The sequence below is a fragment of the Bacillus sp. FSL K6-1006 genome (assembly GCF_038593175.1).
GTDB lineage: Bacteria > Bacillota > Bacilli > Bacillales > Bacillaceae > Bacillus > Bacillus safensis.
Window position 1 is genome coordinate 115,343 of record NZ_CP151970.1, and the last position, 55,341, is coordinate 170,683.

Below are 55,341 nucleotides of genomic sequence, written 5' to 3' on the forward strand. Positions count from 1 at the left end.
GGCAAAGGAAGTTCTAGCAGAGGAGCAAGTACCAGAAGTCATGGCATCTTTTGCAGGTCAACTTGAACAGCTTAAGTCTTTCACACCTGATGAAATCAAGGCTGCCATTAAAGCGGTACAAAAAGAAACAGGGCATAAAGGCAAGAAACTATTCATGCCGATTCGTGTGGCTGTCACAGGACAAACGCATGGCCCAGAACTTCCGCAAAGTATTGAATTACTAGGTAAAGAAACGGTATTAAACCGCATTAAACAAATATAAAGAAATCGTTGCGAGGGAGAAGTACAATGTACTCGTCCATCACAGAAAGAGTCTCCACCGGCTGAAAGAGACTTATGGGCAGATGTTGGAAATGCACCCTCAAGACCCTTGAGGAACACGTACGTTAGTATGCAAGGGCGGTACCCTCCGTTATGGGATTAAGTTGAGAAGGCTTCAAGATAAGTGGCTTTCTAAACAGAGTGGAACCGCGTTTTCAAAACGTCTCTGTCATTTGGCAGAGGCGTTTTTTATTTGTCCAAAAAAGAGAGCAAGTCCTAAGAGAGATTCATGGGGAAGAACGGGGGGAGCATGTGTTTTTCAAAATGCTGAAAGAAGATATTGATACTGTGTTTGATCAAGATCCTGCTGCTAGAAGCTATATTGAAGTAGTGCTAACCTATTCAGGGCTTCATGCGATTTGGGCTCACCGTATTGCGCACGCATTTTATAAGCGGAAGCTGTATTTTATTGCGCGGATCATTTCTCAGGTCAGCCGTTTTTTCACAGGGGTGGAAATTCATCCGGCGGCAACCATTGGCAGGCGGTTCTTTATTGATCACGGCATGGGCGTCGTGATCGGGGAAACATGTGAAATTGGAGACAACGTCACTGTTTTCCAAGGCGTGACATTAGGGGGAACAGGGAAAGAAAAGGGAAAGCGGCATCCGACCATTTTAGACGATGCCCTCATTGCGACAGGTGCCAAGGTGCTTGGTTCCATTACGGTTGGAAAAGGAGCCAAGATTGGAGCGGGGTCGGTCGTGTTAAAGGACGTACCCGACCATTCCACCGTTGTCGGTATACCTGGGCGAGTCGTCGTTCAAAATGGAAAGAAAATCAATCGTGATCTCAATCATCAAGATTTGCCAGATCCAATTTCCGATCGTTTCAAAGAATTGGAACGAGAAATGGAAAAGCTAAAAGGTGAGCTGGCTTCATTGAGCAGAAAGGAAGAACAATCATGAGAATCAATATTTATAATACATTGACACGTAAGAAGGAAGAATTTGTCCCGCTTGAGCCAGGAAAGGTCAAGATGTATGTGTGCGGACCAACCGTTTATAACTACATTCATATCGGGAATGCTAGACCTGCTATTGTTTATGACACTGTACGTAAGTATTTGGAATACAGCGGTTACGATGTGAACTTTGTATCAAACTTTACAGATGTGGATGATAAACTCATCAAAGCAGCCAACGAACTCGGAGAAGATGTGCCGACAATTGCTGACCGGTTTATCCAGGCCTACTTCGAAGACGTCAGTGCACTCGGCTGCAAAAAAGCAGACCTTCACCCGCGAGTGACGGAAAACATGGATGATATCATTGCGTTTATTGCGACATTGATTGAAAAAGGCTACGCCTATGAAGCAGATGGCGACGTGTATTACAGCACACGCTCATTTGAAGGTTATGGAAAGCTTTCTCACCAATCAATTGATGAACTGAAGACAGGTGCCCGTATTCGAGTAGGTGAAAAGAAACGAGATGCACTGGACTTTGCTCTTTGGAAGGCTGCAAAGGATCAGGAAATCTCTTGGGATAGCCCGTGGGGCGAAGGACGCCCAGGCTGGCACATTGAATGCTCGGCAATGGTCAAAAAATATTTAGGTGATACGATCGATATTCATGCTGGCGGACAGGATTTAACATTCCCTCACCATGAGAATGAAATTGCCCAATCTGAGGCTTTGACAGGGAAGCCTTTTGCGAAGTATTGGATGCATAACGGGTATATTAATATCGATAATGAAAAAATGTCAAAATCACTTGGCAACTTTGTGCTGGTGCATGACATTGTGAAAGAACAAGATCCTGATGTGCTTCGCTTCTTTATGTTGTCGGTTCACTATCGCCACCCAATTAATTACTCAATGGATTTATTAGAAAGTACAAAGAGTGCGTTTAACCGACTCAAAACATCGTATGCGAATTTACATCACCGTCTAGAGAGCAGCACAAATATCACGGAAGACAATGCTGAATGGCTGGCAAAAATTGAAGAGCAGCGTGCAACATTTATTTCCGAAATGAATGATGACTTCAATACGGCAAATGCGATCTCTGTTTTATTCGAATTAGCGAAACAGGCGAATTATTATATGGAAAATGATCATACTTCGGAGGAAGTGATCAAGGCATTTATCGGCTTGTTCCAAGAAATTACGTCTGTTCTCGGCTTCTCATTAGAAGAAAAGCACACGCTTGACGAAGAGGTAGAAGCGTTAATTGAAAAACGCAATGAAGCTAGAAGAAATCGTGACTTTGCCCTATCTGATCAAATTCGTGATCAATTAAAGAACATGAATATTGTGTTGGAGGACACTCCTCAAGGTACTCGCTGGAAAAGAGGAGAATAGGCAATGTTGAATTTTGAAAAGCTGAAAGACGGTAAACAGCTGAACGGACTTGCGCTGGCTTATATGGGTGATGCCATTTTTGAAGTATATGTGAGGCATCACCTCCTCCAAACGGGGGCGACAAAACCAAATGAGCTGCACAAACGAGCAAGCAAAATTGTTTCAGCTAAATCACAGGCTGCTATTTTATTTACGCTTCAGCAGCAAGGCTTTTTCACTGAAGCAGAAGAAGCGGTGCTGAAAAGAGGAAGAAACGCAAAATCAGGCACAGTGCCTAAAAACACAGACGTTCAAACGTATCGTTATAGTACAGCGTTTGAAGCGCTCATGGGTTATTTATTTATCGAAAAGCAGGACGAACGCTTAGAAGAGCTGATTGGTCAGGCGATTGAAATCGGAACGTCAGGGAGGAAGACAAATGAGTCAGCAACATGATTATGTCATTGGGAAAAATGCAGTGATTGAGACACTGAAGTCAGATCGGGAGTTATACAAGCTCTGGATGGCAGAAAACACTGTAAAAGGACAAGCCCAGCAGGTCATTGAACTCGCTAAAAAGCAAAATATCACCATTCAGTATGTTCCGAGGAAAAAGCTTGATCAAATGGTTACAGGTCAGCACCAGGGAATCGTTGCACAAGTAGCAGCATATGAATATGCAGAATTGGACGACCTGTATCAAATCGCTGAAAAGCGGAATGAACAGCCTTTCTTTCTGATTTTAGATGAGATTGAAGACCCGCATAATTTAGGATCTATTATGAGAACGGCAGATGCTGTAGGTGCACACGGGATTGTCATTCCGAAAAGGAGAGCGGTCGGTCTAACAACAACAGTTGCTAAGGCATCCACTGGAGCAATTGAGCATATTCCTGTCGCAAAAGTGACCAATCTTTCAAGAGCCCTTGATGAAATGAAAGAAAGAGGAATCTGGGTTGCGGGAACAGATGCGTCTGCTAAACAGGATTACAGACAATTTGATGGCACGATGCCGCTGGCTCTTGTGATTGGCAGCGAGGGAAAAGGAATTGGCCGATTGATTAAGGAAAAGTGTGATTTTCTGATTAAACTGCCTATGGCCGGGAAGGTTACTTCGTTAAACGCATCAGTTGCCGCTGGTTTATTGATGTATGAAGTGTATCGAAAACGTTATCCGTTAGGAGAATAGAGATGGATATCCTCTTAGTCGATGGATACAACATGATAGGTGCATGGCCTCAGCTGCAGCACTTAAAGGAAAACAGCTTTGAAGAAGCCAGAGACGTACTGATTCAACATTTAGCAGAATATCAAGCATACACAGGGTATCGAGTCATTGTCGTATTCGATGCCCATATGGTCAAAGGAATTGAAAAGAAGCGGACCAACCACCGAGTAGAGGTCATCTTTACGAGAGAGAATGAAACGGCGGATGAGCGGATTGAAAAGCTGGCGCAGGATTTGAATAATATACGGACGCAAATTCATGTGGCAACCTCAGATTTTACGGAACAATGGGCTATTTTTGGACAAGGAGCTCTTCGGAAGTCGGCTCGTGAGCTTTTAAGAGAGATTGAAGTGATAGAACGAAAGATTGAAACGAGGGTCAAAAAGATTACTTCTGATAAACCAGCATCTAAGATTGAATTGTCAGAAGATGTATTGAAAACGTTTGAAAAATGGCGGCGCGGGAATCTGGAATAGCTTGACGATATTTCAACCATTAATGTATAATATTTCTATCTAGGTGCGGTCGGGGGGATCGAAGTGAATCTAAACAACAGCAAGGGTAAGTCCATCAGAGAGCAATTTTGCCAGTTGGAAGATGAACAAGTCATTGAAAGGGTTCATGTCGGAGATAGTGATGCGCTAGATTATTTAATAACGAAATACCGCAATTTTGTACGTGCGAAAGCAAGATCTTATTTCTTGATAGGAGCGGATCGAGAGGACATTGTCCAAGAGGGAATGATCGGACTTTATAAGTCTATCCGCGATTTCAGAGAGGACAAGCTTACTTCATTTAAGGCTTTTGCAGAATTATGTATTACCCGCCAAATTATCACCGCAATTAAAACAGCTACTCGCCAAAAACATATCCCGTTAAATTCCTATGTATCATTAGACAAGCCGATCTACGATGAAGAATCGGACAGAACATTATTGGATGTCATTTCCGGTGCTAAAGCGCTTAACCCAGAAGACTTAATTATTAGCAAAGAAGAATTTGATGATATCGAAATGAAGATGGGTGAACTGCTAAGCGAGCTGGAAAGAAAGGTACTTGTGCTTTATCTTGATGGCAGATCCTATCAAGAGATTTCTGAAGATTTAAATCGTCATGTGAAATCAATTGATAACGCACTCCAAAGAGTAAAGAGAAAATTAGAGAAATATTTAGAGCTTCGCGAGATTAGTCTCTAATCAAACCTATATTGACAGCTTTTTCGACACTGTGATAAGGTACTAATGAAATGATGTCGAGAAAATAGGTGTAAATATGAGGAAAAAGATTACTCTAGCCTGTAAAGACTGCGGAAGCCGCAATTATACGACAATGAAAAGTGTTGCTTCAGCAGCTGAAAGATTAGAAGTTAAGAAATATTGCAAGACTTGTAATTCACATAAAACACATTTAGAAACGAAGTAAGATTTGCGTTCTTTAATCTGTGGAGGTCTTTTACATGCGTATTATCAGTTTCTTAAAAAGTGTCGGAAAAGAAATGAAAAAGGTCAGCTGGCCAAAGAAGAACGAAATGGTCCGCTACACAATCACTGTTATTTTAACAGTCGTATTCTTTGCCATCTTTTTCTCTTTTCTTGATATAGGAATCTCACAATTAATCGAATTAATTCATTAATACTTGAATAATGGTCTGCTGAACGTGCTATAATAGATCATAATATGACTTGCCAAAAAACCCGTTTTACGGGTTTTTTCAATTGCTTGAAAATATTTACCGTTTCTCGAGATTCGTCAAATAGACATTATGAAATGTGGGGAGGGAAGGACTAAATAGTCCTGAATGAAAATGGAAAAGAATTGGTATGTTGTGCATACGTACTCTGGCTATGAAAACAAAGTAAAAGCGAATTTGGAAAAGCGTGTTGAATCAATGGGCATGCAGGATAAAATCTTCCGCGTCGTCGTACCAGAAGAAGAAGAAACGGATATTAAAAATGGTAAGAAAAAAGTTGTCAAAAAGAAAGTATTCCCTGGCTATGTCCTAGTGGAAATCGTGATGACTGACGACTCTTGGTATGTTGTTCGTAATACACCAGGTGTCACTGGATTCGTTGGATCAGCTGGTTCAGGATCAAAGCCGACTGCGCTGCTGCCAGGCGAAGCCGAAACCATTCTGAAGAGAATGGGTCTTGAAGAACGCAAAACAGAAATCGACTTTGAACTGAAAGAAACAGTTAAGGTCATCGATGGACCATTTGCTAACTTCACTGGCTCTATTGAAGAAATTGACTACGATAAAAGCAAAGTCAAAGTATTCGTTAATATGTTTGGTAGAGAAACACCTGTTGAACTTGAGTTCACGCAGATCGATAAATTGTAATTTAAAAGAGCTTGAAATGAGTGTATAGAAGTGGTAATATAGCAAAGGTACGTCTTGAGTTCACTCAAGATCGCTAGCTAGTTATTTCGTCATTCATATAAAGAATGAAGTTGTTGAGTGGGAGGGGGATTCCCCTATTACCACATCACGGACTTTAAGGAGGTGTGTCTCGTGGCTAAAAAAGTAGTTAAAGTTGTTAAATTGCAAATTCCTGCTGGAAAAGCTAACCCAGCTCCACCAGTTGGACCTGCACTAGGTCAAGCCGGTGTTAATATCATGGGATTCTGTAAGGAGTTTAACGCTCGTACAGCTGACCAAGCTGGTCTTATCATTCCTGTTGAAATTTCGGTTTTTGAAGACCGTTCATTTACATTTATTACTAAAACTCCACCTGCTGCAGTTTTACTTAAAAAAGCAGCTGGTATTGAGTCTGGTTCTGGTGAACCTAACCGTAATAAAGTGGCAACTGTTAAGCGTGATAAAGTACGCGAAATCGCGGAAACAAAAATGCCTGACTTAAACGCTGCTAGCGTTGAATCAGCTATGCGCATGGTTGAAGGTACTGCACGCAGTATGGGTATTGTCATCGAAGATTAATTTTTTGTCTTGTTGGGTTGCGAGTTTGGTTTTGACAAGTTCGCAACCCTTATTCGTGGGAGGTTATTCCGCTAAAACCACATAAGGAGGATTTTTATAATGGCTAAAAAAGGTAAAAAGTATGTAGAAGCTGCTAAGCTGATCGATCGTACTAAAGCGTATGATGTAGCTGAAGCTGTTTCTCTTACAAAAAAAGCAAATACAGCTAAATTTGATGCGACTGTAGAAGTTGCTTTTCGTTTGGGCGTAGACCCTCGTAAAAACGATCAACAAATCCGCGGTGCAGTTGTACTTCCTAACGGAACTGGTAAAACTCAACGCGTTCTTGTGTTCGCTAAAGGTGAAAAAGCAAAAGAAGCAGAAGCTGCTGGAGCAGACTACGTTGGAGATTCTGATTACATCACTAAAATCCAACAAGGCTGGTTCGAATTCGATGTAATCGTTGCGACACCTGACATGATGGGTGAAGTTGGTAAGATCGGTCGTGTACTTGGACCAAAAGGTCTTATGCCAAACCCTAAAACAGGAACTGTAACGTTCGAAGTTGAAAAAGCAATCAATGAAATCAAAGCTGGTAAAGTAGAATACCGCGTTGATAAAGCTGGTAATATCCACGCGCCAATCGGAAAGGTTTCTTTCGAGGACGAAAAGCTTGTTGAGAACTTTGCAACAATCTATGACACAATTCTTAAAGCAAAACCTGCAGCGGCTAAAGGTGTATACGTGAAAAACGTTTCTGTTACATCTACTATGGGCCCTGGCGTGAAAGTGGATCCATCTTCTTTCTCTGCAAAATAATTCTTGACTTATGACAACCATTTTGATAATATCAAAATGTTGTAAAATAGAATAATGTCCATTTATACCGTAGACAGCAGGGGCCTTATGGCTTAAATAACCCGCCGAGGTGTATATGTCACAGTCTTACGTTAACGTATGCTTGTATATACAGCCTCCATGTCTTAATGGAGGCTTTTTATATGGAGAACCGTTCGTTAGGAACGTGATGGCCTGATCGGTATAAGTGTTACACAAAGAATGTACAGGAGGTGTAACCATGAGCAATGCAATCGATACTAAAAAAGTTGTCGTTGATGAAATTACTTCTAAATTTAAAGATAGTATGTCTACTGTCATTGTAGACTACCGCGGTCTTTCTGTTTCTGAAGTGACTGAACTTCGTAAACAGCTTCGTGAAGCTGGCGTAGAATTCAAAGTTTACAAAAACACTTTGACTCGCCGTGCAGTTGAACAAGTTGAACTAACGGGTTTAAACGATTTCTTAACAGGTCCAAACGCTATCGCATTCAGTAACGAAGATGTTATCGCACCTGCGAAAATCATCAACGAATTTGCGAAAAGCCACGAAGCTTTAGAAATCAAAGCTGGTGTCATCGAAGGAAACGTAGCGACTGTAGAAGAAGTGAAGGCTCTTGCGGAACTTCCGTCTCGCGAAGGCTTACTATCTATGTTGCTTAGCGTTCTTCAAGCTCCAGTTCGTAATCTTGCTCTTGCTACTAAAGCAGTTGCAGATCAAAAAGAAGAACAAGGCGCTTAATGCCTACTTTACGTTTACGTAAAAAAACTTAAAATGGAGGAATTACAAATGGCTTTAAATATCGAAGAAATCATTGCTTCAGTTAAAGAAGCAACTGTACTTGAGTTAAACGACTTAGTAAAAGCAATCGAAGAAGAATTTGGCGTAACTGCTGCTGCTCCTGTAGCTGTAGCTGCTGGTGGCGGTGCTGCTGCTGAAGAAAAAACTGATTTTGATCTAGTACTTGCTGGTGCTGGAGACCAAAAAATCAAAGTTATCAAAGTGGTTCGTGAAATCACTGGTCTTGGCTTGAAAGAAGCTAAAGAACTTGTTGACAACACTCCAAAACCACTTAAAGAAGGTATTGCTAAAGAAGAAGCTGAAGAACTTAAAGCTAAGCTTGAAGAAGTTGGCGCTTCTGTAGAAGTTAAGTAATCTTCGCCTAATCTTTTGGGAAAGCTCGCTTTTACTGGCGGGCTTTTTCTTTTCTAATCTCCTGAAACGATTGAATCCAGAGGAGGTCCATTCACCATGAGTGACCACTATTATACGGAAAAGCCATCAGTGAAAAGCAATAAACAGACATGGGACTTCACCTTGAGAAACCGTACCTTTACTTTTACAAGTGACAGTGGAGTGTTTTCTAAGAAAGAAGTCGACTTTGGTTCAAGGCTTTTAATTGAAGCTTTCGAAGAACCTGATTTGGATGGCGATGTCTTAGATGTCGGTTGCGGTTATGGACCGATTGGCTTATCGTTAGCAAACGAAATGACTAGCCGTACCATTCATATGATTGATGTGAACGAAAGAGCAGTCGAACTTTCAAAGGAAAACGCTAAACATAATCGCATTGATAATGTCCGCATCTATCAAAGTGATTTGTTCTCGAATGTTCATTCCTCAGCTGCTTTTGCCTCTATACTGACCAATCCCCCAATACGGGCAGGGAAGAAAGTTGTACATGCGATCTTTGAAAAAAGTGCTGATCATTTATTGCCGGAAGGTGAGTTGTGGGTGGTTATTCAGAAAAAGCAAGGTGGACCATCTGCGATTGAAAAATTAGAGCAGCTCTTTGAAGAAGTCGAGGTTGTGCTGAAAAAAAAGGGCTACTATATCATCAAAGCTAAAAAAGTTTGACGCAGTTTCCTAGCTGTGTTAACATTATAAAATGCCAATGTGTATATTTTGCTTGATAGGCTTAAAAAACAACTATTTTGTATAAATTATGCATACTTGGGAAAACTAATAAAATCGGTATTTGTTTTTGGATGTGGTTTTCTTATTTTAGAAACCCTTTTTTCTTTTGTCTTGTAAAAGTATTTCTTTACTGACATTTGAAAGACAGAAATACTTTTTACACATATAATACGCATGATTTGAGGGGTGAATCAGTTGACAGGTCAACTAGTTCAGTATGGACGACACCGCCAGCGCAGAAGCTACGCACGCATAAGCGAAGTGTTAGAATTACCAAATCTCATTGAAATTCAAACCTCTTCTTATCAGTGGTTTCTTGATGAGGGTCTTAGAGAGATGTTTCAAGATATATCCCCAATTGAGGATTTTACTGGTAACCTTTCTCTTGAATTCATTGATTACAGCCTAGGGGATCCTAAGTATCCTGTAGCAGAATCAAAAGAACGTGATGTAACTTACTCTGCTCCACTAAGAGTAAAAGTTCGTTTAATTAACAAAGAAACTGGAGAAGTAAAAGACCAAGATGTGTTTATGGGTGATTTCCCAATCATGACAGACACAGGTACTTTTATCATTAATGGTGCGGAACGTGTAATCGTTTCTCAGTTAGTGCGTTCTCCAAGTGTATATTTCAGTGGTAAAGTAGACAAAAACGGTAAAAAAGGTTTTACTGCGACTGTCATTCCAAACCGTGGCGCATGGTTAGAATACGAAACTGATGCGAAGGATGTAGTCTATGTACGCATCGATCGCACACGTAAGTTGCCGGTTACGGTTCTTTTGCGTGCTCTCGGCTTCAGCTCTGATCAAGAGATTCTTGACCTCATTGGCGAGAATGAATACTTACGCAACACGCTGGAAAAAGACAATACAGAGAATGCAGATAAAGCACTTCTCGAAATCTACGAGCGCCTCCGTCCTGGAGAGCCGCCAACTGTTGAAAATGCGAAAAGCTTGCTAGACTCTCGCTTCTTCGATCCGAAGAGATATGACCTAGCAAATGTTGGACGCTACAAGATTAATAAGAAGCTTCATATTAAAAATAGACTGTTCAATCAAAAATTGGCTGAAACGTTAGTTGACCCTGAAACAGGTGAAATTCTAGCAGAAAAAGGTCAAATTTTAGACAGAAGAGTTCTTGATAAAATTCTTCCATACTTAGAAAACGGCATCGGATTTAGAAAGCTTTATCCTAATGGTGGCGTAGTAGAAGATGAAGTAGAACTTCAATCTATTAAGATTTATGCACCGACTGATCAAGAAGGCGAGCAAGTGATCAACGTGATTGGAAATGCATATGTAGAGGAAGCTGTGAAAAACATCACGCCTTCTGACATCATTGCATCAATCAGTTACTTCTTCAACCTTCTTCATGGTGTAGGTGACACAGATGATATCGACCACCTTGGTAACCGTCGTCTACGTTCTGTAGGTGAACTTCTGCAAAACCAATTCCGTATTGGTTTAAGCAGAATGGAGCGTGTTGTTCGTGAAAGAATGTCGATTCAAGACACAAACACGATCACACCTCAGCAGCTGATCAACATTCGTCCTGTGATCGCTTCTATCAAAGAGTTCTTTGGTAGTTCTCAGCTTTCTCAGTTCATGGATCAAACAAACCCGCTTGCTGAATTGACGCACAAACGTCGTCTGTCAGCGCTTGGACCGGGTGGTTTGACACGTGAGCGTGCAGGAATGGAAGTTCGTGACGTTCACTACTCTCACTATGGACGTATGTGTCCGATTGAAACACCAGAGGGTCCAAACATTGGTTTGATCAACTCTCTATCTTCATTTGCAAAAGTGAATCGCTTCGGATTTATCGAAACACCTTACCGCCGGGTTGATCCTGAAACTGGTAAAGTGACACCGAGAATCGATTACTTAACTGCTGATGAAGAGGATAACTACGTAGTAGCACAAGCGAACGCTCAGTTAGCTGATGATGGTTCGTTTATCGATGATAATATCATTGCTCGTTTCAGAGGGGAAAACACCGTTGTTCCTCGAAACCGCGTTGACTACATGGACGTTTCGCCAAAGCAGGTTGTTTCTGCAGCGACAGCATGTATCCCATTCTTAGAAAACGATGACTCTAACCGTGCTCTAATGGGAGCAAACATGCAGCGTCAGGCTGTGCCTTTGATGCAGCCGGAATCACCAATTGTTGGTACAGGGATGGAGTACGTATCAGGTAAAGACTCTGGTGCTGCTGTCATCTGCCGCTATCCAGGTGTTGTAGAACGTGTAGAAGCAAAAAATATTTGGGTTCGCCGTTATGAAGACGTTGACGGACAACAAGTCAAAGGAAACCTAGACAAATACAGCCTGCTGAAATTTGTCCGCTCTAACCAAGGGACTTGCTACAACCAGCGCCCTATCGTAAGTGTTGGAGATGAAGTCGTTAAAGGAGAAATTCTTGCAGACGGACCTTCTATGGAAAAAGGTGAATTGGCTCTAGGACGTAACGTTATGGTCGGATTTATGACTTGGGACGGTTACAACTACGAGGATGCGATCATCATGAGTGAGCGCCTTGTAAAAGATGACGTCTACACGTCTATTCATATTGAAGAATATGAATCAGAAGCTCGTGATACAAAGCTTGGACCAGAAGAAATCACTCGTGATATTCCAAACGTTGGGGAAGATGCTTTACGCAACCTTGACGAGCGCGGAATCATCCGTATTGGTGCAGAAGTAAAAGACGGAGACCTTCTTGTAGGTAAAGTAACGCCTAAAGGTGTAACTGAACTAACAGCTGAAGAACGTCTATTACATGCAATCTTCGGTGAAAAGGCTCGTGAAGTTCGTGATACGTCACTGCGTGTTCCACACGGCGGCGGCGGAATTATCCACGATGTAAAAGTCTTCAACCGTGAAGATGGAGATGAATTACCTCCAGGTGTAAACCAATTAGTCCGTGTATACATCGTTCAGAAACGTAAGATTTCTGAAGGTGACAAAATGGCCGGACGACATGGTAACAAAGGGGTTATCTCTAAAATCCTTCCAGAAGAAGATATGCCTTATCTTCCAGACGGAACACCGATCGATATCATGTTGAACCCTCTAGGGGTACCATCTCGTATGAACATCGGTCAGGTACTTGAGCTTCATATGGGTATGGCTGCACGTTACCTTGGCATCCACATTGCGTCACCAGTATTTGATGGTGCGCGCGAGGAAGATGTTTGGGAAACGCTTGAAGAAGCAGGTATGTCCCGTGATGCGAAAACAGTCCTTTATGACGGTCGAACTGGTGAACCATTCGACAACCGTGTATCTGTCGGAATCATGTACATGATCAAACTGGCTCACATGGTTGACGATAAACTTCACGCTCGTTCAACTGGACCATACTCACTTGTTACGCAGCAGCCACTTGGCGGTAAAGCACAGTTTGGTGGTCAGCGTTTCGGAGAGATGGAAGTATGGGCACTTGAAGCTTACGGTGCAGCATATACACTTCAAGAGATCTTAACAGTTAAATCGGATGACGTTGTGGGTCGTGTGAAAACATACGAAGCCATCGTCAAAGGGGATAACGTACCTGAACCAGGTGTCCCTGAATCATTCAAAGTGTTAATCAAAGAACTTCAAAGTTTAGGTATGGATGTGAAAATCCTATCTGGCGATGAAGAAGAGATAGAAATGAGAGATTTAGAAGACGATGAGGAAACGAAGAAAGCAGACGGATTAGCGTTATCTAATGACGAAGATGCTGCAGACCTCGCACCTGTCGATCTTGAACGTGACGCAGTCACAAAAGAATAGCAGAAACGATTAGAGCAAGTGACTAGGGTATAACCCGAAGATTAAAAGGGAGGTAGGCCCCTTGCTAGATGTGAACAATTTTGAGTATATGAACATCGGTCTCGCATCACCTGATAAAATCCGTTCTTGGTCTTTTGGTGAAGTGAAAAAGCCTGAAACGATTAACTATCGTACACTGAAACCTGAAAAAGATGGTCTCTTTTGTGAACGTATCTTCGGACCGCAAAAAGACTGGGAATGTCATTGTGGGAAGTATAAACGCGTTCGGTATAAGGGTGTTGTATGTGACCGTTGTGGTGTAGAAGTAACACGGGCAAAAGTCCGTCGTGAGAGAATGGGGCATATTGAACTGGCTGCCCCAGTTTCCCACATTTGGTATTTCAAAGGTATCCCAAGCCGTATGGGTCTTGTTCTTGATATGTCACCACGTGCGTTAGAAGAAGTGATCTACTTCGCTTCTTACGTCGTGACAGATCCGGGCAATACACCGCTTGAGAAGAAACAACTTCTTTCTGAGAAAGAATTCCGTGCTTATTTAGATAAATACGGTAATACATTCCAAGCAGCTATGGGTGCAGAAGCAATCAACAAACTTCTTCAAGATATCGATCTTGTAAAAGAAGTAGATACACTGAAGGAAGAGCTGAAAACTGCTCAAGGACAGCGACGTACACGTGCGATCAAACGCCTTGAAGTGTTAGAAGCCTTCCGTAACTCAGGAAACAAACCATCTTGGATGATTCTTGATGTACTTCCGGTTATTCCGCCAGAATTACGTCCAATGGTTCAGCTTGATGGTGGACGTTTTGCTACTTCTGACTTGAACGACCTTTATCGTCGTGTCATCAACCGTAACAATCGTCTGAAGCGTTTATTAGATCTTGGCGCGCCAAGCATCATCGTTCAGAACGAGAAGCGTATGCTTCAAGAAGCTGTCGATGCCTTGATTGATAATGGACGTAGAGGCCGACCAGTAACAGGACCAGGAAATAGACCATTGAAATCTCTTTCTCACATGCTGAAAGGGAAACAAGGACGTTTCCGTCAAAACTTGCTTGGTAAACGTGTTGACTATTCTGGACGTTCCGTTATCGTCGTAGGACCACATTTGAAAATGTATCAGTGTGGACTTCCGAAAGAAATGGCTCTTGAATTATTCAAACCATTCGTGATGAAGGAGCTTGTTGAAAAAGGATTAGCTCACAACATCAAGAGTGCGAAGCGTAAAATTGAGCGCGTGCAGCCAGAAGTATGGGATGTATTAGAATCAGTTATTCGTGAGCATCCAGTCTTACTAAACCGTGCACCGACTCTTCACAGACTTGGTATTCAAGCGTTTGAACCTACACTTGTGGAAGGACGCGCAATTCGTCTTCATCCACTTGTATGTACAGCCTACAACGCTGACTTTGACGGTGACCAAATGGCGGTTCACGTACCATTATCTGCTGAAGCTCAAGCTGAAGCTCGTATCTTAATGCTTGCTGCTCAAAACATTTTGAACCCGAAAGATGGAAAACCAGTTGTTACGCCATCTCAGGATATGGTGCTTGGTAACTACTACCTTACACTTGAGCGCAAAGGTGCTATCGGAGAAGGTATGGTCTTCAAAGATACTGACGAAGCCCTTCTAGCTTATCAAAATGGTTATGTGCATCTTCATACACGTGTAGCTGTTGCAGCTAGCTCGTTGAAGAATGTGACATTCACTGATGAACAGCGTTCTAAATTGTTGATTACAACAGTTGGAAAACTGATCTTTAACGAAATCTTACCGGAATCATTCCCATACATGAATGAGCCGACAAAGAGCAATATTGAAGAAAAAACGCCTGATCGTTTCTTCCTTGAAAAAGGTGAGGATGTAAAAGCTGCGATCGAGAAACAAGAAATCAATGCGCCGTTCAAAAAAGGTATTTTAGGTAAAATCATTGCAGAAATCTTTAAGAGATTCCATATCACTGAGACATCTAAAATGCTTGACCGCATGAAAAATCTTGGTTTCAGATACTCTACTAAAGCCGGTATTACGGTTGGTGTGTCTGATATCGTCGTATTAGATGATAAGCAGCAAATTCTTGAAGAAGCACAAGCAAAAGTAGATAACGTCATGAAGCAATTCAGACGTGGTTTGATTACTGAAGAAGAGCGTTATGAGAGAGTTATTTCAATCTGGAGTTCTTCTAAAGATGTCATCCAAGGTAAACTGATGAAGTCCCTTGATGAAGTCAACCCAATCTACATGATGAGTGACTCTGGAGCGCGTGGTAACGCGTCTAACTTCACTCAGCTGGCTGGTATGCGTGGTCTGATGGCCAACCCGGCTGGACGTATCATCGAACTTCCGATTAAATCTAGTTTCCGTGAAGGTTTAACCGTATTGGAATACTTTATTTCCACTCACGGTGCGCGTAAAGGTCTTGCCGATACAGCCCTTAAAACAGCTGACTCAGGTTACCTCACGCGTCGTCTCGTTGATGTTGCACAGGATGTTATCATCCGTGAAACAGATTGCGGTACAGACCGTGGAATCTTGGCGAAGTCCATTAAAGAAGGAAATGAAATTATTGAGAAACTTGAAGAACGTCTGATCGGACGTTTTGCAAGAAAACCAATTGTTCATCCTGAAACAGGCGAAGTCATTGTAGCCGAAAACGAACTAATTGATGAAGATAAAGCACTTGAAGTAGTTGAAGCAGGAATTGAGGAAGTATGGATCCGTTCAGCATTTACATGTAACACGCCTCATGGTGTATGTAAACGATGCTACGGCCGTAACCTTGCAACTGGTACTGACGTTGAAGTCGGTGAAGCGGTTGGAATCATCGCTGCACAATCAATCGGTGAGCCAGGAACACAGCTTACAATGCGTACGTTCCACACCGGTGGGGTAGCAGGAGACGATATCACACAAGGTCTACCTCGTATCCAAGAGCTATTTGAAGCGCGTAATCCGAAAGGGCAAGCGACAATTTCTGAAATTGATGGTGTCGTTGCTGAAATTAACGATGTTCGTGACAAGCAGCAGGAAATTGTGGTTCAAGGCGAAGTTGAAACTCGCTCATACACAGCTCCTTACAATGCACGTCTGAAAGTTGTTGAAGGTGACGCAGTCACTCGTGGTCAAGTACTTACAGAAGGTTCAATCGATCCGAAAGAACTTCTTAAAGTGACTGACATGACAGCTGTTCAAGAATATCTGCTTCATGAAGTACAAAAAGTATACCGTATGCAAGGGGTAGAAATCGGAGATAAGCACGTAGAGGTAATGGTTCGCCAAATGCTTCGTAAAGTGCGTGTCGCTGATGCAGGGGATACAGATGTATTACCAGGCACACTTCTTGATGTACATCAATTCACTGAAGCGAACAAAAAAGTACTATTCGAAGGCAAACGTCCTGCAACAGGCCGTCCAGTTCTTCTTGGTATTACAAAAGCTTCACTTGAAACAGACTCATTCTTGTCTGCGGCATCCTTCCAAGAAACGACTCGTGTCCTAACAGATGCGGCGATCAAAGGAAAACGTGATGAACTGCTTGGCTTGAAAGAGAATGTGATCATCGGTAAACTTGTTCCTGCTGGAACGGGAATGCCAAACTACCGTAAAGTTAAGCCGGTTTCGCAAGTGCAGCCGTCTGACGACATGGTTCCTGTAGAGTAATCTTTCTCGTGAGATTCCTATAAAATCATCAAAAAATGGTGAAGGATGTCAAGATAATCTGTCATACGATATTGACATCCTTCTGCCATGATGATAATATAACCAAGGTGCTCAAAATAAAACCTGTTACTTTGGAGGATATTCGATGTCTTATGATAAAGTATCACAGGCTCAATCCATTATTATTGGTACGAAGCAAACAGTAAAAGCTCTGAAACGAGATTCAGTTAAGGAAGTCGTCGTAGCGAAAGATGCTGATCCTGCTTTAACCGCTAGTGTATTGAAACTAGCACAAGAGAAGGGTGTAGACATCTTAGTGGTAGATTCCATGAAAAAGCTCGGCAAGGCCTGCGGAATTGAAGTTGGGGCAGCAGCTGTTGCCATTATGTTATAGCGTACTTGTTTTGTTTTTGCATGTATAAAATGCAAAAGCATTGTTTTTTGCCTTTTGATGAACCACCTGGGTATGTGGGTTATAAAAAAAGTAATGAAGGGAGGAATAACAACATGCCTACAATTAATCAGCTAATACGCAAAGGACGCGTGAGTAAAGTTGAAAACTCAAAGTCACCTGCACTTAACAAAGGATACAACAGTTTCAAAAAAGAGCACACTAACGTAACATCTCCACAGAAGCGCGGGGTTTGTACTCGTGTCGGTACAATGACACCGAAAAAACCAAACTCAGCACTACGTAAATATGCTCGTGTACGTTTGTCTAACCTGATTGAGGTAACAGCTTACATTCCTGGTATCGGACATAACCTACAAGAGCACAGTGTAGTACTTATCCGTGGCGGACGTGTAAAAGACTTACCGGGTGTACGTTACCACATCGTTCGTGGTGCGCTTGATACTGCCGGAGTTGACGGTCGTATGCAAGGACGTTCTAAATACGGAACAAAACGCCCTAAACAAAGCAAATAATACAAACAAACATAAGGGTTTTTAGAAGTTGATATCAGATCAGTGGAGTCAGGCAGCTGACAATGATATTGAGATGAGAGACAGATAGAAATCCTTTTAAAAGAGAAGGGAGGCTATTCAGATGCCACGTAAAGGTCCTGTAGCAAAAAGAGACGTATTGCCAGATCCAATTTACAATTCTAAACTTGTATCTCGTTTGATCAACAAAATGATGATCGACGGTAAAAGAGGAAAGTCACAAACAATCCTCTACAAGTCATTTGATATCATCAAAGAACGTACTGGTAATGAAGCGATGGAGGTTTTCGAACAAGCCTTGAAAAACATCATGCCAGTTCTTGAAGTTAAAGCACGTCGTGTAGGTGGAGCTAACTACCAAGTTCCTGTAGAAGTTCGCCCAGACCGTCGTACTACTTTAGGTCTTCGCTGGTTAGTAAACTATGCTCGTCTTCGTGGAGAAAAAACGATGGAAGAGCGTCTTGCTAACGAAATCCTTGACGCAGCTAACAACACTGGTGCTGCTGTTAAGAAACGTGAAGATACACACAAAATGGCAGAAGCGAACAAAGCATTCGCTCACTACCGCTGGTAGGATTTATACCAAACTAAAAAAACTATTCCCTAATGAGGAAGGAGAAATTACCCAATGGCAAGAGAGTTCTCCTTAGACAAAACTCGTAATATTGGTATCATGGCTCACATCGATGCCGGTAAAACGACAACGACTGAGCGTATCTTGTACTACACTGGTCGTATCCATAAAATTGGTGAAACTCACGAAGGAGCTTCACAAATGGACTGGATGGAGCAGGAGCAAGAACGTGGTATTACAATCACTTCTGCTGCTACTACAGCACAATGGAAGGGTTACCGTGTAAACATCATCGATACACCAGGACACGTAGACTTCACTGTTGAAGTTGAACGTTCTTTACGTGTACTTGATGGTGCGGTTGCTGTTCTTGATGCACAATCAGGTGTAGAGCCACAAACTGAAACAGTTTGGCGCCAAGCAACAACTTACGGAGTACCTCGTATCGTATTCGTTAACAAAATGGATAAAACTGGTGCGGACTTCCTTTACTCTGTAAGCACATTAAGAGATCGTCTTCAAGCGAACGCTCATGCAATTCAATTGCCGATCGGCGCTGAAGATCAATTCGAAGGAATCATCGACCTTGTAGAAAACGTAGCATACTTCTACGAAGATGACCTTGGAACTCGCTCTGATGCTAAAGAAATCCCTGCTGAGTATAAAGACAAAGCTGAAGAGCTTCGCAGCAGCCTAATTGAAGCTGTTGCTGAGCTTGATGAAGAGCTTATGGAAAAATACCTTGAGGGTGAAGAAATCACAATTCCTGAATTGAAAGCTGCAATCCGTAAAGGAACATTGAATGTTGAATTCTACCCAGTTCTTGTTGGATCTGCTTTCAAAAACAAAGGTGTTCAGCTTGTACTTGACGCTGTGCTTGACTACCTGCCTGCACCAACTGATGTTGCTGCAATTAAAGGTATCCTGCCAGATTCAAATGAAGAGGTTGTTCGTGAGTCTACTGATGACGCACCATTCGCAGCTCTTGCATTTAAAGTTATGACTGACCCTTATGTTGGGAAACTAACTTTCTTCCGCGTATACTCTGGAACACTTGATTCTGGTTCATACGTGAAGAACTCTTCTAAGAACAAGCGTGAACGTGTTGGACGTATCCTTCAAATGCACGCAAACAGCCGTGAAGAAATCTCTACTGTATATGCAGGGGATATCGCAGCAGCTGTAGGTCTTAAAGATACATCTACTGGTGATACTCTTTGTGACGAGAAAAATCTTGTTATCCTTGAGTCTATGGAATTCCCAGAGCCAGTTATCGATGTAGCTATCGAGCCTAAATCTAAGGCTGACCAAGATAAAATGAGTATCGCTTTAGCTAAACTAGCTGAAGAGGATCCAACATTCCGTACACAAACAAACCCTGAAACTGGTCAAACGATCATCTCTGGTATGGGTGAGCTTCACCTTGATATCATTGTTGACCGTATGAAGCGTGAGTTCAAGGTTGAAGCTAACGTAGGTGCTCCTCAAGTTGCGTACCGTGAAACATTCCGTTCTGGTGCAAAAGTTGAAGGTAAATTCGTACGTCAGTCTGGTGGACGCGGTCAGTTCGGACACGTTTGGATTGAATTCGAACCAAACGAAGAAGGCGCAGGATTCGAATTTGAAAATGCAATCGTCGGTGGGGTTGTTCCACGTGAATACATCCCAGCAATTCAAGCAGGTCTTGAAGATTCACTTGAAAATGGTGTATTAGCTGGATTCCCATTAATCGACATCAAAGCAAAATTATTTGATGGATCTTACCACGATGTTGACTCTAACGAAATGGCGTTCAAAATTGCTGCATCTATGGCATTGAAAAATGCTGTTAGCAAATGTAACCCAGTTCTACTTGAGCCAATGATGAAAGTGGAAGTTGTTATCCCTGAAGAATACATGGGAGACATCATGGGTGATATCACATCTCGTCGTGGACGTGTAGAAGGTATGGAAGCTCGCGGTAACGCTCAAGTTGTTCGCGCTATGGTTCCACTTTCTGAAATGTTCGGATATGCTACTGCACTCCGTTCTAACACACAAGGACGCGGTACTTTCACTATGCACATGGATCACTACGAAGAAGTGCCTAAGAGCATCAGTGAAGAAATCATCAAAAAAAATAAAGGTGAATAATTGATTTTGCCTTTAAACTAAAGTATAACTACTATTGAAGATCAGAAAGTGAGAGGTAACTCTTCACTTTCTATCACTCTATACCAAATACAATGAACCTTTAAGGAGGATTTTTAGAATGGCTAAAGAAAAATTCGACCGTTCCAAATCGCATGCTAACATTGGTACAATTGGACACGTTGACCATGGTAAAACAACTCTAACTGCTGCTATCTCAACAGTTCTTCATAAGAAATCTGGTAAAGGTACAGCTATGGCTTATGACCAAATCGATGGTGCTCCAGAAGAGCGCGAGCGTGGAATCACAATCTCAACTGCACACGTTGAGTATGAAACTGAAACTCGTCACTATGCACACGTAGACTGCCCAGGACACGCTGACTATGTTAAAAACATGATCACTGGTGCTGCTCAAATGGACGGCGCGATCTTAGTAGTATCTGCTGCTGATGGTCCAATGCCACAAACACGTGAGCACATCCTACTTTCTCGTAACGTAGGTGTACCATACATCGTAGTATTCCTTAACAAATGTGACATGGTTGACGATGAAGAGTTACTTGAACTTGTTGAAATGGAAGTTCGTGACCTTCTTTCTGACTATGACTTCCCTGGTGACGATGTACCAGTTATCAAAGGTTCTGCTCTTAAAGCTCTTGAAGGAGATGCTGATTACGAAGCAAAAATCTTTGAACTTATGGATGCGGTTGATGAGTACATCCCAACTCCAGAGCGTGACACTGAGAAGCCATTCATGATGCCAGTTGAGGACGTATTCTCAATCACTGGTCGTGGAACAGTTGCTACTGGTCGTGTTGAGCGTGGACAAGTTAAAGTCGGTGACGAAGTTGAAATCATCGGTCTTCAAGAAGAAAACGGTAAAACAACTGTTACAGGTGTTGAAATGTTCCGTAAACTTCTTGACTACGCTGAAGCTGGTGACAACATCGGTGCACTACTTCGTGGTGTATCTCGTGAAGATATCCAACGTGGTCAAGTACTTGCTAAACCGGGTACAATCACTCCACACAGCCGTTTCAAAGCTGAAGTTTATGTACTTTCTAAAGAAGAGGGTGGACGTCATACTCCATTCTTCGCTAACTACCGTCCGCAGTTCTACTTCCGTACAACTGACGTAACTGGTATCGTACATCTTCCAGAAGGTACTGAAATGGTAATGCCTGGCGATAACACTGAGATGGAAGTTGAACTTATCTCTACTATCGCTATCGAAGAAGGAACTCGTTTCTCTATCCGTGAGGGTGGACGTACTGTAGGTTCTGGTGTCGTTTCAACTATCATTAAGTAATAAACATACAAAAGAGACTCCTTGCAAAAGGGTCTCTTTTTTTGCTTTTCCAGATCAGAACGGCTACTATAAGCTATAGAATCTAAATGGAACCGAGAGGATCGCTGGAATGGTAAAGACATATTTGAAAAAATGGTCGATCGGCGGGATTGACCAATGGATTATGATGAAAGAAGACCAGACGAGTGAAACGAAGCCTGTCCTTTTATTTTTACACGGCGGGCCCGGCTCGGCTCAAATCAGTTATATTGATTCCTTTCACGGGGAACTTGATCAGGACTTTACAGTTGTCCATTGGGATCAGAGAGGTGCAGGACTTTCCTATCAAGAGAATCTTCCCGATGCATCGATGACCATTCAGCAATTTATTGAAGACACGATTGAACTGACAGAGAAGCTTCTAACTTATCTAGGTCATTCAAAATTGTATATCGCAGGATACTCGTGGGGATCATTAATTGCCATACAAGCAGTACATAAGCGTCCAGATCTTTATCATGCATATTACGGGATTAGTCAGGTAGTAGATGTGTTAAAGGAAGATATCGTATCGTACGAGCTCCTTTTGAAGAAATATCATCGCAATCGTCTGTTTACTGGGTGTCTGCGATTACTGACGCCCCCTCCATGGAAACGGACATCAGCTCATGCCTTGTTTTCTCTATATAAAGAGTTTGCGAGCGTAGGTCTCACACATAGATGGAAACCGGTTTTTCAAATGCTAAAAGGGTTTCTTTTTAGTAAGCAATATCAGCTTAAAGATAAATGGAAGTTCATGAAAGGACAGAAGTTTAGTCAAGACAAGCTATGGGATCAGCTAATGAATGAGAGTATTCAATTCCGAGTTTCTACTATATTAATACCGTGCTACTTTCTCATTGGCGATCACGACATGATTACACCAGCTGCTGTATCAAAACCATATGTTGATCAATTAAAAGCACCAATCAAAGAATGGTTTACCTTTAAAGACTCTGCACATTCCCCGCACATTGAGGAACCAGATGAATTTATACGCATCATAAGAAAGACTGCTATACATCATCTTCAGGGAAAGCTTGATTTATAGGCTGAATCCCTGTATAATATGAAAAGTGTGCAAATCATAAATTTATCCGATTTATTATTGCAACACGCAGGCCAATTTGGTACAATAGTGCATGTTGGTCTTTGACTGCGATGAAGTGAGAGGTTGCTGACACACCCGGCCGCTTTGCCATGGCGAGGTGATCAGGTTTTTCTCACGGAGAACTGTCTAACGTAAGTAGGCGAAAAGGAGGGAAAATAATGGCAAAACAAAAAATTCGTATTCGTTTAAAAGCATATGATCATAGAATTCTTGATCAATCTGCTGAGAAGATTGTTGAAACGGCTAAGCGTTCTGGTGCTAGTGTATCTGGTCCAATTCCGCTTCCAACTGAAAAATCAGTTTACACAATCCTTCGTGCGGTGCATAAGTACAAAGATTCTCGTGAGCAATTCGAGATGCGTACTCACAAACGTCTAATCGACATCGTGAATCCAACTCCGCAAACAGTTGATGCACTTATGCGTTTAGATTTACCATCTGGTGTAGATATCGAAATCAAACTTTAATTCAAATAGAAAACACATATTATAGGAGGTGTGACGAATGACCAAAGGAATCTTAGGTAGAAAAATTGGTATGACGCAAGTATTCGCAGAAAACGGTGATCTTATCCCTGTAACTGTTGTTGAGGCTGCTGCTAACGTTGTTCTTCAAAAGAAGACTGTTGACACGGATGGCTATGAAGCAATCCAAATCGGTTTTGATGACAAACGTGAAAAGCTTTCTAACAAACCAGAGAAAGGCCACGTTGCTAAAGCGGAAACTGCTCCTAAGCGCTTCGTAAAAGAATTACGCGGTGCGGAGTTAGATGCGTATGAAGTTGGTCAGGAAGTCAAAGTTGATATTTTCGCAAATGGAGATATCGTAGATGTAACAGGAACATCAAAAGGTAAAGGATTCCAAGGGGCTATCAAACGCCACGGACAATCACGCGGACCAATGACTCACGGTTCACGTTACCACCGTCGTCCTGGTTCAATGGGACCTGTTGATCCAAACCGTGTATTCAAAGGTAAACTTCTTCCAGGTCGTATGGGCGGAGAGCAAATTACTGTCCAAAACCTTGAGATCGTTAAAGTTGATGCAGAACGCAATCTTCTATTGATCAAAGGAAACGTACCAGGAGCTAAAAAATCTCTAGTAACTGTAAAGAGTGCAGTTAAATCTAAATAACTCTCTTAGGAAAGGAGGAAACAAGTCATGCCAAAAGTAGCATTATATAACCAAAACGGTTCTACTAACGGTGAAATCGAATTAAACGCTTCTGTGTTTGGAATCGAGCCAAACGAAAGCGTAGTATTCGATGCTATTCTTATGCAAAGAGCTTCCTTACGTCAAGGAACTCACAAAGTAAAAACTCGTTCTGAAGTACGTGGCGGAGGTCGTAAGCCTTGGAGACAGAAGGGTACAGGTCGTGCTCGTCAAGGTTCTATCCGTTCACCACAATGGCGCGGAGGCGGTATCGTATTCGGTCCAACACCACGCAGTTATTCTTATAAATTACCTAAAAAAGTTCGCCGCTTGGCTATCAAGTCAGTATTGTCTTCTAAAGTAATCGACAACAACATCATCGTTCTTGAAGATCTGACTCTTGATGCAGTGAAAACGAAAGAATTCGCAGGCATCCTTAAAGGATTATCTGTCGAGAAGAAAGCGTTGATCGTCACTGCGGATGCAAACGAAACAGTTGCTTTATCTGCTCGTAACATCCCTGGAGTAACAGTTGTTGAAGCTAACGGTATCAACGTTCTTGACGTTGTCAACCACGACAAACTTCTGATCACTAAAGCAGCGGTTGAAAAAGTAGAGGAGGGACTTGCATAATGAAAGATCCTCGTGATGTTCTAAAGCGCCCTATCATTACTGAACGTTCTGCTGATCTAATGACAGAGAAGAAGTACACGTTCGAAGTTGATGTCAGAGCTAACAAAACAGAAGTGAAAGACGCTGTTGAAGAAATCTTTGGAGTGAAAGTTGAGAAAGTCAACGTTCAAAACTACAAAGGAAAATCAAAACGCGTTGGACGCTACACTGGTATGACTAGCCGTCGCAGAAAAGCGATCGTGAAATTAACTGCTGACAGCAAAGAAATCGAAATTTTTGAAGCGTAAATCTTAAAAAGAAGGAGGGAAATTCAAAATGGCGATTAAAAAGTATAAACCAACCAGTAATGGTCGTCGTGGCATGACTACTTCAGATTTTGCTGAAATCACGACTGACAAACCAGAAAAATCGTTGCTTGCACCGCTACACAAAAAAGGCGGACGTAACAACCAAGGTAGATTGACTGTTCGTCATCAAGGTGGCGGTCACAAGCGTCAATACCGTATCATCGACTTTAAGCGTGATAAAGACGGTATACCTGGACGCGTTGCTACAATCGAGTATGATCCAAACCGTTCAGCTAACATCGCTCTTGTAAACTATGCAGATGGTGAGAAACGTTACATTCTTGCTCCGAAAGGAATCCAAGTTGGTACTGAAGTTACTTCTGGACCAGAAGCTGACATCAAACCAGGTAATGCTCTTCCACTTATCAACATCCCAGTTGGTACAGTTGTGCATAACATTGAATTAAAACCAGGTAAAGGTGGACAATTAGTTCGTTCTGCTGGTACTTCTGCTCAAGTTCTTGGTAAAGAAGGTAAATACGTTCTTGTACGTTTGAACTCAGGAGAAGTTCGCATGATTCTTTCTGCTTGCCGTGCGACTATCGGTCAAGTTGGAAACGAGCAACACGAATTAATCAACATCGGTAAAGCTGGACGTTCTCGCTGGAAAGGCGTACGCCCAACAGTTCGTGGTTCTGTAATGAACCCTAACGATCACCCACACGGTGGTGGTGAAGGACGCGCTCCAATCGGACGTAAATCACCAATGTCTCCATGGGGTAAACCGACTCTTGGATTCAAGACTCGTAAGAAAACCAACAAGTCTGATAAATTCATTGTACGTCGTCGTAAAAACAAGTAACGGGGTTGTCTACGGTTCATTTAGGACCGTAGTTCAATCACGAAGGGAGGTTCCACAATGGCTCGCAGCTTAAAAAAAGGACCATTTGTTGATGATCATTTGATGGCTAAAGTCGAGAAATTGAATGAAACTGACAAAAAGCAAGTCGTAAAAACTTGGTCTCGTCGTTCTACAATTTTCCCACAATTCATCGGTCACACAATCGCTGTCTATGATGGACGCAAACATGTACCTGTTTTCATTTCTGAAGATATGGTAGGTCACAAATTGGGCGAATTCGCACCAAGCCGTACTTACAAAGGTCATGCTAGTGACGATAAAAAAACAAGACGCTAATGAGAGGAGGCTTTTAAATGCAAGCTAAAGCTGTCGCAAGAACAGTCCGTATTGCTCCTCGTAAAGCACGTCTAGTAATGGACCTGATCCGAGGTAAGCAAGTAGGAGAAGCAGTTTCTATCTTAAACCTTACACCTAAGGCTGCTTCACCAATTATTGAAAAAGTATTAAAATCTGCTATCGCAAACGCTGAGCACAACTACGAGTTGGACGCTAACAGCCTAGTGATTACTCAAGCATTCGTTGACGAAGGTCCAACACTTAAGAGATTCCGTCCACGTGCTATGGGTCGTGCGAGCGCAATTAACAAACGTACTAGCCACATTACAATCGTTGTATCAGAAAAGAAGGAGGGATAATCCGTGGGTCAAAAGGTAAATCCAGTAGGTCTTCGTATTGGCGTCATTCGTGATTGGGAATCTAAATGGTTCGCAGGAAAAGATTACGCTGACTTCTTACATGAAGACTTGAAAATCCGTGAATTCATCAGCAAGCGTTTGTCTGACGCGTCTGTTTCTAAAGTTGAAATCGAACGTGCTGCAAACCGCGTAAATATCACAATCCACACGGCTAAACCAGGTATGGTAATTGGTAAAGGCGGATCTGAAGTTGAAGCACTTCGTAAAGCTCTTAACAGCCTAACTGGCAAACGTGTACACATCAACATTCTTGAAATCAAGAGAGCAGATCTTGATGCTCAGCTAGTTGCTGAAAACATCGCTCGTCAACTTGAAAACCGTATTTCATTCCGTCGTGCACAAAAACAAACAATCCAACGCACAATGCGTGCTGGAGCACAAGGAATCAAAACAATGGTTTCTGGTCGTCTTGGCGGTGCAGATATTGCTCGTTCTGAATATTACAGTGAAGGTACTGTTCCATTGCACACACTTCGTGCTGACATCGACTATGCTACTGCTGAAGCTGACACTACTTATGGTAAGCTTGGCGTAAAAGTATGGATCTATCGTGGAGAAGTCCTTCCAACTAAGAAGAATACTGCGGAAGGAGGAAAATAATATGTTATTGCCAAAACGCGTGAAGTATCGCAGAGAACATCGTGGAAAAATGCGTGGTCGTGCAAAAGGCGGTACTGAAGTACATTTCGGTGAGTACGGTATCCAGGCTCTTGAAGCTTCTTGGATCACAAACCGTCAAATCGAAGCTGCTCGTATTGCTATGACTCGTTACATGAAACGTGGCGGTAAAGTTTGGATTAAAATTTTCCCTTCTAAGCCATACACAGCTAAACCTCTAGAGGTCCGCATGGGTTCCGGTAAAGGTGCTCCAGAAGGATGGGTAGCTGTAGTAAAACCGGGCAAAGTTTTATTTGAAATTTCTGGTGTGTCTGAAGAAGTTGCTCGTGAAGCTCTTCGTCTTGCATCTCACAAATTGCCAATTAAAACGAAGTTCGTAAAACGTGAAGAAATTGGTGGTGAATCAAATGAAAGCTAATGAAATTCGTGACCTTACCACTGCTGAAATTGAACAAAAAGTAAAGTCTCTTAAAGAAGAACTTTTCAATCTTCGTTTCCAATTAGCGACTGGGCAGCTTGAAAATACTGCTCGCATTCGTGAAGTGCGTAAATCAATCGCACGCATGAAAACTGTGATTCGTCAAAGAGAAATCGCTGCTAATAAATAATAATTAGAGGGGAGGCCCCGCAAACATGAGCGAACGTAACCAACGTAAAGTGTATCAAGGTCGTGTTGTTTCTGACAAAATGGATAAAACCATCACTGTTGTAGTTGAAACATACAAAAAGCATTCACTTTATGGCAAACGTGTAAGATACTCTAAGAAGTTCAAAGCACATGATGAAAACAACCAAGCAAAAATCGGAGACATCGTAAAGGTCATGGAAACTCGTCCTTTATCTGCGACTAAACGCTTTCGTCTAGTTGAAGTTGTCGAAGAAGCCGTTATTATCTAATAAAGTTCGGATTTCTTTTTCCGAAAGGAGGTAACATTAATGATTCAACAGGAGACTCGTTTAAAAGTAGCTGACAATTCTGGCGCACGCGAAGTACTAACGATTAAAGTTCTTGGTGGCTCTGGACGTAAAACGGCTAACATCGGTGATGTCATTGTTTGTACGGTTAAACAAGCAACACCTGGAGGCGTTGTCAAAAAAGGTGAAGTTGTGAAAGCAGTTATCGTTCGTACTAAGAGCGGAGCTCGCAGAAACGATGGATCTTACATCAGTTTCGACGAAAATGCATGTGTCATCATTCGTGACGACAAGAGCCCACGTGGAACTCGTATCTTCGGACCAGTAGCACGTGAACTTCGTGAAAACAACTATATGAAAATTGTTTCTCTAGCACCAGAAGTACTTTAATGAATACAATCCGCGACTCAAGGAGGTGCGATTAAATGCATGTTAAAAAGGGCGATAAAGTAGTGGTTATCTCTGGTAAAGATAAAGGTAAACAAGGTGTCATCCTTGCTGCTTTCCCTAAAAAGGAACGTGTTTTAGTAGAAGGTATTAACCTTGTGAAAAAACACTCTAAACCAACCCAAGCTAACCCTCAAGGCGGAATTTCTGAACAAGAAGCGCCGATCCACGTATCAAACGTAATGCCGCTTGATCCTAAAACGGGTGAAGTGACACGTGTTGGGTATAAAGTTGAGGACGGAAAGAAAGTCCGTGTAGCGAAAAAATCTGGGCAAGTTCTAGATAAATAGTAAATAAGGAAGGGAGGTCTTTCTCATGAACCGCCTTAAAGAAAAGTATGTAAAAGAAATTACACCTGCATTAGTTTCTAAGTTTGAATACAAATCAGTAATGCAAGTGCCAAAAATCGAAAAAATCGTGATCAACATGGGTGTTGGTGACGCTGTTCAAAACGCTAAAGCAATCGATACTGCTGTTGAAGAATTAACGTTTATCGCTGGTCAAAAACCTGTCGTTACTCGTGCGAAGAAGTCTATTGCTGGATTCCGTCTACGTGAAGGAATGCCAATCGGTGCGAAAGTAACACTTCGCGGAGAGCGCATGTATGATTTCCTTGATAAACTTATTTCTGTGTCTTTACCACGTGTACGTGACTTCCGCGGGATTTCTAAGAAATCTTTCGACGGTCGTGGAAACTACACGCTTGGTATTAAAGAACAGTTAATCTTCCCAGAAATTGATTACGATAAAGTAACAAAGGTCCGCGGTATGGATATCGTTATCGTTACTACTGCCAATACGGACGAAGAAGCACGTGAGTTATTAACTCAAGTAGGTATGCCGTTCCAGAAATAATCAATGAAAGGGAGGCGAAATCGTGGCTAAAAAGTCTATGATTGCGAAACAACAACGCAAACAAAAGTTTAAAGTTCAAGAGTATACGCGCTGCGAACGATGTGGTCGTCCACATTCAGTTATTCGTAAGTTTAAACTTTGCCGTATTTGTTTCCGCGAACTTGCATATAAAGGACAAATTCCTGGCGTTAAAAAAGCCAGCTGGTAATCCCCATAAATGGGAAGGAGGTTATTAAATAATGGTTATGACAGATCCGATTGCAGATTTGCTGACTCGTATTCGCAATGCGAACATGGTACGTCATGAGAAGCTAGAAGTACCGGCTTCAAAAATCAAAAGAGAAATTGCTGAAATCTTAAAGCGTGAAGGTTTTATCCGTGACGTTGAGTACGTCGAAGACAGCAAACAAGGAATTATCCGTTTGTTCCTTAAATACGGCCAAAACAACGAACGTGTTATCACTGGTCTTAAAAGAATCAGTAAACCTGGTTTACGCGTATATGCGAAATCAAATGAAGTACCACGTGTACTTAACGGACTTGGAATCGCAATTATTTCTACATCACAAGGTGTTTTATCGGACAAAGAAGCCCGTGCTAAACAAGCTGGTGGAGAAGTACTTGCTTACGTATGGTAAAAAAAGTTTAAGATGAATGGAGGTGCTTGGTATGTCTCGTATAGGTAAAAAACTAATCGAGATCCCTTCAGGAGTTACTGTGACAAACAACGATAACACAGTGACAGTAAAGGGACCAAAAGGTGAACTAACTCGTGCATTTCACCCTGATATGGAAATTAAAATTGAGGACAACGTCTTAACTGTAAGCCGTCCGTCTGAAAATAAAGAACACCGTGCATTACATGGTACAACACGTAGCTTGATTGCAAACATGGTTGAAGGTGTATCTAAAGGTTTCGAAAGAGGTTTAGAACTTATCGGTGTCGGTTACCGTGCAGCTAAATCTGGAAACAAACTTGTTCTTAACGTTGGATACTCTCATCCAGTTGAAATCGTTCCTGAGGCTGGAGTTGAAATCGAAGTTCCATCTCAAACGAAAGTAATCATTAAAGGTATCGATAAAGAGCGTGTAGGAGCTCTAGCTTCTAACATCCGCGCTGTCCGTGCTCCAGAGCCTTACAAAGGTAAAGGAATTCGTTACGAAGGTGAATTCGTTCGCCGTAAAGAAGGAAAAACTGGTAAGTAAGATCGCTTAATGTGAAGAAAGGAGTGACTCGGATGATTACGAAAACTAGCAAAAACGCTACTCGTCTTAAAAGACATGCTCGTGTTCGTGCGAAACTTTCAGGTACTGCTGAAAGACCTCGCCTTAACGTTTTCCGTTCTAACAAGAATATCTACGCTCAAGTAATTGATGATGTTAACGGTGTAACACTTGTAAGTGCTTCTACTCTTGATAAAGAGTTAAAGATCGAGAATAGTTCTGACACTGCAGCTGCTACGAAAGTTGGCGAACTTGTTGCAAAACGTGCTGTTGAAAAAGGAATCTCTAACGTGGTATTTGACCGCGGAGGATACCTATATCATGGACGTGTAAAAGCTCTAGCTGAAGCTGCTCGTGAGGCTGGACTTAAATTTTAATAAAAGAAGGAGGGACACATCCGAATGAGTCGTATTGACCCAAGCAAATTAGAGTTAGAAGAACGCTTAGTTACGGTTAACCGCGTAGCGAAAGTTGTTAAAGGTGGACGTCGTTTCCGTTTTGCAGCTTTAGTTGTTGTCGGTGACAAAAACGGTCATGTAGGTTTCGGTACTGGTAAAGCACAAGAAGTACCAGAAGCGATCCGCAAAGCTGTTGAAGATGCGAAAAAGAATTTAATTGAAGTACCAATGGTTGGAACTACAATTCCACATGAAATCATCGGTCGATTCGGTGCAGGAAACGTTCTATTGAAGCCTGCTTCAGAAGGTACAGGAGTTATCGCTGGAGGCCCAGTTCGTGCGGTACTTGAGCTTGCTGGTCTAGCTGATATCCTTTCTAAATCTCTAGGTTCTAATACACCGATCAACATGATCCGCGCAACACTTCAAGGTTTAAGTGAGCTTAAACGTGCTGAAGATGTAGCGAAGCTTCGTGGAAAATCTGTAGAAGACCTGTTAGGATAAGGAGGGAACAATAATGGCAAATAAATTAGAAATTACCCTCAAACGCAGTGTAATCGGTCGCCCTGAAGATCAGCGTGTCACTGTTCGTACTCTTGGTCTTAAGAAAACAAACCAAACAGTCGTACATGAAGACAATGCAGCGATCCGCGGCATGATTAACAAGGTGTCTCATTTAGTTTCTGTTAAAGAACAATAAAACATTTTTAATCGATAAGGAGGTGCCCAAATGAAACTTCATGAATTGAAGCCTTCAGAAGGTTCACGTAAAGTACGCAACCGTGTTGGTCGTGGTATTGGATCAGGTAACGGTAAAACTTCTGGTAAAGGTCATAAAGGTCAAAACGCTCGTTCTGGCGGCGGTGTACGCCCTGGTTTCGAAGGTGGTCAGATGCCTTTATTCCAACGCCTTCCAAAACGTGGTTTTACAAACATCAACCGTAAAGATTACGCGGTAATCAACTTAGACAGATTAAACAGTTTTGACGAAGGAACGGAAGTAACTCCTGAACTTCTTCTAGAGACTGGTGCAATAAGCAAGTTAAAAGCAGGAGTAAAAATTCTTGGCAACGGTAAATTAGAAAAAAAATTAACTGTAAAAGCCAATAAATTCTCTGCTTCTGCGAAAGAAGCGATTGAAGCTGCTGGCGGTACAGCCGAGGTGATCTAACTTGTTTAAGACAATCTCCAATTTTATGCGCGTGAAAGATATACGGAATAAGATTATATTCACACTTTTAATGTTAGTCGTCTTTCGTATAGGTGCTTTCATCCCTGTGCCTAATGTGAACGCCGAAGTTCTCCAGGCACAGGATCAAATGAGTGTTTTCGGAATCCTCAACACGTTTGGGGGCGGGGCACTTTTCCAATTCTCCATTCTTGCAATGGGGATTATGCCGTATATCACTGCTTCGATCATCATTCAGCTCTTGCAGATGGATGTTGTTCCGAAGTTTACTGAGTGGTCAAAGCAAGGAGAGGTTGGCCGCCGAAAATTAGCACAATTCACAAGGTATTTTACAATTGTTCTAGGATTTATCCAGGCGCTAGGAATGTCATATGGATTTAACAATATGGCAGGAGGCATGCTGATTGAAAACCCTGGTGTTTCAACGTATCTCTTAATTGCGGTCGTACTCACTGCGGGAACAGCATTTTTAATGTGGCTGGGTGAGCAGATTACTGCTCACGGTGTTGGTAACGGTATTTCGATTATTATCTTTGCCGGTATCATCGCTGGTATCCCTCAAACATTAAAACAAGTGTACGCTCAACAATTTGTAGGTGGAGATGGACAGCTGTTCATGCAAATCCTTAAAATTGCCCTTATTGTCATTGCCATTCTTGTCATTGTTATCGGTGTTATTTACATTCAAATGGCAGTGAGAAAGATTGCAATTCAATATTCAAAGGGAACTGGCCGTGCACAAATGTCTGCTAGTCAAGCAACGCACCTTCCATTAAAAGTGAATCCAGCAGGGGTGATTCCAGTCATCTTTGCCGTTTCTTTCATTATTACTCCGCAGACGATCGCATCGTTCTTCGGAACCAATAATGTGACAACTTGGATAACCAACAACTTTGACTATACTAAGCCAATCGGTATGACGATTTATGTAGCACTGATTGTTGCTTTCACATATTTTTATGCCTTTGTCCAAGTCAATCCTGAACAAATGGCTGAAAATCTGCAAAAGCAGGGTGGCTATATCCCGGGAGTTCGTCCAGGGAAAATGACTCAAGATAGAATTACGAGCATTTTGTACCGACTCACGTTTGTGGGCGCCATTTTCTTAGCCGTGATTTCAATACTTCCTATCTTTTTCATTCAATTCGCTGGATTACCTTCCGCTGCACAAATTGGCGGCACAAGTCTTCTCATTGTTGTAGGTGTTGCACTTGAAACAATGAAACAGCTTGAAAGCCAATTAGTGAAACGAAATTACCGTGGATTTATGAAATAAAACAGAGGGCTGGGCAGCTGCCCAACCTCTCTAAGTAAGGAAGGGGAAATCCGAAATGAACTTAGTCTTAATGGGGCTTCCGGGTGCTGGTAAAGGCACTCAGGCAGAACGAATTGTTGATGATTATGGGATTCCTCATATCTCAACAGGAGATATGTTCCGCGCTGCTATGAAAGAGGAGACACAACTTGGGCTCGAAGCAAAATCCTTTATCGATAAAGGAGAGCTTGTTCCTGATGAGGTCACAATCGGTATTGTTAGAGAAAGACTTGGCAAAAATGATTGTGAACAAGGTTTTCTTCTGGACGGATTTCCGCGAACAGTCGCTCAGGCTGAAGCTTTAGAAGAAATTCTAAAGGACCTTGGCAGAACGATTGATTATGTCATTAATATTAAAGTCGATAAAGATGCTTTGATGGAGCGTCTGACTGGCCGAAGAATTTGCAAAAATTGCGGAGCAACATATCATTTAGTATTCAATCCACCTGCGAAAGAAAATGTTTGCGACAAGTGTGGAGGCGAGCTTTATCAACGTGCAGATGATAATGCAGAAACCGTTTCGACTAGACTTGAAGTAAACTTAAAGCAGACTGAACCTTTACTGAACTTCTATTCAGAAAAAGGATATCTTGTAAACATTGATGGTGCGAAGCACATTAACGATGTGTATGCAGATATCAAGGACCTGCTTGGAGGATTAAATAAATGATTATCTGTAAAACTCCTCGCGAGCTTGAGATTATGAGAGAAGCTGGACGTATTGTCGCACTGACTCATGAAGAGCTGAAGAAACATATAAAACCAGGTATTTCGACAAAAGAATTGGATCAAATTGCCGAACGTTTTATTACAAAGCAGGGTGCAATCCCATCTTTTAAAGGGTATAATGGTTTTCGCGGGAGCATTTGCGTTTCGGTGAATGAAGAACTCGTTCACGGTATTCCTGGTAAACGGGTTTTACGTGATGGTGACATCATTAGTATCGATATTGGCGCAAAGTTAAATGGCTATCATGGTGACTCTGCTTGGACTTATCCAGTTGGGGTAATCAGTGATGAAGACCGCAAACTACTGGAAGTCACAGAGGAATCTCTATATAAAGGCTTACAGGAAGCAAAGCCAGGCGAACGTCTGTCGAACATTTCCCATGCCATACAAACGTATGTTGAAAATGAAAATTTTTCAGTTGTTAGAGAATATGTTGGACATGGGGTCGGACAGGATCTTCATGAGGACCCTCAAATTCCTCATTATGGTCCGCCCAACAAAGGCCCGCGGCTAAAACCTGGGATGGTGTTGGCCATCGAACCGATGGTGAACGCAGGCAGCCGATATGTGAAAACATTGGCTGATAACTGGACGGTTGTAACGGTTGATGGGAAAAAGTGTGCTCATTTTGAGCATACGATTGCGATTACAGATACAGGTTTTGATATACTGACTAAGATTTAGGTCTTCACTGAAGCCTTTCAGGCCCAAATCGGGCAGGTTGTCTGTATAGTCCAAAGAAAGAACAAGATCAGTATACAGGTGTCATCGGCATGTTCGTTGGCTGCCATGTACTAATCGCAGACGGAGAAAAGCGTAAATTTCATTCTCCTAAGAAAAAATATCAATCATATAACCTTTTATGATTGCGTATCTCCGGAAGTTCAGAACAGTATATTCAAAACAGGTCGGGTGATAGATGAACAATTGAGAGATTCTCATTTGGACATTTGTCAGAGAGCAAGTTACTGATTTGAAGAAGGGAGAACACTTGAATGGCGAAAGACGATGTAATTGAAGTGGAAGGTACTGTAGCAGAAACTTTGCCAAACGCAATGTTCAAAGTTGAACTAGAGAATGGTCATACAGTTTTGGCTCATGTATCAGGAAAAATCCGTATGCACTTCATTCGCATTTTACCTGGAGACAAAGTTACGGTAGAATTATCTCCATATGACTTAACTCGTGGTAGAATTACGTACCGTTACAAATAAAGCAACTCCGGAAGAAGGAGGTTGGAAACACATGAAAGTGAGACCATCTGTTAAACCTATCTGTGAAAAATGTAAAGTGATTCGCAGAAAAGGAAAAGTAATGGTGATCTGTGAAAACCCAAAACATAAACAAAAACAAGGCTAATAACAAGGAGGTGCCCAAATCATGGCTCGTATTGCTGGTGTAGATATTCCACGTGATAAGCGTGTTGTCATTTCTTTAACATATGTTTTTGGAATTGGTCGTACGACTGCGCAACAAGTCCTTAAAGAAGCAGGTGTTTCTGAAGACACTCGCGTTCGCGATCTAACTGAAGACGAACTTGGTAAAATCCGTGATATCATTGACAAACTTAAAGTAGAAGGTGACCTTCGTCGTGAAGTTTCACTTAACATTAAGCGTCTAATTGAAATCGGAAGCTACCGCGGAATCCGTCATCGTAGAGGACTTCCTGTTCGTGGACAAAACACAAAAAACAACGCGCGTACTCGTAAAGGTCCGCGTCGTACTGTAGCTAACAAGAAAAAATAAGTAAAGGAGGTAGTTAAAGAATGGCTGCTGCTCGTAAACAAAATACGCGTAAACGTCGCGTGAAAAAGAATATTGAAGCTGGAATCGCTCATATCCGTTCCACTTTCAACAACACGATTGTAACGATTACTGATGTTCATGGAAACGCAATTTCTTGGTCAAGTGCTGGTGCATTAGGATTCAGAGGTTCTCGTAAATCTACTCCTTTCGCTGCACAAATGGCTGCTGAAACTGCTGCTAAAGGTTCTATCGAACATGGTCTTAAAACACTTGAAGTAACTGTTAAAGGTCCTGGTTCTGGTCGTGAAGCTGCAATTCGTGCACTTCAAGCTGCAGGTCTTGAAGTTACTGCAATTAGAGACGTAACTCCAGTTCCTCATAACGGATGCCGTCCACCAAAACGTCGCCGCGTGTAATTTGTTTGTATAGATTTTGTGTCCCTGTCAATAATGGGTTATGATACAGTTATTTATGAGACGAATACACGACTCGTTGCCTGAGCACATACGGGACTAAACAATGAGGAATTTCGGATGGAATCTCATATGATTCTATTCGAGGTTTCGACGTTTTGAAGGAGGGTTTTATTAGATGATCGAAATTGAAAAACCAAAAATCGAAACGGTTGAAATCAGCGACGATGCCAAGTATGGCAAGTTTGTCGTAGAGCCACTTGAGCGTGGATATGGTACCACTTTAGGGAACTCCCTTCGTCGTATCCTTTTATCCTCACTTCCTGGTGCAGCTGTAACATCGATCCAGATAGATGGTGTCTTACACGAATTCTCAACGATCGAAGGCGTGGTTGAAGATGTTACAACGATTATCTTAAACATTAAAAAGCTTGCACTCAAAATCTACTCTGAAGAAGAGAAGACGCTTGAAATTGATGTACAAGATGAAGGTACTGTAACAGCTGCTGATATTACACACGACAGCGATATTGAAATCTTAAATCCAGATCTTCACATCGCAACTCTTGGCAAGAATGCGAGCTTCCGTGTTCGCTTAACTGCACAAAGAGGTCGCGGGTATAATCCTGCTGATGCAAACAAAAGAGACGATCAGCCAATCGGTGTGATTCCGATCGACTCAATCTATACACCTGTATCTCGTGTGACTTATCAAGTGGAGAACACCCGTGTTGGGCAAATCACAAACTATGATAAATTAACACTAGATGTATGGACTGATGGAAGCACAGGACCGAAAGAAGCGATCGCTCTAGGTTCTAAGATTTTAACTGAACACCTGAATATTTTCGTTGGGTTAACTGACGAAGCTCAGCATGCTGAAATCATGGTTGAGAAAGAAGAAGACCAAAAAGAAAAAGTGCTTGAAATGACAATTGAAGAGCTTGATCTTTCTGTTCGTTCTTACAACTGTTTGAAGCGTGCGGGTATTAACACTGTTCAAGAGCTTGCTAACAAGACAGAAGAGGATATGATGAAAGTTCGTAACCTTGGACGTAAATCTCTTGAAGAAGTGAAAGCGAAACTAGAAGAACTTGGACTGGGTCTTCGTAAAGACGATTGACTAGTTTCATTGTGAACTAGGATTTTCGTGTGTTTTTTATTCATACAGCATCTCTAATTAAGGAGGGGACATCACATGGCATACAGAAAGCTAGGACGCACTAGTGCACAACGTAAAGCAATGCTTCGTGACCTAACGACTGATTTGATCATCAACGAACGCATCGAAACAACTGAAACACGTGCGAAAGAACTTCGCTCTGTAGTTGAAAAAATGATCACTCTTGGCAAACGCGGAGATCTTCATGCTCGCCGTCAAGCTGCAGCTTACATTCGTAATGAAGTAGCTAACGCTGAAACAAACCAAGATGCACTTCAAAAATTATTCGCTGACGTTGCAACTCGCTACGAAGATCGCCAAGGTGGATACACTCGTATCATGAAGCTTGGACCTCGTCGCGGCGATGGCGCACCAATGGCTGTCATTGAATTAGTTTAATCACATATCGTGTATCTAAGAAAGGGCGGGACAGTTCATAACTGGATCTATGCCCTTTTTTAGGTACTACGGCTTTTTTTAGGAATAAGCAAAGAAGAGGTTGAGCTGAGAGGAGGTCCGGTAGAGATGGGGAAGACATTAATTGACGTAAAGGACATTGTATTTCGTTATCACAAGGATGCGGACAAGCCCGCTTTAGATCAAGTGTCACTGCATGTGAATCAAAATGAATGGCTCGCCATTGTTGGTCATAACGGTTCAGGTAAATCCACACTTGCCCGTGTGCTGAATGGGCTCATTTTACCGGATGCTGGTACGGTCAAGGTTGGAGAGATTGAGCTCAAAGAAGAAAGTGTTTGGGATATTCGCAAAAAGGTCGGAATGGTCTTTCAAAACCCAGATAACCAATTTGTGGGCTCAACAGTTCGTGATGATGTGGCTTTTGGTTTAGAAAATAACGGGGTTGAGCGGGAATTGATGATAGAACGTGTAGATTGGGCTGTCAAACAGGTCAATATGCAGGAGTTTCTTGATCAAGAGCCGCACCATCTATCAGGCGGGCAGAAGCAGAGAGTCGCCATTGCAGGTGTGCTTGCCGCAAGCCCTGACATCATGATTTTGGATGAAGCAACATCAATGCTTGATCCGATTGGCCGTGAAGAAGTGTTAGAGACTGTTAGACTATTGAAGGAACAAGGAACAGTCACAGTCATTTCCATCACACATGATTTAGACGAGGCTGCCAAAGCAGACCGCGTCATTGTGATGAATGGCGGGAAGAAATTTGCTGAGGGAACGCCAGAGGAAGTATTTGAACTAGATGAACAGCTGGTTCAGATTGGACTTGATCTGCCATTCTCCTATCGATTGAGCAAGCAATTGAAGCAGCAAGGTGTGCCGCTTGCAAATGCCCATTTGACACAAGAAGGATTGGTGAAAGAGCTATGGACATTACGATCAAAGAATTAGAGCATCGTTATCAAATGAAAACGCCGTTTGAGCGTCTCGCTTTGTATGATGTCAATGCTTCCATCAAAGAGGGCAGCTATGTCGCTGTCATTGGTCATACGGGCTCTGGTAAGTCTACATTGCTGCAGCATTTAAATGGATTGCTCAAACCAACGAAGGGGAGCATTGCGCTTGGAGAGACAGTTTTACAAGCCAATAAAAAGCAGAAGGATATGAAACCCCTCCGGAAAAAGGTAGGCATCGTGTTTCAGTTTCCTGAGCATCAGCTCTTTGAGGAAACCATCCTCAAGGATATCTGCTTTGGCCCGATGAACTTCGGTGTTCCTCAAGAGAAGGCAGAAGCGAAGGCGAAGGAGATGCTGAAACTGGTTGGTCTTCCTGAGTCCCTATTATCTCGATCTCCCTTTGAACTAAGCGGCGGTCAAATGAGACGTGTGGCGATTGCAGGCGTTTTAGCGATGGAGCCAGAAGTGCTTGTGCTTGATGAGCCGACTGCTGGGCTGGATCCACGCGGGCGGAAGGAAATCATGGACATGTTCTATGACCTTCATCAAAAGGCAAACCTCACCACGATTCTGGTCACACACAGTATGGAAGATGCCGCTCATTATGCGGATCAAATGATTGTGATGCATAAAGGGACAGTGAAGGCGACAGGTACGCCGAGAGAGTTGTTTGCCAATCGTACAGACATGTCTTCGTTTGGTCTCGACCTCCCAGAAACGATTAAATTCCAGCAGACTGTAGAAGAAAAGCTTGGTATTACGTTTCCAAGGCCGCTTCTGACGATGGATGAAATGGCAGAAGCCTTAACAGCTCTTTATCAGGAGGACACGACATCATGATGGATAGTATGATTATCGGCAAATATGTGCCAGGTTCATCCTTTGTCCATCGTCTTGATCCAAGGACAAAGCTGTTATCAATTTTCTTTTTTGTCTTTATTGTTTTTTTTGCTAATAATTACATCACTTACGGGCTTTTAGGTGTCTTTACCATCCTTGTGGTGATGGTTTCTCAGGTGCCGCTATACTTTATTCTCAAGGGAATGAAGCCGATCCTATGGATTGTCCTGTTTACCTTTATTCTGCATATTTTCATGACAAAGGATGGCGCCTTGCTATTCCATTTTGGTTTTCTGAATATTTATGAAGAAGGTTTAAAGCAAGGAATATTCATTTCACTCCGTTTTGTCTATCTCATCATGATGACGACACTTCTTACGTTAACTACAACGCCTATAGAAGTGACAGACGGGATGGAGAAGCTTCTGCACCCATTCCGTAAAATCAAACTGCCTGTTCATGAGCTTGCTCTCATGATGTCCATCTCTCTTCGGTTTATTCCGACGTTATTAGAAGAGACGGATAAAATCATGAAGGCACAAATGGCACGAGGTGTTGATTTTACAAGCGGGCCTTTAAAGGATCGCATGAAAGCCATCGTTCCTTTGCTTGTTCCGCTTTTCGTCAGTGCGTTTAAGCGTGCAGAAGAACTGGCGACCGCGATGGAAGCGAGAGGCTACCGCGGGGGAGAAGGACGGACGAAGTACCGTCAGCTTGTCTGGGGCATGAAGGACACGTTCACGCTGCTTTTATTCATCTTGTTAACAGCACTCCTTGTGCTGCTTAGAAATTAGGTGATTCCTAGATGAAGGTCAAATGTACCGTATCCTACGATGGGACACATTTTAAAGGCTATCAGGTGCAGCCAGGGCAGCGAACCGTTCAGACGGAGATAGAGTCAGCCCTTGCAAGAATGCACAAACAGGATGAACTGATTCCGATTGTGGCTTCCGGCCGGACGGACAGCGGTGTCCATGCAAAGGGACAGGTCATCCATTTTGACACCCCGCTCTCGATCCCGATGGAGAGATGGCCTTTTGCCCTTAACAGCTTGCTGCCGGATGATATCCGTGTTCTAAAGGCTGAGGAGGTCGATGACTCGTTTCATGCCAGATTTGGTGTTGTTTCGAAGGAGTACCGTTATAAGGTCTCAACGGAAACACACCAAAATGTGTTCACGAGACAGTATGCCTGCCACTATCCTTACCGGCTGGATATCGATAAAATGAGAGAAGCCGCTGAGCACCTGATTGGGACGCATGACTTTACAAGCTTCTGTGCGGCCAATACGGAGGTTCAGGACAAGGTGAGGGTTATTTATGCCCTTGAGTGGAAAAACGTCTCAGACGGGCTTGAAATGCGTGTGAGAGGGAATGGCTTTTTATACAACATGGTGCGGATTATCGCTGGAACGTTGCTTGAAATCGGTTCTGGTAAATTTCACCCTGAGGAGATAAAAGCTATGCTTGCCGCCCGAAATCGCGAAGCGGCAGGCAAGACTGCGCCTAGTCACGGACTGTATTTATGGGAAGTTTTCTATGACAACTAAACCAGGTGTAACATGTTCTTGACACAGGAAGCAGAAAGTTATAAGATATCATATGGTATGTATTTCAACCCCACAAATAAGCCCCGGAAGACTTATCTTGTGTTTTGAAATAGAACGTAGCATTTGATTCAAGGAAAATTCATTGATTTATTTAGGAGGGAAACTCATGCGTACAACACCAATGGCGAACGCAAGCACAATTGAGCGCAAATGGCTAGTTGTTGATGCGGCAGGCAAGACTCTAGGTCGTCTTTCTACTGAAGTAGCATCACTTTTGCGCGGTAAGCACAAACCAACTTATACACCACACGTTGATACAGGTGATCACGTCATCATCATCAATGCTGAGAAAATTGAATTAACAGGTAAGAAATTGACGGACAAAATTTACTACCGTCACACGATGCACCCAGGCGGTTTGAAACAAAGAACTGCTCTTGAGATGCGTACAAACTACCCTGAGAAAATGCTGGAGCTTGCTATCAAAGGTATGCTTCCAAAGGGTCCACTAGGTCGTCAAATGTTCAAAAAATTAAATGTGTACCGTGGTTCTGAGCATCCACATCAAGCACAACAACCTGAAGTTTACGAACTTCGCGGTTAATTATAAGGGAGGTTAACAATTTGGCACAGGTTCAATATTACGGTACAGGTCGTCGTAAAAGTTCTGTAGCGCGCGTTCGCTTAGTTCCAGGTGAAGGCCGTATCGTCGTTAATAATCGTGAAATTACTGAATACATTCCATTCGCTGCTTTAATCGAAGACGTGAAACAGCCTTTGAACATCACAGAAACAGCTAACAGCTACGATGTTCTTGTAAATGTTCACGGTGGTGGATTCTCTGGTCAAGCTGGAGCAATTCGTCACGGTATCTCTCGTGCTCTTCTAGAAGTAGATCCTGAGTACCGTACATCACTTAAACGTGCTGGACTTCTTACTCGTGACCCACGTATGAAAGAGCGTAAGAAATACGGTCTTAAAGGCGCACGTCGCGCACCTCAGTTCTCAAAACGTTAATCAATTTTATATTGTATGGACGTTTTACAAAGGTTTGTTACAGACAAACCTTATAAAAAAAGCATCAGCATCCTGCTGGTGCTTTTTTATTTGTGTTTTTTTCTGTTTGGAAACATATAAAATAGGATCATAGCAAGGTTTTTGTTTAAAAAACGAAGTCTATGGAGGGGTGTCATATGAATCTAACAACAGAAAGATGTATCATTCGATCATTTGCTGAGGATGATTGGCATGATGTTTATGCATATACATCTGATCCGGCGGTGATGAAGTATATTCCGGAAGGTGTTTTTTCTAAAGAAGATGCGAAGGAGTTTGTCAAAAATAATTGTCATGAAAATGCTAAGTATGTCGCTGTCCTATTAAAAGAAGATCAAACATGCATCGGGCATATCGTGTTCCATTCTTACTTTGGTGAGCACACATATGAGATTGGCTGGGTCTTCAATCCTGCCTATCAAAACAAGGGCTATGCATCAGAAGCGGCGTATGCTGTCTTGCATCATGGTTTTCACACACTAAACTTACATCGGATCATTGCCACTTGTCAGCCTGAGAATGTGCCATCGTGGAGAGTGATGGAGAAAATGGGGATGAGGAGAGAGGGGTATTTTAAAAAATGTATACCACAAGGAAATGAGTGGTGGGATGAGTTTTACTATGCCATCTTACAAGAGGAATGGTTCGTGAAGAGGGCTTGATAAGTTTTCATGATATGAAGTAATTCACCATTTCAAATATCACTCCGCTTTCGATGTTGATATAATCAGATCAAATAAGCAGAAGAGGGACTTCGCCATGAGGATCTTTGAAGCATTTCTTATCATTGAGTTTTCCCATTCAAGAAAACCAAGGGTACACACTGCCGCCTAGTTATGTTGTTAAAAAAAGCAGCTGATCAAATCTTATAGAAAAACGGCTGCAATTGGTATTTTGGTAAGTGAAGATAGTTTACGTCCATCCCAGGAGGTGCTTTCATTGAATTTAAATCAATTGACATTGAGAGAAGCTGAGCAAGAAGATCTCGACAAAATCGTCTTCATGCTTTCAGATGATAAGTTAGGTCAAAAGAGAGAGCGTTACACTCGCCCATTATTAGAAAGTTATATCAAAGCCTTTCGTTCAATCGATGCTGATCCAAATATTGAACTCATTGTTGCGTGTGACCAGGAAGAAGCAGTTGGTGTTCTTCAGTTAACCATGACGCCATTTCTTACACATCAAGGGGGATGGAGAGCATCCATCGAAGGAGTTCGTACGGCTTCGAGTCATAGAGGAAAAGGAGTCGGTTCGCTGCTTATAAAGTGGGCCATTCAACGCGCAAGCGACCGCGGCTGTCATATGATTCAACTGACAACAGATAAACAGAGGCCAGAAGCACGCCATTTTTATGAGAAATTAGGATTTGAAGCCACTCATGAAGGAATGAAGCTGCATTTGCCTCATGAATAAGGATATCAAGAAGCGGAGGATTCACGTACCTCTGCCTTTTTTGTGCCTTTATTAGGAATATTTGCTATATTTAATATATAAATCCTCTGTTATTTGGAAAGGAGAAACATGTTACTCAAAATCGGTCTAGTTGTCATAGGTGTGGTCATACTTTACGTGGTGGTTCAAGTCTTGCTGTATAAAAGAGATATGAAGAAAACGAAGGAAGATCTTTTGACATTTGTCACAAAAAACAAAAAGGACGTTTCAGTGACAATCATTGAAAATGATGATGTGGTGTTAGAATGGAATGCTGATCAAAAAACGCCACTTGCAAGTACGGTGAAATTAGTGGTTTTATTTCATTTTGTTAAAGCTGTATCGAGCGGCGCCATCAAGCTAGAGGAAAAAGTGGCATTGTCTGATATAGAGCGGTTTTATATTGATAGAACAGACGGTGGTGCGCACGCGTACTGGCTGGAGGTCAATGATTTTTCTGAGCATGCGGCTTTATTAGATGTTGCCAAAGGGATGATGCAATTCAGTTCGAATGCTTGTACGGATTATTTGATTGACCGGCTGGGCTTAGAAAGAATCAATGATCAGATGAAACAAGCAGGTCTTACAGAACATGATAAACTCATGCCGCTCACGCCAATGATTTTGTGGTCCGCTTATGTATCTGATCGTCGGCGGGATGCATTCAAGAAAATGAGCGGTGTATCCGAAGAACAATACAAATCTCTAATGAATGAGATTTTTAATATCATGAAAAATGACCCAGAGCATAAAAAGGCGTTAGAAGAAAAAATGAAAAAAAAGAACTTATTAGGCTGGCGTATTCAATCATTACTGACGCAAAAGTTGACAAAGTCTACAACCAATCAATATGCACATTTTATGAAACGTCTCCAGGATGAGCTGTTAACAATAGAAGAAAAGAGTCTTTTTAGCCAAATCGTACTGGGAGAAACATTGAAAAAGGAAACAGATCAATATCTTTGGTATAAAGGCGGAGCAACATTGTTCGTTTTCACAGGTGCTTTATATCGAAGAACAGATACATCCTCTATATCCATTTCTCTTTTTATCAATGATCTGAAAGCGAACAATTCTCACTGGATTGGGGGAGTATTCAACGAATTTATGCTTACTGCAGCAGTGGATCAAAACTTTCGACAACACTTGATACAGGCTTTCACTACATAAACATCAAAAAACAGAGGGAAACACCCCTCTGTTTTATTATTTCTGCATTGGAAACGCTTTGTATACATCTTGGCGTTTCTTTTTTGACTTCACAACTCCATCAACCAGTTCCTTTTGCCAAAGCGCTGTATCGTCTTTGTACTTTTTAAAAGGGTGAGGGAGTTTTTTTTCTATCTGTTTTCTTTTAAACGTGACGGACGGCTCGTCTTTCGAGCTCATGTTAAGTGTCACTTGCTCTACGTTATCGACCAGAATAAAAAGTGCGATGGCGTTGTATAAATACGTTTTTTCGATCGTATCCTTTTGATCAAACCAGAAGGCGTCAAACTGTTCTTCTGTATAGCCTGCATTTTCTTTTACTCCATACGTGACGTCTAATGCTTTCCCATCGATGATTTCAAATTCACGAATGACGCCTCCAGGAAGATCTGATAAGATTTCACGAATGGCTGAATTGTCACCGAGATACGTGTTTTTGTGTGTTGAAAGTTGTTTTAAGGATATGTCTGCTATTCCTTTCATATCGCTCTTTTTCTCGCTGGCTTGACTGCTGCATGCAGATAGGACGACTGTAAGTAGCAGCAGGATATACATCCATTTCTTCATTGATTTTGCCCCTTTATCATTCTTTCTATATGTAAATGTCTATTTTATCACAATTTTCCATTCCGATCGTTCACAGGCCGTCATTTCCATTTACTGAACTGCATGTTTTGTTCAAACCAACGAACAATACAAAGAAAAAAGGAGTTCAGTCCATGGCAGAAGTGCTTTCATTTTATCAACTGAAAACAAAACGAGATGTCACGCTTGAAAAGAAGCTTTTGCGTACATTGTCTCTTCAACAAGTAACGGCTGCTTCCGAGAAATTCACAAAGAAGCTGTTTCCATTTGCAGATGATCCAGCTGGTATTATGAGTGATGGCTGCATCGATTTCGCCATTGAAGCTTTCTTAGCTGGCGGGAGATACGGTGAGTCGAGTAAATACGGCGAATCATTCGACGATATCAAAAAGCGGTCCTTTCAGGAGGAAGCTGAGCTGATTGAAGAGCTGGCAGGATGCTTGCAATCGTGGGGGAATATGTTCCGTATGGAGCGGAAGATGTCATGTTTATATCCATTTGCAAAGGATTTTTTAAGCATGTGGTGGCAGGAAGGCTTTCGTGAATCAGAAAAAAGACACAAGCTTCGGCTGCACTAAGCATATTTCCAGTCCTTGTCCCATATCTATAAAATAATGGTGTATGGGAGGGACAGGGATGAAAAGAAAGCTGAAGTGGACAGGGTTTTTAATTGGGTTTATTGTCCTCTTATTCTTATTCAGGTTTCAATTTCTAAATGATGATTCATGGAAATCGTGGAATTTGCCTCTAAGCGGGAAGATCATCTATTTAGATCCGGGGCACGGCGGTCCAGATGGAGGGGCTGTAGGAGGGGAGCTGCTTGAGAAAGAGATTGCACTGGATGTATCCATGAAGATACGTGACTATTTGCAGGAGCAGGGAGCGCTTGTTCTCATGACCCGAGAGGATGATTCTGATTTATCATCAAAGAATACAAGGGGATATGCCCGAAAGAAAGCGGAGGATTTAAGGAACCGCGTCAAAGTCATCAATGAATCTGAAGCGGATCTCTATTTAAGCATTCATTTAAATGCGATACCATCAAACAAATGGAGCGGGGCTCAGACGTTTTTTTACGGAAAGTATGAAGAAAATGAAAAGGCAGCGAAGTTCATTCAAGATGAATTGCGCAGGAATCTTGAAAACACAGATCGAAAGGCGAAGCGGATTAATGGCATTTATTTAATGCAAAATGTCACAAAGCCAGGAGCTCTTGTGGAAATTGGATTTCTCTCCAACCCGAAAGAGGCTGGCCAGCTGGCAACACCTAAATATCAGGATCAAATTGCTGCCTCTATTTATAAAGGGATTTTAAGATATTTAACAGAGCAAAAAGAGCCGCCTGAATAAGGGGCTTTTTCCTTTTGATCGCAGGCAAACAGGACAGACATTGTAAGGATATGTATGATATACTTGGATTGTAAACGAATTCAATAAAGGGTGAGGTTCTGCTATGATCGGACAAGATGATGTGAGAAAACTAGTTGGGAAGATGGACGAACCTTTCCTTCATATACCGCTTGGTGAGCTGGATGCCATCAAGGAAATCAGCCTAAAGCCTGAGAAAGAGCATGTGAGCCTAAAGGTGGCCATTGCTAAAACAGGCACTGCTGAGCAGATGAAGCTGCAGCAAGACATCGTACAAGCCTTGAAAGCAGCAGGCGCTAACACAGTAGGACTTCGTTTTGAGGAACTGCCTCAGGAAACACTTGAAAAGTTTATGCCATCACAAGATGAGGAAGAAACCCTGCTTAACTCTAAAAATCCGCCTGAGTTCTTAGCGATTGCGAGTGGAAAGGGCGGCGTTGGTAAATCGACTGTTTCTGTTAACCTTGCTGTAGCGCTCGCTCGTCTAGGGAAAAAAGTCGGGCTGATTGATGCTGATATTTATGGCTTTAGTGTACCGGATATGATGGGAATCACTGTCAGACCAACAGTTAAAGGGGAAAAAATTATTCCTGTGGAGCGCTTTGGTGTCAAAGTGATTTCAATGGGCTTTTTTGTTGAAGAAAATGCACCGGTTATTTGGAGAGGACCGATGCTTGGAAAAATGTTAAATAACTTCTTCCATGAAGTTGAGTGGGGAGAATTAGATTACTTACTATTAGACCTTCCGCCTGGAACGGGAGATGTAGCGCTTGATATTCATACAATGCTGCCTAGCTGTAAAGAAATCATTGTCACTACACCGCATCCAACGGCTGCCTTCGTTGCAGCAAGAGCAGGCGCAATGGCACTGCAAACAGATCATGAGGTGCTCGGGGTCGTTGAGAATATGAGCTATTATGAAAGCAAAAATACAGGTGAAAAGGAATACGTCTTTGGAAAAGGCGGCGGGGACAAGCTGGCTGAAGAGCTGCGTGTATCAGTCCTTGGCCAAATTCCTTTAAGACAGCCTGATTGGAATGAGGATGATTTCGCGCCCTCTGTCTATGATGCGAGTCATCCGACAGGAGAAGTGTATCAACACATTGCAAATAAAGTCATTGAACAATTAGCAGTGAAAGCATAATGAAAGCCCGAGTGGATGAATGCCACTCGGGTGATGTTTAACTGTCGCTTCCTTGCGATCCGGAATCACTGCTGCTTTCAGATGCTGCCTTTTTGAGCTCATCTTCGAATTTCTTCTTATAAAGAGGGCTGCTTAATGTTTCCGTAATGACTTTTTCTAAGTGTTTTCTAAACTCTTTGCTTTTTACCAATTCACCGTATTTCTTTTCCATCTCAGGATCCTTGAGAATATCCATCATCAGCTGTTGATAGTCAGGATCCTTCATTAGCTGTTTTAACATTCTTTCATGCTGTTGCTGCATGGATTTTGCGAAAGTCTCGGCAAATTTAGAATCCTCAAAGACCTTCTTCCAGAACTCTTTGCCTTTATCAGAAGTCAGTGTTTTCTCTATCGTTTTTTTCACAGTTTGTTCATCCATTACCAAAGCTTCATTCATTGCCTCGTCATTTAATAACTGTTGAATGGCCTTTTTACCGTCATCTGTCTTTAATATATCGACGACCATTTTTTTTGTTTCGTCATAGTCCATATTAGATGAGGATTGGGTTTTGGGAGCACAAGCTGTTAGAGATAAAAGAAGAAAACAGCTCATTATACGCAAGATGCCTTTTGACATACTGTGGCTCCTTTCGTTACATGTCTTACTTTTAATATGAATGTTTCACGTAAATTTATACATAACAAAAATAGGGGTTGGATCAATTCAATGAAAAGTCGGGATTTAGTTCGTTTTTTCTTCTCTGTGCTAGCTGTTGGAGCGGTCATTACAAGCGTGGTAGGCTTTGCGCTGGAGTGGGGGAAATATCAGAAGCTTTTTATATCGTTTGAAATTCTAGAGATCGCATCTGTGTTGTTTTGGTTCATTGGTGTAGGGATGATCTTTAGTGTCATTAGCCAGATGGGGTTTGTTGTCTTCTTGACGGTGCACCGGTTTGCGTTAGAGATTTTCCGGTCACATTCTTTATGGAATACCATTCAGCTGTTTCTTGTGATTTTTGTGCTGTTTGATTTAGCTTACTTGCGATTTTTGTTTTTCGGGGAGAATGATTCATTTCTTCCATACTTGTGGCTGCCTGTTTTTATCGGTGTGTTTGCATTGATCGTGGCTTATTTTAAACAGCAGCAGTCCTCTAAGAAAACATTTGTTTCTGCAATGTTTCTCATGGTTGTCATCACGTCGTTAGAATGGTTCCCGGCGCTCAGAGTCAATGAAGAGGACTGGCTGTATTTAATGCTGTTCCCGCTATTAGGCTGTAATGCGTTTCAGCTTTTAGCGATGCCGCGGTTTTCAAAAGCGAAAGCTACTTAACTTCTGATGACTTTGTTTTCGTGTTGGAGATCAGTTCGCCAACTGTCACATTTTTTAAATGCTTTTCTTTTATTTGTTTCAAAATAGCTGGTAAGGCTTGAGCGGTTTGGGTTGCTGAATCTGAGGCGTGAAGGAGAACAATGTCTCCGCTTTTCATTCGATCATTTACATTTTGAACAATTTGGTCGACACCCGGATTCAGCCAATCCTGTGAATTGATGCTGTAATGAACAACGGTATAACCGTACTGTGTGGCAATTTTCAGTGCTGTTTCGTTAAACTGTCCAGTTGGCGGTCTTAATAGTTGAATGTCATCTAGTCCAAGCTTTTGAAATGTATTTTGTGCACGGACAAGATCTTGCTTGATTTCACTATCTTCAAGCTGGCTATAATTTTTATAAGCATAGCCGAGGCTTCCAATTTGATGGCCGTCCTCCCTAATTTGTTTCACGATATCAGGATGACGCTCAGCCCAAGAAGCAGACAGAAAGAAAGTGGCGTTCTTTATACCGTACTCTCGAAGGACATTTAAAATAGGAACAGCCTTCTCATCCCCCCAGCCAATATTAAAAGTGAGAGAGACATATTTTGATGAAGTCTCTCCTTTATAAATGGCTCGGGGTCCATGTTCAGTTTTAAATACCGACAGCGGCGGTGCCTTTTGTACATAAAAAAAGGTTGCAGCTGCAAGGGCTGCTACAAGAATAATGACAACTTGCTTCAGCCGTTTAATAGGCAACACATATAATCGACTCAATTCAAACACTCCTGCCTTGTCCAAGATTGTTACTTGATTGTATGCAGGACAAGGGTTTAAGATGCTTAATAAAACTATTTCAAAAAAAGTTTCGAAAAGGCGTTGACCGATAGAATGTTTTCGTGATATATTATTAATCGTCGCTGACACACAGTGACAAACACAAAACGCTTCGGGAAATAAACTTGAAAAAAGTTGTTGACATAAGATGAAGCGAAATGTTATATTATTAAAGCCGCTAAGAACGGCGGAGATGATCTTTGAAAACTAAACAAGACAAAACGTACCTGTTAATTCGAGTTTTTATAAAAAAATCCTATGAAACTTCATAGGTAGTCAGTCAAACTGGCGAAAAGCAAAACTTCGGTTTTGTATTTTTTCGGAGAGTTTGATCCTGGCTCAGGACGAACGCTGGCGGCGTGCCTAATACATGCAAGTCGAGCGGACAGAAGGGAGCTTGCTCCCGGATGTTAGCGGCGGACGGGTGAGTAACACGTGGGTAACCTGCCTGTAAGACTGGGATAACTCCGGGAAACCGGAGCTAATACCGGATAGTTCCTTGAACCGCATGGTTCAAGGATGAAAGACGGTTTCGGCTGTCACTTACAGATGGACCCGCGGCGCATTAGCTAGTTGGTGGGGTAATGGCTCACCAAGGCGACGATGCGTAGCCGACCTGAGAGGGTGATCGGCCACACTGGGACTGAGACACGGCCCAGACTCCTACGGGAGGCAGCAGTAGGGAATCTTCCGCAATGGACGAAAGTCTGACGGAGCAACGCCGCGTGAGTGATGAAGGTTTTCGGATCGTAAAGCTCTGTTGTTAGGGAAGAACAAGTGCGAGAGTAACTGCTCGCACCTTGACGGTACCTAACCAGAAAGCCACGGCTAACTACGTGCCAGCAGCCGCGGTAATACGTAGGTGGCAAGCGTTGTCCGGAATTATTGGGCGTAAAGGGCTCGCAGGCGGTTTCTTAAGTCTGATGTGAAAGCCCCCGGCTCAACCGGGGAGGGTCATTGGAAACTGGGAAACTTGAGTGCAGAAGAGGAGAGTGGAATTCCACGTGTAGCGGTGAAATGCGTAGAGATGTGGAGGAACACCAGTGGCGAAGGCGACTCTCTGGTCTGTAACTGACGCTGAGGAGCGAAAGCGTGGGGAGCGAACAGGATTAGATACCCTGGTAGTCCACGCCGTAAACGATGAGTGCTAAGTGTTAGGGGGTTTCCGCCCCTTAGTGCTGCAGCTAACGCATTAAGCACTCCGCCTGGGGAGTACGGTCGCAAGACTGAAACTCAAAGGAATTGACGGGGGCCCGCACAAGCGGTGGAGCATGTGGTTTAATTCGAAGCAACGCGAAGAACCTTACCAGGTCTTGACATCCTCTGACAACCCTAGAGATAGGGCTTTCCCTTCGGGGACAGAGTGACAGGTGGTGCATGGTTGTCGTCAGCTCGTGTCGTGAGATGTTGGGTTAAGTCCCGCAACGAGCGCAACCCTTGATCTTAGTTGCCAGCATTCAGTTGGGCACTCTAAGGTGACTGCCGGTGACAAACCGGAGGAAGGTGGGGATGACGTCAAATCATCATGCCCCTTATGACCTGGGCTACACACGTGCTACAATGGACAGAACAAAGGGCTGCAAGACCGCAAGGTTTAGCCAATCCCATAAATCTGTTCTCAGTTCGGATCGCAGTCTGCAACTCGACTGCGTGAAGCTGGAATCGCTAGTAATCGCGGATCAGCATGCCGCGGTGAATACGTTCCCGGGCCTTGTACACACCGCCCGTCACACCACGAGAGTTTGCAACACCCGAAGTCGGTGAGGTAACCTTTATGGAGCCAGCCGCCGAAGGTGGGGCAGATGATTGGGGTGAAGTCGTAACAAGGTAGCCGTATCGGAAGGTGCGGCTGGATCACCTCCTTTCTAAGGATATATGGAGCAGCGTACGTTTTCGTCTTGTTTAGTTTTGAAGGATCATTCCTTCAAAACATGTCTCTAGCGAGACAGGATTGTTCTTTGAAAACTAGATAACAATAAGTAATACATTCACATTGAATGCAATGCAAAGTTCATCACACATAGTGATTCTTTCTAAAGTAAGAAATGGTTAAGTTAGAAAGGGCGCACGGTGGATGCCTTGGCACTAGGAGCCGATGAAGGACGGGACGAACACCGATATGCTTCGGGGAGCTGTAAGCAAGCTTTGATCCGGAGATTTCCGAATGGGGAAACCCACTGCTCGTAATGGAGTAGTATCCATACTTGAATACATAGAGTATGAGAAGGCATACCCGGGGAACTGAAACATCTAAGTACCCGGAGGAAGAGAAAGCAAATGCGATTCCCTGAGTAGCGGCGAGCGAAACGGGAACAGCCCAAACCAAGAGGCTTGCCTCTTGGGGTTGTAGGACACTCTATACGGAGTTACAAAGGAATGATATAAGCGAAGAGGTCTGGAAAGGCCCGCCAAAGAAGGTAACAGCCCTGTAACTGAAATGTCGTTCTCTCCAGAGTGGATCCTGAGTACGGCGGAACACGTGAAATTCCGTCGGAATCCGGGAGGACCATCTCCCAAGGCTAAATACTCCCTAGTGACCGATAGTGAACCAGTACCGTGAGGGAAAGGTGAAAAGCACCCCGGAAGGGGAGTGAAATAGATCCTGAAACCGTGTGCCTACAAGTAGTCAGAGCCCGTTAACGGGTGATGGCGTGCCTTTTGTAGAATGAACCGGCGAGTTACGATCCCGTGCAAGGTTAAGCAGAAGATGCGGAGCCGCAGCGAAAGCGAGTCTGAATAGGGCGCATGAGTACGTGGTCGTAGACCCGAAACCAGGTGATCTACCCATGTCCAGGGTGAAGTTCAGGTAACACTGAATGGAGGCCCGAACCCACGCACGTTGAAAAGTGCGGGGATGAGGTGTGGGTAGGGGTGAAATGCCAATCGAACCTGGAGATAGCTGGTTCTCTCCGAAATAGCTTTAGGGCTAGCCTCAAGGTAAGAGTCTCGGAGGTAGAGCACTGATTGGACTAGGGGCCCCTACCGGGTTACCGAATTCAGTCAAACTCCGAATGCCGATGACTTATCCTTGGGAGTCAGACTGCGAGTGATAAGATCCGTAGTCGAAAGGGAAACAGCCCAGACCGCCAGCTAAGGTCCCAAAGTATACGTTAAGTGGAAAAGGATGTGGAGTTGCTTAGACAACCAGGATGTTGGCTTAGAAGCAGCCACCATTTAAAGAGTGCGTAATAGCTCACTGGTCGAGTGACTCTGCGCCGAAAATGTACCGGGGCTAAACGTATCACCGAAGCTGCGGACTGTTCTTACGAACAGTGGTAGGAGAGCGTTCTAAGGGCTGTGAAGCCAGACCGGAAGGACTGGTGGAGCGCTTAGAAGTGAGAATGCCGGTATGAGTAGCGAAAGACGGGTGAGAATCCCGTCCACCGAATGCCTAAGGTTTCCTGAGGAAGGCTCGTCCGCTCAGGGTTAGTCGGGACCTAAGCCGAGGCCGAAAGGCGTAGGCGATGGACAACAGGTTGATATTCCTGTACCACCTCCTCACCATTTGAGCAATGGGGGGACGCAGGAGGATAGGGTAAGCGCGGTATTGGATATCCGCGTCCAAGCAGTTAGGCTGGGAAATAGGCAAATCCGTTTCCCGTAAAGGCTGAGCTGTGATGGCGAGCGAAATTTAGTAGCGAAGTTCCTGATTCCACACTGCCAAGAAAAGCCTCTAGCGAGGTGAGAGGTGCCCGTACCGCAAACCGACACAGGTAGGCGAGGAGAGAATCCTAAGGTGATCGAGAGAACTCTCGTTAAGGAACTCGGCAAAATGACCCCGTAACTTCGGGAGAAGGGGTGCTTCTTAGGGTGTTAAAGCCCCGAGAAGCCGCAGTGAATAGGCCCAGGCGACTGTTTAGCAAAAACACAGGTCTCTGCGAAGCCGTAAGGCGAAGTATAGGGGCTGACGCCTGCCCGGTGCTGGAAGGTTAAGAGGAGCGCTTAGCGTAAGCGAAGGTGCGAATTGAAGCCCCAGTAAACGGCGGCCGTAACTATAACGGTCCTAAGGTAGCGAAATTCCTTGTCGGGTAAGTTCCGACCCGCACGAAAGGCGCAACGATCTGGGCACTGTCTCAACGAGAGACTCGGTGAAATTATAGTACCTGTGAAGATGCAGGTTACCCGCGACAGGACGGAAAGACCCCGTGGAGCTTTACTGCAGCCTGATATTGAATGTTGGTACAGCTTGTACAGGATAGGTAGGAGCCTTGGAAACCGGAGCGCTAGCTTCGGTGGAGGCATCGGTGGGATACTACCCTGGCTGTATTGACCTTCTAACCCGCTGCCCTTATCGGGCAGGGAGACAGTGTCAGGTGGGCAGTTTGACTGGGGCGGTCGCCTCCTAAAATGTAACGGAGGCGCCCAAAGGTTCCCTCAGAATGGTTGGAAATCATTCGCAGAGTGTAAAGGCACAAGGGAGCTTGACTGCGAGACCTACAAGTCGAGCAGGGACGAAAGTCGGGCTTAGTGATCCGGTGGTTCCGCATGGAAGGGCCATCGCTCAACGGATAAAAGCTACCCCGGGGATAACAGGCTTATCTCCCCCAAGAGTCCACATCGACGGGGAGGTTTGGCACCTCGATGTCGGCTCATCGCATCCTGGGGCTGTAGTCGGTCCCAAGGGTTGGGCTGTTCGCCCATTAAAGCGGTACGCGAGCTGGGTTCAGAACGTCGTGAGACAGTTCGGTCCCTATCCGTCGCGGGCGCAGGAAATTTGAGAGGAGCTGTCCTTAGTACGAGAGGACCGGGATGGACGCACCGCTGGTGTACCAGTTGTTCTGCCAAGGGCATCGCTGGGTAGCTATGTGCGGACGGGATAAGTGCTGAAAGCATCTAAGCATGAAGCCCCCCTCAAGATGAGATTTCCCATTCCGCAAGGAAGTAAGATCCCTGAAAGATGATCAGGTTGATAGGTCTGAGGTGGAAGCGTGG

The 55,341-nt window shown here is 43.0% G+C and carries 69 protein-coding genes, 2 rRNA genes, 1 pseudogene and 2 other annotated features (2 of these 74 only partly in view); of the genes and pseudogenes, 69 read left to right on the forward strand and 3 right to left on the reverse strand.

The window, feature by feature from the left end:
- The 63 genes and pseudogenes from gltX to NSS65_RS00925 all read left to right on the forward strand — a co-directional run.
- A protein-coding gene (gene gltX, locus NSS65_RS00615) for a glutamate--tRNA ligase (RefSeq protein WP_070326870.1) crosses the window boundary here: on the forward strand, positions 1-262 show its final stretch. The gene continues 1,190 nt to the left of window position 1, outside the view; 262 of the gene's 1,452 nt are visible here — the last part of the coding sequence; its start codon lies beyond the left edge, outside the window; its stop codon occupies positions 260-262.
- Positions 262-492: a binding site (T-box leader), on the forward strand. Its footprint overlaps the gene before it by 1 nt.
- 81 nt (positions 493-573) lie before the next feature.
- Positions 574-1,227 carry a serine O-acetyltransferase gene (gene cysE / locus NSS65_RS00620; protein WP_034283914.1) on the forward strand — a complete coding sequence of 218 codons (654 nt, stop codon included), beginning with the start codon at positions 574-576 and terminating at the stop codon, positions 1,225-1,227.
- Positions 1,224-2,624 carry a cysteine--tRNA ligase gene (gene cysS / locus NSS65_RS00625; protein WP_326135441.1) on the forward strand — a complete coding sequence of 467 codons (1,401 nt, stop codon included), beginning with the start codon at positions 1,224-1,226 and terminating at the stop codon, positions 2,622-2,624. Before cysE ends, cysS begins: the two co-directional genes overlap by 4 nt.
- 3 nt (positions 2,625-2,627) lie before the next feature.
- The gene (locus tag NSS65_RS00630; protein WP_024425587.1) at positions 2,628-3,059 is read left to right on the forward strand and encodes a Mini-ribonuclease 3; all 432 of its coding nucleotides are present in this window, start codon (positions 2,628-2,630) and stop codon (positions 3,057-3,059) included.
- Entirely contained in the window at positions 3,043-3,792 is a 750-nt protein-coding gene (gene rlmB / locus NSS65_RS00635) for a 23S rRNA (guanosine(2251)-2'-O)-methyltransferase RlmB (protein WP_024425588.1), read from the forward strand. The genes NSS65_RS00630 and rlmB overlap by 17 nt, the downstream gene beginning before the upstream one ends.
- Positions 3,793-3,794: 2 nt before the next feature.
- Entirely contained in the window at positions 3,795-4,307 is a 513-nt protein-coding gene (gene rae1, locus NSS65_RS00640; RefSeq protein ID WP_024425589.1) for a ribosome-dependent mRNA decay endonuclease Rae1/YacP, read from the forward strand.
- A 63-nt stretch (positions 4,308-4,370) separates the two neighbouring features.
- Positions 4,371-5,027: an RNA polymerase sporulation sigma factor SigH gene (gene sigH, locus NSS65_RS00645; RefSeq protein WP_008345424.1), complete on the forward strand. Its 657-nt coding sequence runs from the start codon at positions 4,371-4,373 to the stop codon at positions 5,025-5,027.
- A 76-nt stretch (positions 5,028-5,103) separates the two neighbouring features.
- The gene (rpmG, locus tag NSS65_RS00650; RefSeq protein WP_008356502.1) at positions 5,104-5,253 is read left to right on the forward strand and encodes a 50S ribosomal protein L33; all 150 of its coding nucleotides are present in this window, start codon (positions 5,104-5,106) and stop codon (positions 5,251-5,253) included.
- Between the two features lie 34 nt (positions 5,254-5,287).
- Positions 5,288-5,464: a preprotein translocase subunit SecE gene (secE, locus tag NSS65_RS00655; protein ID WP_008345422.1), complete on the forward strand. Its 177-nt coding sequence runs from the start codon at positions 5,288-5,290 to the stop codon at positions 5,462-5,464.
- Between the two features lie 171 nt (positions 5,465-5,635).
- The gene (gene nusG, locus NSS65_RS00660) at positions 5,636-6,169 is read left to right on the forward strand and encodes a transcription termination/antitermination protein NusG (protein ID WP_003217197.1); all 534 of its coding nucleotides are present in this window, start codon (positions 5,636-5,638) and stop codon (positions 6,167-6,169) included.
- Between the two features lie 171 nt (positions 6,170-6,340).
- Positions 6,341-6,766 carry a 50S ribosomal protein L11 gene (gene rplK / locus NSS65_RS00665; RefSeq protein WP_003216956.1) on the forward strand — a complete coding sequence of 142 codons (426 nt, stop codon included), beginning with the start codon at positions 6,341-6,343 and terminating at the stop codon, positions 6,764-6,766.
- Positions 6,767-6,865: 99 nt separating this feature from the next.
- On the forward strand, positions 6,866-7,564 hold the full coding sequence (gene rplA, locus NSS65_RS00670; protein WP_017359164.1) for a 50S ribosomal protein L1: 699 nt from the start codon (positions 6,866-6,868) through the stop codon (positions 7,562-7,564).
- Between the two features lie 49 nt (positions 7,565-7,613).
- Positions 7,614-7,754, forward strand: a sequence feature (ribosomal protein L10 leader region).
- Between the two features lie 69 nt (positions 7,755-7,823).
- Complete coding sequence (gene rplJ, locus NSS65_RS00675; protein WP_024425590.1) at positions 7,824-8,324, forward strand: 50S ribosomal protein L10; 501 nt, start codon at positions 7,824-7,826, stop codon at positions 8,322-8,324.
- Between the two features lie 48 nt (positions 8,325-8,372).
- A complete protein-coding gene (gene rplL / locus NSS65_RS00680; RefSeq protein ID WP_008345418.1) occupies positions 8,373-8,738 on the forward strand; it encodes a 50S ribosomal protein L7/L12 in 366 nt (121 codons plus the stop codon).
- 96 nt (positions 8,739-8,834) lie between these two features.
- The gene (locus NSS65_RS00685) at positions 8,835-9,440 is read left to right on the forward strand and encodes a class I SAM-dependent methyltransferase (protein WP_034283897.1); all 606 of its coding nucleotides are present in this window, start codon (positions 8,835-8,837) and stop codon (positions 9,438-9,440) included.
- Between the two features lie 255 nt (positions 9,441-9,695).
- Positions 9,696-13,277 carry a DNA-directed RNA polymerase subunit beta gene (gene rpoB / locus NSS65_RS00690; protein WP_326135440.1) on the forward strand — a complete coding sequence of 1,194 codons (3,582 nt, stop codon included), beginning with the start codon at positions 9,696-9,698 and terminating at the stop codon, positions 13,275-13,277.
- A 61-nt stretch (positions 13,278-13,338) separates the two neighbouring features.
- Positions 13,339-16,938 (forward strand): DNA-directed RNA polymerase subunit beta', encoded by a 3,600-nt coding sequence (rpoC, locus tag NSS65_RS00695; protein WP_034283894.1) that lies wholly within the window; start codon positions 13,339-13,341, stop codon positions 16,936-16,938.
- Positions 16,939-17,083: 145 nt separating this feature from the next.
- A complete protein-coding gene (locus NSS65_RS00700) occupies positions 17,084-17,332 on the forward strand; it encodes a 50S ribosomal protein L7ae-like protein (RefSeq protein WP_024425593.1) in 249 nt (82 codons plus the stop codon).
- A gap of 113 nt (positions 17,333-17,445) precedes the next feature.
- Positions 17,446-17,865, forward strand: a complete 420-nt coding sequence (rpsL, locus tag NSS65_RS00705; RefSeq protein WP_003216962.1) for a 30S ribosomal protein S12 — start codon at positions 17,446-17,448, stop codon at positions 17,863-17,865.
- A gap of 121 nt (positions 17,866-17,986) precedes the next feature.
- Positions 17,987-18,457 carry a 30S ribosomal protein S7 gene (gene rpsG / locus NSS65_RS00710; protein ID WP_003216884.1) on the forward strand — a complete coding sequence of 157 codons (471 nt, stop codon included), beginning with the start codon at positions 17,987-17,989 and terminating at the stop codon, positions 18,455-18,457.
- A gap of 54 nt (positions 18,458-18,511) precedes the next feature.
- A complete protein-coding gene (gene fusA / locus NSS65_RS00715; RefSeq protein ID WP_024425594.1) occupies positions 18,512-20,590 on the forward strand; it encodes an elongation factor G in 2,079 nt (692 codons plus the stop codon).
- Between the two features lie 118 nt (positions 20,591-20,708).
- A complete protein-coding gene (gene tuf / locus NSS65_RS00720) occupies positions 20,709-21,899 on the forward strand; it encodes an elongation factor Tu (protein WP_034283892.1) in 1,191 nt (396 codons plus the stop codon).
- Between the two features lie 109 nt (positions 21,900-22,008).
- Entirely contained in the window at positions 22,009-22,968 is a 960-nt protein-coding gene (locus NSS65_RS00725; RefSeq protein ID WP_034283889.1) for an alpha/beta hydrolase, read from the forward strand.
- Positions 22,969-23,186: 218 nt separating this feature from the next.
- Entirely contained in the window at positions 23,187-23,495 is a 309-nt protein-coding gene (rpsJ, locus tag NSS65_RS00730) for a 30S ribosomal protein S10 (protein WP_003156464.1), read from the forward strand.
- Between the two features lie 37 nt (positions 23,496-23,532).
- The gene (rplC, locus tag NSS65_RS00735; RefSeq protein ID WP_024425597.1) at positions 23,533-24,162 is read left to right on the forward strand and encodes a 50S ribosomal protein L3; all 630 of its coding nucleotides are present in this window, start codon (positions 23,533-23,535) and stop codon (positions 24,160-24,162) included.
- Positions 24,163-24,189: 27 nt separating this feature from the next.
- Positions 24,190-24,813, forward strand: coding sequence for a 50S ribosomal protein L4 (gene rplD / locus NSS65_RS00740; protein WP_024425598.1), 624 nt, complete (start codon positions 24,190-24,192; stop codon positions 24,811-24,813).
- On the forward strand, positions 24,813-25,100 hold the full coding sequence (gene rplW, locus NSS65_RS00745; protein ID WP_003217016.1) for a 50S ribosomal protein L23: 288 nt from the start codon (positions 24,813-24,815) through the stop codon (positions 25,098-25,100). The genes rplD and rplW overlap by 1 nt, the downstream gene beginning before the upstream one ends.
- A 28-nt stretch (positions 25,101-25,128) precedes the next feature.
- A complete protein-coding gene (gene rplB / locus NSS65_RS00750; protein WP_024425599.1) occupies positions 25,129-25,962 on the forward strand; it encodes a 50S ribosomal protein L2 in 834 nt (277 codons plus the stop codon).
- A 57-nt stretch (positions 25,963-26,019) separates the two neighbouring features.
- A complete protein-coding gene (rpsS, locus tag NSS65_RS00755) occupies positions 26,020-26,298 on the forward strand; it encodes a 30S ribosomal protein S19 (RefSeq protein ID WP_003216920.1) in 279 nt (92 codons plus the stop codon).
- A gap of 17 nt (positions 26,299-26,315) precedes the next feature.
- Positions 26,316-26,657: a 50S ribosomal protein L22 gene (rplV, locus tag NSS65_RS00760; protein ID WP_007496316.1), complete on the forward strand. Its 342-nt coding sequence runs from the start codon at positions 26,316-26,318 to the stop codon at positions 26,655-26,657.
- Between the two features lie 3 nt (positions 26,658-26,660).
- Positions 26,661-27,317: a 30S ribosomal protein S3 gene (gene rpsC, locus NSS65_RS00765; RefSeq protein WP_003217241.1), complete on the forward strand. Its 657-nt coding sequence runs from the start codon at positions 26,661-26,663 to the stop codon at positions 27,315-27,317.
- Between the two features lies 1 nt (position 27,318).
- Complete coding sequence (rplP, locus tag NSS65_RS00770; protein WP_003156478.1) at positions 27,319-27,753, forward strand: 50S ribosomal protein L16; 435 nt, start codon at positions 27,319-27,321, stop codon at positions 27,751-27,753.
- Positions 27,743-27,943 (forward strand): 50S ribosomal protein L29, encoded by a 201-nt coding sequence (rpmC, locus tag NSS65_RS00775; protein ID WP_003217155.1) that lies wholly within the window; start codon positions 27,743-27,745, stop codon positions 27,941-27,943. The genes rplP and rpmC overlap by 11 nt, the downstream gene beginning before the upstream one ends.
- A 25-nt stretch (positions 27,944-27,968) precedes the next feature.
- Positions 27,969-28,232, forward strand: coding sequence for a 30S ribosomal protein S17 (rpsQ, locus tag NSS65_RS00780; protein ID WP_003216906.1), 264 nt, complete (start codon positions 27,969-27,971; stop codon positions 28,230-28,232).
- Positions 28,233-28,271: 39 nt separating this feature from the next.
- Positions 28,272-28,640 (forward strand): 50S ribosomal protein L14, encoded by a 369-nt coding sequence (gene rplN, locus NSS65_RS00785; RefSeq protein WP_003216882.1) that lies wholly within the window; start codon positions 28,272-28,274, stop codon positions 28,638-28,640.
- Between the two features lie 35 nt (positions 28,641-28,675).
- Positions 28,676-28,987, forward strand: a complete 312-nt coding sequence (gene rplX, locus NSS65_RS00790) for a 50S ribosomal protein L24 (RefSeq protein ID WP_008356538.1) — start codon at positions 28,676-28,678, stop codon at positions 28,985-28,987.
- A gap of 25 nt (positions 28,988-29,012) precedes the next feature.
- Entirely contained in the window at positions 29,013-29,552 is a 540-nt protein-coding gene (gene rplE / locus NSS65_RS00795; RefSeq protein WP_003217159.1) for a 50S ribosomal protein L5, read from the forward strand.
- 22 nt (positions 29,553-29,574) lie between these two features.
- Positions 29,575-29,760 carry a 30S ribosomal protein S14 gene (rpsN, locus tag NSS65_RS00800; protein ID WP_008356542.1) on the forward strand — a complete coding sequence of 62 codons (186 nt, stop codon included), beginning with the start codon at positions 29,575-29,577 and terminating at the stop codon, positions 29,758-29,760.
- A gap of 31 nt (positions 29,761-29,791) precedes the next feature.
- A complete protein-coding gene (rpsH, locus tag NSS65_RS00805; RefSeq protein ID WP_007496327.1) occupies positions 29,792-30,190 on the forward strand; it encodes a 30S ribosomal protein S8 in 399 nt (132 codons plus the stop codon).
- Positions 30,191-30,221: 31 nt separating this feature from the next.
- Positions 30,222-30,758 (forward strand): 50S ribosomal protein L6, encoded by a 537-nt coding sequence (gene rplF / locus NSS65_RS00810; protein ID WP_024425602.1) that lies wholly within the window; start codon positions 30,222-30,224, stop codon positions 30,756-30,758.
- 32 nt (positions 30,759-30,790) lie between these two features.
- Positions 30,791-31,153, forward strand: coding sequence for a 50S ribosomal protein L18 (gene rplR, locus NSS65_RS00815; protein WP_008356544.1), 363 nt, complete (start codon positions 30,791-30,793; stop codon positions 31,151-31,153).
- Positions 31,154-31,177: 24 nt separating this feature from the next.
- Positions 31,178-31,678 carry a 30S ribosomal protein S5 gene (gene rpsE / locus NSS65_RS00820; RefSeq protein WP_007496332.1) on the forward strand — a complete coding sequence of 167 codons (501 nt, stop codon included), beginning with the start codon at positions 31,178-31,180 and terminating at the stop codon, positions 31,676-31,678.
- A gap of 13 nt (positions 31,679-31,691) precedes the next feature.
- On the forward strand, positions 31,692-31,874 hold the full coding sequence (gene rpmD, locus NSS65_RS00825; protein ID WP_003217067.1) for a 50S ribosomal protein L30: 183 nt from the start codon (positions 31,692-31,694) through the stop codon (positions 31,872-31,874).
- A 30-nt stretch (positions 31,875-31,904) separates the two neighbouring features.
- Entirely contained in the window at positions 31,905-32,345 is a 441-nt protein-coding gene (gene rplO / locus NSS65_RS00830) for a 50S ribosomal protein L15 (RefSeq protein WP_003216888.1), read from the forward strand.
- Position 32,346: 1 nt separating this feature from the next.
- Entirely contained in the window at positions 32,347-33,639 is a 1,293-nt protein-coding gene (gene secY / locus NSS65_RS00835) for a preprotein translocase subunit SecY (RefSeq protein WP_007496334.1), read from the forward strand.
- A gap of 55 nt (positions 33,640-33,694) precedes the next feature.
- On the forward strand, positions 33,695-34,348 hold the full coding sequence (locus NSS65_RS00840) for an adenylate kinase (RefSeq protein WP_034283883.1): 654 nt from the start codon (positions 33,695-33,697) through the stop codon (positions 34,346-34,348).
- Complete coding sequence (gene map, locus NSS65_RS00845; protein ID WP_003217210.1) at positions 34,345-35,091, forward strand: type I methionyl aminopeptidase; 747 nt, start codon at positions 34,345-34,347, stop codon at positions 35,089-35,091. The genes NSS65_RS00840 and map overlap by 4 nt, the downstream gene beginning before the upstream one ends.
- A 45-nt stretch (positions 35,092-35,136) precedes the next feature.
- Positions 35,137-35,425: pseudogene (locus NSS65_RS00850) on the forward strand (RNA-binding protein).
- Entirely contained in the window at positions 35,403-35,621 is a 219-nt protein-coding gene (gene infA, locus NSS65_RS00855) for a translation initiation factor IF-1 (RefSeq protein ID WP_003217190.1), read from the forward strand. Before NSS65_RS00850 ends, infA begins: the two are co-directional and overlap by 23 nt.
- Before the next feature lie 31 nt (positions 35,622-35,652).
- Complete coding sequence (rpmJ, locus tag NSS65_RS00860) at positions 35,653-35,766, forward strand: 50S ribosomal protein L36 (protein ID WP_003156543.1); 114 nt, start codon at positions 35,653-35,655, stop codon at positions 35,764-35,766.
- A gap of 21 nt (positions 35,767-35,787) precedes the next feature.
- Entirely contained in the window at positions 35,788-36,153 is a 366-nt protein-coding gene (gene rpsM, locus NSS65_RS00865; RefSeq protein WP_003217023.1) for a 30S ribosomal protein S13, read from the forward strand.
- Between the two features lie 20 nt (positions 36,154-36,173).
- The gene (rpsK, locus tag NSS65_RS00870; RefSeq protein WP_003217231.1) at positions 36,174-36,569 is read left to right on the forward strand and encodes a 30S ribosomal protein S11; all 396 of its coding nucleotides are present in this window, start codon (positions 36,174-36,176) and stop codon (positions 36,567-36,569) included.
- Positions 36,570-36,744: 175 nt separating this feature from the next.
- Positions 36,745-37,689 carry a DNA-directed RNA polymerase subunit alpha gene (locus tag NSS65_RS00875; RefSeq protein ID WP_003217009.1) on the forward strand — a complete coding sequence of 315 codons (945 nt, stop codon included), beginning with the start codon at positions 36,745-36,747 and terminating at the stop codon, positions 37,687-37,689.
- 75 nt (positions 37,690-37,764) lie between these two features.
- A complete protein-coding gene (gene rplQ / locus NSS65_RS00880; protein ID WP_003216944.1) occupies positions 37,765-38,127 on the forward strand; it encodes a 50S ribosomal protein L17 in 363 nt (120 codons plus the stop codon).
- A 126-nt stretch (positions 38,128-38,253) separates the two neighbouring features.
- Positions 38,254-39,096 carry an energy-coupling factor ABC transporter ATP-binding protein gene (locus tag NSS65_RS00885; RefSeq protein WP_008356549.1) on the forward strand — a complete coding sequence of 281 codons (843 nt, stop codon included), beginning with the start codon at positions 38,254-38,256 and terminating at the stop codon, positions 39,094-39,096.
- On the forward strand, positions 39,072-39,941 hold the full coding sequence (locus NSS65_RS00890; RefSeq protein ID WP_039175989.1) for an energy-coupling factor ABC transporter ATP-binding protein: 870 nt from the start codon (positions 39,072-39,074) through the stop codon (positions 39,939-39,941). Before NSS65_RS00885 ends, NSS65_RS00890 begins: the two co-directional genes overlap by 25 nt.
- Positions 39,938-40,735 carry an energy-coupling factor transporter transmembrane protein EcfT gene (locus tag NSS65_RS00895; RefSeq protein WP_034283880.1) on the forward strand — a complete coding sequence of 266 codons (798 nt, stop codon included), beginning with the start codon at positions 39,938-39,940 and terminating at the stop codon, positions 40,733-40,735. The genes NSS65_RS00890 and NSS65_RS00895 overlap by 4 nt, the downstream gene beginning before the upstream one ends.
- A gap of 11 nt (positions 40,736-40,746) precedes the next feature.
- Positions 40,747-41,490, forward strand: coding sequence for a tRNA pseudouridine(38-40) synthase TruA (truA, locus tag NSS65_RS00900; RefSeq protein ID WP_034283879.1), 744 nt, complete (start codon positions 40,747-40,749; stop codon positions 41,488-41,490).
- A gap of 166 nt (positions 41,491-41,656) precedes the next feature.
- Positions 41,657-42,094, forward strand: a complete 438-nt coding sequence (rplM, locus tag NSS65_RS00905) for a 50S ribosomal protein L13 (RefSeq protein ID WP_003217042.1) — start codon at positions 41,657-41,659, stop codon at positions 42,092-42,094.
- A gap of 20 nt (positions 42,095-42,114) precedes the next feature.
- A complete protein-coding gene (gene rpsI, locus NSS65_RS00910; protein ID WP_039175996.1) occupies positions 42,115-42,507 on the forward strand; it encodes a 30S ribosomal protein S9 in 393 nt (130 codons plus the stop codon).
- Between the two features lie 176 nt (positions 42,508-42,683).
- Entirely contained in the window at positions 42,684-43,208 is a 525-nt protein-coding gene (locus NSS65_RS00915; RefSeq protein ID WP_326135439.1) for a GNAT family protein, read from the forward strand.
- Between the two features lie 277 nt (positions 43,209-43,485).
- Positions 43,486-43,959 (forward strand): GNAT family N-acetyltransferase, encoded by a 474-nt coding sequence (locus NSS65_RS00920; RefSeq protein ID WP_326135438.1) that lies wholly within the window; start codon positions 43,486-43,488, stop codon positions 43,957-43,959.
- Between the two features lie 108 nt (positions 43,960-44,067).
- Positions 44,068-45,147, forward strand: coding sequence for a serine hydrolase (locus tag NSS65_RS00925; protein WP_326135437.1), 1,080 nt, complete (start codon positions 44,068-44,070; stop codon positions 45,145-45,147).
- Between the two features lie 36 nt (positions 45,148-45,183).
- Here NSS65_RS00925 and NSS65_RS00930 read toward each other — a convergent pair whose 3' ends face one another.
- The gene (locus NSS65_RS00930) at positions 45,184-45,753 is read right to left on the reverse strand and encodes a DUF4825 domain-containing protein (RefSeq protein ID WP_326135436.1); all 570 of its coding nucleotides are present in this window, start codon (positions 45,751-45,753) and stop codon (positions 45,184-45,186) included.
- A 152-nt stretch (positions 45,754-45,905) separates the two neighbouring features.
- Here NSS65_RS00930 and NSS65_RS00935 point away from each other — a divergent pair, with 152 nt between their 5' ends.
- The 3 genes from NSS65_RS00935 (at position 45,906) to NSS65_RS00945 (ending at position 48,283) form a co-directional block, all read left to right on the forward strand.
- Complete coding sequence (locus NSS65_RS00935) at positions 45,906-46,349, forward strand: DUF2521 family protein (protein WP_034283869.1); 444 nt, start codon at positions 45,906-45,908, stop codon at positions 46,347-46,349.
- Positions 46,350-46,407: 58 nt separating this feature from the next.
- Positions 46,408-47,121 carry an N-acetylmuramoyl-L-alanine amidase CwlD gene (gene cwlD, locus NSS65_RS00940; RefSeq protein WP_034283867.1) on the forward strand — a complete coding sequence of 238 codons (714 nt, stop codon included), beginning with the start codon at positions 46,408-46,410 and terminating at the stop codon, positions 47,119-47,121.
- A 103-nt stretch (positions 47,122-47,224) separates the two neighbouring features.
- A complete protein-coding gene (locus tag NSS65_RS00945; protein WP_326135435.1) occupies positions 47,225-48,283 on the forward strand; it encodes a P-loop NTPase in 1,059 nt (352 codons plus the stop codon).
- 37 nt (positions 48,284-48,320) lie between these two features.
- On the opposite strand, the gene gerD is transcribed toward NSS65_RS00945, so the two are convergent.
- Positions 48,321-48,899, reverse strand: a complete 579-nt coding sequence (gene gerD, locus NSS65_RS00950) for a spore germination lipoprotein GerD (protein WP_034283865.1) — start codon at positions 48,897-48,899, stop codon at positions 48,321-48,323.
- 90 nt (positions 48,900-48,989) lie between these two features.
- Between gerD and NSS65_RS00955 the strand changes: the two genes are divergently transcribed.
- Positions 48,990-49,592, forward strand: coding sequence for a KinB-signaling pathway activation protein (locus NSS65_RS00955; protein ID WP_034283864.1), 603 nt, complete (start codon positions 48,990-48,992; stop codon positions 49,590-49,592).
- On the opposite strand, the gene pdaB is transcribed toward NSS65_RS00955, so the two are convergent.
- A complete protein-coding gene (pdaB, locus tag NSS65_RS00960; RefSeq protein WP_326135434.1) occupies positions 49,585-50,349 on the reverse strand; it encodes a polysaccharide deacetylase family sporulation protein PdaB in 765 nt (254 codons plus the stop codon). The genes NSS65_RS00955 and pdaB overlap by 8 nt on opposite strands.
- Positions 50,350-50,725: 376 nt before the next feature.
- On the opposite strand from pdaB, the gene NSS65_RS00965 reads away from it, so the two are divergent.
- A 16S ribosomal RNA gene (locus tag NSS65_RS00965) occupies positions 50,726-52,274 on the forward strand.
- A gap of 182 nt (positions 52,275-52,456) precedes the next feature.
- Positions 52,457-55,341, forward strand: a 23S ribosomal RNA gene (locus tag NSS65_RS00970); it runs 46 nt beyond the window's last position.
- Together the 16S and 23S rRNA genes form the textbook arrangement of a ribosomal RNA operon.

What these genes read in the sequence shown, in the direction of transcription:
- NSS65_RS00700 (WP_024425593.1), top strand. Translation starts at nt 17,084, where the DNA reads ATGTCTTATGATAAAGTATCACAGGCTCAATCCATTATTATTGGTACG.
- NSS65_RS00930 (WP_326135436.1), bottom strand. Translation starts at nt 45,753, where the DNA reads ATGAAGAAATGGATGTATATCCTGCTGCTACTTACAGTCGTCCTATCT.
- NSS65_RS00630 (WP_024425587.1), top strand. Translation starts at nt 2,628, where the DNA reads ATGTTGAATTTTGAAAAGCTGAAAGACGGTAAACAGCTGAACGGACTT.
- rpsL (WP_003216962.1), top strand. Translation starts at nt 17,446, where the DNA reads ATGCCTACAATTAATCAGCTAATACGCAAAGGACGCGTGAGTAAAGTT.
- NSS65_RS00875 (WP_003217009.1), top strand. Translation starts at nt 36,745, where the DNA reads ATGATCGAAATTGAAAAACCAAAAATCGAAACGGTTGAAATCAGCGAC.
- rplC (WP_024425597.1), top strand. Translation starts at nt 23,533, where the DNA reads ATGACCAAAGGAATCTTAGGTAGAAAAATTGGTATGACGCAAGTATTC.
- NSS65_RS00885 (WP_008356549.1), top strand. Translation starts at nt 38,254, where the DNA reads ATGGGGAAGACATTAATTGACGTAAAGGACATTGTATTTCGTTATCAC.
- gerD (WP_034283865.1), bottom strand. Translation starts at nt 48,899, where the DNA reads ATGTCAAAAGGCATCTTGCGTATAATGAGCTGTTTTCTTCTTTTATCT.
- rpmC (WP_003217155.1), top strand. Translation starts at nt 27,743, where the DNA reads ATGAAAGCTAATGAAATTCGTGACCTTACCACTGCTGAAATTGAACAA.
- rplM (WP_003217042.1), top strand. Translation starts at nt 41,657, where the DNA reads ATGCGTACAACACCAATGGCGAACGCAAGCACAATTGAGCGCAAATGG.
- NSS65_RS00890 (WP_039175989.1), top strand. Translation starts at nt 39,072, where the DNA reads ATGGACATTACGATCAAAGAATTAGAGCATCGTTATCAAATGAAAACG.
- rplX (WP_008356538.1), top strand. Translation starts at nt 28,676, where the DNA reads ATGCATGTTAAAAAGGGCGATAAAGTAGTGGTTATCTCTGGTAAAGAT.
- NSS65_RS00725 (WP_034283889.1), top strand. Translation starts at nt 22,009, where the DNA reads ATGGTAAAGACATATTTGAAAAAATGGTCGATCGGCGGGATTGACCAA.
- infA (WP_003217190.1), top strand. Translation starts at nt 35,403, where the DNA reads ATGGCGAAAGACGATGTAATTGAAGTGGAAGGTACTGTAGCAGAAACT.
- rpsG (WP_003216884.1), top strand. Translation starts at nt 17,987, where the DNA reads ATGCCACGTAAAGGTCCTGTAGCAAAAAGAGACGTATTGCCAGATCCA.
- fusA (WP_024425594.1), top strand. Translation starts at nt 18,512, where the DNA reads ATGGCAAGAGAGTTCTCCTTAGACAAAACTCGTAATATTGGTATCATG.
- NSS65_RS00895 (WP_034283880.1), top strand. Translation starts at nt 39,938, where the DNA reads ATGATGGATAGTATGATTATCGGCAAATATGTGCCAGGTTCATCCTTT.
- cwlD (WP_034283867.1), top strand. Translation starts at nt 46,408, where the DNA reads ATGAAAAGAAAGCTGAAGTGGACAGGGTTTTTAATTGGGTTTATTGTC.
- rae1 (WP_024425589.1), top strand. Translation starts at nt 3,795, where the DNA reads ATGGATATCCTCTTAGTCGATGGATACAACATGATAGGTGCATGGCCT.
- rplR (WP_008356544.1), top strand. Translation starts at nt 30,791, where the DNA reads ATGATTACGAAAACTAGCAAAAACGCTACTCGTCTTAAAAGACATGCT.
- NSS65_RS00915 (WP_326135439.1), top strand. Translation starts at nt 42,684, where the DNA reads ATGAATCTAACAACAGAAAGATGTATCATTCGATCATTTGCTGAGGAT.
- NSS65_RS00840 (WP_034283883.1), top strand. Translation starts at nt 33,695, where the DNA reads ATGAACTTAGTCTTAATGGGGCTTCCGGGTGCTGGTAAAGGCACTCAG.
- rplL (WP_008345418.1), top strand. Translation starts at nt 8,373, where the DNA reads ATGGCTTTAAATATCGAAGAAATCATTGCTTCAGTTAAAGAAGCAACT.
- rplJ (WP_024425590.1), top strand. Translation starts at nt 7,824, where the DNA reads ATGAGCAATGCAATCGATACTAAAAAAGTTGTCGTTGATGAAATTACT.
- rpsK (WP_003217231.1), top strand. Translation starts at nt 36,174, where the DNA reads ATGGCTGCTGCTCGTAAACAAAATACGCGTAAACGTCGCGTGAAAAAG.
- rpmJ (WP_003156543.1), top strand. Translation starts at nt 35,653, where the DNA reads ATGAAAGTGAGACCATCTGTTAAACCTATCTGTGAAAAATGTAAAGTG.
- rplW (WP_003217016.1), top strand. Translation starts at nt 24,813, where the DNA reads ATGAAAGATCCTCGTGATGTTCTAAAGCGCCCTATCATTACTGAACGT.
- rplE (WP_003217159.1), top strand. Translation starts at nt 29,013, where the DNA reads ATGAACCGCCTTAAAGAAAAGTATGTAAAAGAAATTACACCTGCATTA.
- rpsH (WP_007496327.1), top strand. Translation starts at nt 29,792, where the DNA reads ATGGTTATGACAGATCCGATTGCAGATTTGCTGACTCGTATTCGCAAT.
- rplO (WP_003216888.1), top strand. Translation starts at nt 31,905, where the DNA reads ATGAAACTTCATGAATTGAAGCCTTCAGAAGGTTCACGTAAAGTACGC.
- NSS65_RS00925 (WP_326135437.1), top strand. Translation starts at nt 44,068, where the DNA reads ATGTTACTCAAAATCGGTCTAGTTGTCATAGGTGTGGTCATACTTTAC.
- rplQ (WP_003216944.1), top strand. Translation starts at nt 37,765, where the DNA reads ATGGCATACAGAAAGCTAGGACGCACTAGTGCACAACGTAAAGCAATG.
- rpsS (WP_003216920.1), top strand. Translation starts at nt 26,020, where the DNA reads ATGGCTCGCAGCTTAAAAAAAGGACCATTTGTTGATGATCATTTGATG.
- NSS65_RS00945 (WP_326135435.1), top strand. Translation starts at nt 47,225, where the DNA reads ATGATCGGACAAGATGATGTGAGAAAACTAGTTGGGAAGATGGACGAA.
- NSS65_RS00955 (WP_034283864.1), top strand. Translation starts at nt 48,990, where the DNA reads ATGAAAAGTCGGGATTTAGTTCGTTTTTTCTTCTCTGTGCTAGCTGTT.
- rplB (WP_024425599.1), top strand. Translation starts at nt 25,129, where the DNA reads ATGGCGATTAAAAAGTATAAACCAACCAGTAATGGTCGTCGTGGCATG.
- tuf (WP_034283892.1), top strand. Translation starts at nt 20,709, where the DNA reads ATGGCTAAAGAAAAATTCGACCGTTCCAAATCGCATGCTAACATTGGT.
- rpsJ (WP_003156464.1), top strand. Translation starts at nt 23,187, where the DNA reads ATGGCAAAACAAAAAATTCGTATTCGTTTAAAAGCATATGATCATAGA.
- map (WP_003217210.1), top strand. Translation starts at nt 34,345, where the DNA reads ATGATTATCTGTAAAACTCCTCGCGAGCTTGAGATTATGAGAGAAGCT.
- rpsM (WP_003217023.1), top strand. Translation starts at nt 35,788, where the DNA reads ATGGCTCGTATTGCTGGTGTAGATATTCCACGTGATAAGCGTGTTGTC.
- rplP (WP_003156478.1), top strand. Translation starts at nt 27,319, where the DNA reads ATGTTATTGCCAAAACGCGTGAAGTATCGCAGAGAACATCGTGGAAAA.
- rpsQ (WP_003216906.1), top strand. Translation starts at nt 27,969, where the DNA reads ATGAGCGAACGTAACCAACGTAAAGTGTATCAAGGTCGTGTTGTTTCT.
- rpmG (WP_008356502.1), top strand. Translation starts at nt 5,104, where the DNA reads ATGAGGAAAAAGATTACTCTAGCCTGTAAAGACTGCGGAAGCCGCAAT.
- rpsE (WP_007496332.1), top strand. Translation starts at nt 31,178, where the DNA reads ATGAGTCGTATTGACCCAAGCAAATTAGAGTTAGAAGAACGCTTAGTT.
- secE (WP_008345422.1), top strand. Translation starts at nt 5,288, where the DNA reads ATGCGTATTATCAGTTTCTTAAAAAGTGTCGGAAAAGAAATGAAAAAG.
- rplV (WP_007496316.1), top strand. Translation starts at nt 26,316, where the DNA reads ATGCAAGCTAAAGCTGTCGCAAGAACAGTCCGTATTGCTCCTCGTAAA.
- cysS (WP_326135441.1), top strand. Translation starts at nt 1,224, where the DNA reads ATGAGAATCAATATTTATAATACATTGACACGTAAGAAGGAAGAATTT.
- rplF (WP_024425602.1), top strand. Translation starts at nt 30,222, where the DNA reads ATGTCTCGTATAGGTAAAAAACTAATCGAGATCCCTTCAGGAGTTACT.
- rpmD (WP_003217067.1), top strand. Translation starts at nt 31,692, where the DNA reads ATGGCAAATAAATTAGAAATTACCCTCAAACGCAGTGTAATCGGTCGC.
- NSS65_RS00935 (WP_034283869.1), top strand. Translation starts at nt 45,906, where the DNA reads ATGGCAGAAGTGCTTTCATTTTATCAACTGAAAACAAAACGAGATGTC.
- truA (WP_034283879.1), top strand. Translation starts at nt 40,747, where the DNA reads ATGAAGGTCAAATGTACCGTATCCTACGATGGGACACATTTTAAAGGC.
- rlmB (WP_024425588.1), top strand. Translation starts at nt 3,043, where the DNA reads ATGAGTCAGCAACATGATTATGTCATTGGGAAAAATGCAGTGATTGAG.
- rplD (WP_024425598.1), top strand. Translation starts at nt 24,190, where the DNA reads ATGCCAAAAGTAGCATTATATAACCAAAACGGTTCTACTAACGGTGAA.
- rplN (WP_003216882.1), top strand. Translation starts at nt 28,272, where the DNA reads ATGATTCAACAGGAGACTCGTTTAAAAGTAGCTGACAATTCTGGCGCA.
- nusG (WP_003217197.1), top strand. Translation starts at nt 5,636, where the DNA reads ATGGAAAAGAATTGGTATGTTGTGCATACGTACTCTGGCTATGAAAAC.
- NSS65_RS00685 (WP_034283897.1), top strand. Translation starts at nt 8,835, where the DNA reads ATGAGTGACCACTATTATACGGAAAAGCCATCAGTGAAAAGCAATAAA.
- rplA (WP_017359164.1), top strand. Translation starts at nt 6,866, where the DNA reads ATGGCTAAAAAAGGTAAAAAGTATGTAGAAGCTGCTAAGCTGATCGAT.